This is a genomic window from Variovorax sp. RO1 (assembly GCF_002849325.1).
Taxonomy (GTDB): domain Bacteria; phylum Pseudomonadota; class Gammaproteobacteria; order Burkholderiales; family Burkholderiaceae_C; genus Variovorax.
Map to the genome: position 1 here is coordinate 1145673 of NZ_PKMT01000002.1, position 57203 is coordinate 1202875.

The 57203-nt window shown below is 68.6% G+C and carries 50 protein-coding genes (2 of these 50 cut by a window edge); 10 read left to right on the forward strand and 40 right to left on the reverse strand.

Going from position 1 to position 57203, the window contains the following annotated elements; all coding sequences use genetic code 11:
• From CY658_RS16425 to CY658_RS16450, 6 genes are all read right to left on the reverse strand, one after another.
• Positions 1-1035 carry the 5' portion of a 3-deoxy-7-phosphoheptulonate synthase gene (locus tag CY658_RS16425; protein ID WP_101491181.1) on the reverse strand. 84 nt of this gene lie to the left of the window's left edge, so the window shows 1035 of its 1119 coding nt (coding positions 1-1035); it begins with the start codon at positions 1033-1035; its stop codon lies beyond the left edge, outside the window.
• A gap of 235 nt (positions 1036-1270) precedes the next feature.
• Entirely contained in the window at positions 1271-1804 is a 534-nt protein-coding gene (locus CY658_RS16430) for a hypothetical protein (RefSeq protein ID WP_101491182.1), read from the reverse strand.
• Between the two features lie 82 nt (positions 1805-1886).
• Positions 1887-3347 carry a metalloprotease TldD gene (gene tldD / locus CY658_RS16435; RefSeq protein WP_099795095.1) on the reverse strand — a complete coding sequence of 487 codons (1461 nt, stop codon included), beginning with the start codon at positions 3345-3347 and terminating at the stop codon, positions 1887-1889.
• 48 nt (positions 3348-3395) lie between these two features.
• Positions 3396-4550 (reverse strand): rod shape-determining protein RodA, encoded by a 1155-nt coding sequence (gene rodA, locus CY658_RS16440; RefSeq protein WP_101491183.1) that lies wholly within the window; start codon positions 4548-4550, stop codon positions 3396-3398.
• Between the two features lie 35 nt (positions 4551-4585).
• Positions 4586-6418, reverse strand: coding sequence for a sensor histidine kinase (locus CY658_RS16445; RefSeq protein WP_101491184.1), 1833 nt, complete (start codon positions 6416-6418; stop codon positions 4586-4588).
• Positions 6419-6424: 6 nt separating this feature from the next.
• Positions 6425-7168, reverse strand: a complete 744-nt coding sequence (locus tag CY658_RS16450; protein WP_101491185.1) for a response regulator transcription factor — start codon at positions 7166-7168, stop codon at positions 6425-6427.
• A gap of 289 nt (positions 7169-7457) precedes the next feature.
• Between CY658_RS16450 and CY658_RS16455 the strand changes: the two genes are divergently transcribed.
• The 5 genes from CY658_RS16455 (at position 7458) to mtgA (ending at position 12796) form a co-directional block, all read left to right on the forward strand.
• Positions 7458-8054: a YqiA/YcfP family alpha/beta fold hydrolase gene (locus CY658_RS16455; RefSeq protein ID WP_101491186.1), complete on the forward strand. Its 597-nt coding sequence runs from the start codon at positions 7458-7460 to the stop codon at positions 8052-8054.
• A gap of 138 nt (positions 8055-8192) precedes the next feature.
• On the forward strand, positions 8193-10265 hold the full coding sequence (locus CY658_RS16460; protein WP_101491187.1) for a ribonuclease catalytic domain-containing protein: 2073 nt from the start codon (positions 8193-8195) through the stop codon (positions 10263-10265).
• Positions 10266-10317: 52 nt separating this feature from the next.
• Complete coding sequence (locus CY658_RS16465) at positions 10318-11169, forward strand: energy transducer TonB (RefSeq protein WP_101491188.1); 852 nt, start codon at positions 10318-10320, stop codon at positions 11167-11169.
• 29 nt (positions 11170-11198) lie between these two features.
• Entirely contained in the window at positions 11199-12056 is an 858-nt protein-coding gene (gene aroE / locus CY658_RS16470) for a shikimate dehydrogenase (RefSeq protein WP_101491189.1), read from the forward strand.
• Complete coding sequence (mtgA, locus tag CY658_RS16475) at positions 12053-12796, forward strand: monofunctional biosynthetic peptidoglycan transglycosylase (protein ID WP_101491190.1); 744 nt, start codon at positions 12053-12055, stop codon at positions 12794-12796. Before aroE ends, mtgA begins: the two co-directional genes overlap by 4 nt.
• Here the strand turns inward: mtgA and CY658_RS16480 are convergent.
• Positions 12741-13178 carry a ribosomal maturation YjgA family protein gene (locus tag CY658_RS16480; RefSeq protein ID WP_101491321.1) on the reverse strand — a complete coding sequence of 146 codons (438 nt, stop codon included), beginning with the start codon at positions 13176-13178 and terminating at the stop codon, positions 12741-12743. The two genes, mtgA and CY658_RS16480, sit on opposite strands and share 56 nt — an antisense overlap.
• Before the next feature lie 9 nt (positions 13179-13187).
• Here CY658_RS16480 and CY658_RS16485 point away from each other — a divergent pair, with 9 nt between their 5' ends.
• A complete protein-coding gene (locus tag CY658_RS16485) occupies positions 13188-14051 on the forward strand; it encodes a lysophospholipid acyltransferase family protein (RefSeq protein ID WP_101491191.1) in 864 nt (287 codons plus the stop codon).
• 93 nt (positions 14052-14144) lie between these two features.
• On the forward strand, positions 14145-15134 hold the full coding sequence (locus CY658_RS16490; protein ID WP_101491192.1) for a phosphatidate cytidylyltransferase: 990 nt from the start codon (positions 14145-14147) through the stop codon (positions 15132-15134).
• 19 nt (positions 15135-15153) lie between these two features.
• Here CY658_RS16490 and CY658_RS16495 read toward each other — a convergent pair whose 3' ends face one another.
• Positions 15154-17235 (reverse strand): hypothetical protein, encoded by a 2082-nt coding sequence (locus tag CY658_RS16495; RefSeq protein WP_101491193.1) that lies wholly within the window; start codon positions 17233-17235, stop codon positions 15154-15156.
• A 149-nt stretch (positions 17236-17384) separates the two neighbouring features.
• Here CY658_RS16495 and ruvC point away from each other — a divergent pair, with 149 nt between their 5' ends.
• Positions 17385-17933, forward strand: coding sequence for a crossover junction endodeoxyribonuclease RuvC (gene ruvC, locus CY658_RS16500; protein WP_101491194.1), 549 nt, complete (start codon positions 17385-17387; stop codon positions 17931-17933).
• A gap of 7 nt (positions 17934-17940) precedes the next feature.
• Here the strand turns inward: ruvC and glyA are convergent, their stop codons facing one another.
• Positions 17941-19263, reverse strand: coding sequence for a serine hydroxymethyltransferase (gene glyA / locus CY658_RS16505; RefSeq protein ID WP_101491195.1), 1323 nt, complete (start codon positions 19261-19263; stop codon positions 17941-17943).
• Between the two features lie 107 nt (positions 19264-19370).
• Here glyA and CY658_RS16510 point away from each other — a divergent pair, with 107 nt between their 5' ends.
• Positions 19371-20318: a LysR family transcriptional regulator gene (locus tag CY658_RS16510; protein ID WP_101491196.1), complete on the forward strand. Its 948-nt coding sequence runs from the start codon at positions 19371-19373 to the stop codon at positions 20316-20318.
• 12 nt (positions 20319-20330) lie between these two features.
• On the opposite strand, the gene CY658_RS32795 is transcribed toward CY658_RS16510, so the two are convergent.
• The 21 genes from CY658_RS32795 to dksA form a co-directional block, all read right to left on the reverse strand.
• Positions 20331-20507: a hypothetical protein gene (locus CY658_RS32795; RefSeq protein WP_180838962.1), complete on the reverse strand. Its 177-nt coding sequence runs from the start codon at positions 20505-20507 to the stop codon at positions 20331-20333.
• 24 nt (positions 20508-20531) lie between these two features.
• Positions 20532-21455, reverse strand: a complete 924-nt coding sequence (gene lpxC, locus CY658_RS16515; RefSeq protein ID WP_056575680.1) for a UDP-3-O-acyl-N-acetylglucosamine deacetylase — start codon at positions 21453-21455, stop codon at positions 20532-20534.
• A 231-nt stretch (positions 21456-21686) separates the two neighbouring features.
• A complete protein-coding gene (ftsZ, locus tag CY658_RS16520; protein ID WP_099795080.1) occupies positions 21687-22901 on the reverse strand; it encodes a cell division protein FtsZ in 1215 nt (404 codons plus the stop codon).
• Between the two features lie 169 nt (positions 22902-23070).
• Positions 23071-24300: a cell division protein FtsA gene (gene ftsA, locus CY658_RS16525; RefSeq protein WP_056575685.1), complete on the reverse strand. Its 1230-nt coding sequence runs from the start codon at positions 24298-24300 to the stop codon at positions 23071-23073.
• A 20-nt stretch (positions 24301-24320) separates the two neighbouring features.
• On the reverse strand, positions 24321-25070 hold the full coding sequence (locus CY658_RS16530; RefSeq protein WP_101491197.1) for a cell division protein FtsQ/DivIB: 750 nt from the start codon (positions 25068-25070) through the stop codon (positions 24321-24323).
• A gap of 137 nt (positions 25071-25207) precedes the next feature.
• Positions 25208-26179, reverse strand: coding sequence for a D-alanine--D-alanine ligase (locus CY658_RS16535; protein ID WP_101491198.1), 972 nt, complete (start codon positions 26177-26179; stop codon positions 25208-25210).
• Positions 26176-27651 (reverse strand): UDP-N-acetylmuramate--L-alanine ligase, encoded by a 1476-nt coding sequence (gene murC, locus CY658_RS16540; protein WP_101491199.1) that lies wholly within the window; start codon positions 27649-27651, stop codon positions 26176-26178. The genes CY658_RS16535 and murC overlap by 4 nt, the downstream gene beginning before the upstream one ends.
• Positions 27648-28712 carry an undecaprenyldiphospho-muramoylpentapeptide beta-N-acetylglucosaminyltransferase gene (murG, locus tag CY658_RS16545; protein ID WP_101491200.1) on the reverse strand — a complete coding sequence of 355 codons (1065 nt, stop codon included), beginning with the start codon at positions 28710-28712 and terminating at the stop codon, positions 27648-27650. Before murG ends, murC begins: the two co-directional genes overlap by 4 nt.
• Entirely contained in the window at positions 28709-30004 is a 1296-nt protein-coding gene (gene ftsW, locus CY658_RS16550; RefSeq protein WP_101491201.1) for a putative lipid II flippase FtsW, read from the reverse strand. Before ftsW ends, murG begins: the two co-directional genes overlap by 4 nt.
• A complete protein-coding gene (gene murD, locus CY658_RS16555; protein ID WP_101491202.1) occupies positions 30001-32274 on the reverse strand; it encodes a UDP-N-acetylmuramoyl-L-alanine--D-glutamate ligase in 2274 nt (757 codons plus the stop codon). The genes ftsW and murD overlap by 4 nt, the downstream gene beginning before the upstream one ends.
• 10 nt (positions 32275-32284) lie before the next feature.
• A complete protein-coding gene (gene mraY / locus CY658_RS16560) occupies positions 32285-33463 on the reverse strand; it encodes a phospho-N-acetylmuramoyl-pentapeptide-transferase (RefSeq protein WP_101491203.1) in 1179 nt (392 codons plus the stop codon).
• Between the two features lie 15 nt (positions 33464-33478).
• On the reverse strand, positions 33479-34927 hold the full coding sequence (locus CY658_RS16565; protein WP_101491322.1) for a UDP-N-acetylmuramoyl-tripeptide--D-alanyl-D-alanine ligase: 1449 nt from the start codon (positions 34925-34927) through the stop codon (positions 33479-33481).
• Positions 34928-34932: 5 nt separating this feature from the next.
• On the reverse strand, positions 34933-36489 hold the full coding sequence (locus tag CY658_RS16570; RefSeq protein ID WP_101491204.1) for a UDP-N-acetylmuramoyl-L-alanyl-D-glutamate--2,6-diaminopimelate ligase: 1557 nt from the start codon (positions 36487-36489) through the stop codon (positions 34933-34935).
• A gap of 1 nt (position 36490) precedes the next feature.
• The gene (locus CY658_RS16575; protein WP_101491205.1) at positions 36491-38245 is read right to left on the reverse strand and encodes a peptidoglycan D,D-transpeptidase FtsI family protein; all 1755 of its coding nucleotides are present in this window, start codon (positions 38243-38245) and stop codon (positions 36491-36493) included.
• Positions 38242-38586 carry a cell division protein FtsL gene (gene ftsL / locus CY658_RS16580; protein ID WP_101491206.1) on the reverse strand — a complete coding sequence of 115 codons (345 nt, stop codon included), beginning with the start codon at positions 38584-38586 and terminating at the stop codon, positions 38242-38244. The genes CY658_RS16575 and ftsL overlap by 4 nt, the downstream gene beginning before the upstream one ends.
• Before the next feature lie 2 nt (positions 38587-38588).
• The gene (gene rsmH / locus CY658_RS16585; RefSeq protein WP_101491207.1) at positions 38589-39512 is read right to left on the reverse strand and encodes a 16S rRNA (cytosine(1402)-N(4))-methyltransferase RsmH; all 924 of its coding nucleotides are present in this window, start codon (positions 39510-39512) and stop codon (positions 38589-38591) included.
• 8 nt (positions 39513-39520) lie between these two features.
• On the reverse strand, positions 39521-39949 hold the full coding sequence (gene mraZ / locus CY658_RS16590) for a division/cell wall cluster transcriptional repressor MraZ (protein WP_056576192.1): 429 nt from the start codon (positions 39947-39949) through the stop codon (positions 39521-39523).
• A gap of 273 nt (positions 39950-40222) precedes the next feature.
• Positions 40223-41551: an ATP-dependent protease ATPase subunit HslU gene (gene hslU, locus CY658_RS16595; protein WP_101491208.1), complete on the reverse strand. Its 1329-nt coding sequence runs from the start codon at positions 41549-41551 to the stop codon at positions 40223-40225.
• Between the two features lie 2 nt (positions 41552-41553).
• Positions 41554-42099, reverse strand: a complete 546-nt coding sequence (gene hslV / locus CY658_RS16600; protein WP_042578379.1) for an ATP-dependent protease subunit HslV — start codon at positions 42097-42099, stop codon at positions 41554-41556.
• Between the two features lie 104 nt (positions 42100-42203).
• Positions 42204-43862, reverse strand: coding sequence for an STAS domain-containing protein (locus CY658_RS16605; protein ID WP_101491209.1), 1659 nt, complete (start codon positions 43860-43862; stop codon positions 42204-42206).
• 48 nt (positions 43863-43910) lie between these two features.
• The gene (dksA, locus tag CY658_RS16610) at positions 43911-44576 is read right to left on the reverse strand and encodes an RNA polymerase-binding protein DksA (RefSeq protein WP_101491210.1); all 666 of its coding nucleotides are present in this window, start codon (positions 44574-44576) and stop codon (positions 43911-43913) included.
• Between the two features lie 670 nt (positions 44577-45246).
• Between dksA and CY658_RS16620 the strand changes: the two genes are divergently transcribed.
• Complete coding sequence (locus CY658_RS16620) at positions 45247-46782, forward strand: YdgA family protein (protein WP_257884892.1); 1536 nt, start codon at positions 45247-45249, stop codon at positions 46780-46782.
• A gap of 76 nt (positions 46783-46858) precedes the next feature.
• On the opposite strand, the gene CY658_RS16625 is transcribed toward CY658_RS16620, so the two are convergent.
• From CY658_RS16625 to CY658_RS16670, 10 genes are all read right to left on the reverse strand, one after another.
• Positions 46859-47914 carry a CobW family GTP-binding protein gene (locus tag CY658_RS16625; protein WP_099795064.1) on the reverse strand — a complete coding sequence of 352 codons (1056 nt, stop codon included), beginning with the start codon at positions 47912-47914 and terminating at the stop codon, positions 46859-46861.
• Between the two features lie 101 nt (positions 47915-48015).
• Complete coding sequence (locus CY658_RS16630) at positions 48016-49230, reverse strand: class I SAM-dependent rRNA methyltransferase (protein ID WP_101491212.1); 1215 nt, start codon at positions 49228-49230, stop codon at positions 48016-48018.
• 70 nt (positions 49231-49300) lie between these two features.
• Entirely contained in the window at positions 49301-50221 is a 921-nt protein-coding gene (locus CY658_RS16635) for a tyrosine recombinase XerC (RefSeq protein ID WP_101491213.1), read from the reverse strand.
• Between the two features lie 44 nt (positions 50222-50265).
• Positions 50266-50922 (reverse strand): YdcF family protein, encoded by a 657-nt coding sequence (locus CY658_RS16640; RefSeq protein ID WP_257884893.1) that lies wholly within the window; start codon positions 50920-50922, stop codon positions 50266-50268.
• Positions 50919-51614: a DUF484 family protein gene (locus CY658_RS16645; RefSeq protein ID WP_101491215.1), complete on the reverse strand. Its 696-nt coding sequence runs from the start codon at positions 51612-51614 to the stop codon at positions 50919-50921. Before CY658_RS16645 ends, CY658_RS16640 begins: the two co-directional genes overlap by 4 nt.
• Positions 51611-52495 carry a diaminopimelate epimerase gene (gene dapF, locus CY658_RS16650; protein WP_101491216.1) on the reverse strand — a complete coding sequence of 295 codons (885 nt, stop codon included), beginning with the start codon at positions 52493-52495 and terminating at the stop codon, positions 51611-51613. The genes CY658_RS16645 and dapF overlap by 4 nt, the downstream gene beginning before the upstream one ends.
• 86 nt (positions 52496-52581) lie before the next feature.
• Positions 52582-53403 carry an alpha/beta fold hydrolase gene (locus CY658_RS16655; RefSeq protein ID WP_101491217.1) on the reverse strand — a complete coding sequence of 274 codons (822 nt, stop codon included), beginning with the start codon at positions 53401-53403 and terminating at the stop codon, positions 52582-52584.
• 59 nt (positions 53404-53462) lie between these two features.
• Positions 53463-55043 (reverse strand): MFS transporter, encoded by a 1581-nt coding sequence (locus CY658_RS16660; RefSeq protein ID WP_101491218.1) that lies wholly within the window; start codon positions 55041-55043, stop codon positions 53463-53465.
• The gene (locus CY658_RS16665; protein ID WP_101491323.1) at positions 55036-55434 is read right to left on the reverse strand and encodes a DoxX family protein; all 399 of its coding nucleotides are present in this window, start codon (positions 55432-55434) and stop codon (positions 55036-55038) included. Before CY658_RS16665 ends, CY658_RS16660 begins: the two co-directional genes overlap by 8 nt.
• 8 nt (positions 55435-55442) lie before the next feature.
• Positions 55443-57203, reverse strand: the 3' portion of a protein-coding gene (locus CY658_RS16670) for an amidohydrolase (protein ID WP_219589596.1). It continues 138 nt past the right edge of the window; 1761 of the gene's 1899 nt are visible here — the last part of the coding sequence; the start codon falls outside the window, past its right edge; its stop codon occupies positions 55443-55445.

Genomic DNA, 57203 nt, shown 5'->3' on the forward strand with positions numbered 1-57203 from the left:
GCTCTTGCCGTACTCCAGGCCCGACAGCTGGTCCTTGCCCGGCGTGAACTTCTGGGCGCCCGCCTGCAGGTGGCTTTCGATCATCACGCCGAACACGCGCTTGGAGCCGCCGGCGATCTGGTCGGCGATGTCCTTGGCCACGTCGATCTGCTTCTGGTGCTGCTTGGAACTGTTGGCGTGGCTGCAATCGACCATCAGCGTGGGCGGCAGCTTGGCGGCTTCGAGGTCCTTGCACGCGGCCTCGACGCTGGCGGCGTCATAGTTCGGCGTCTTGCCGCCGCGCAGGATCACGTGGCAGTCGCGGTTGCCGTTGGTCTGCACGATCGCGACCTGGCCGTTCTTGTGCACCGACAGGAAGTGGTGGCCGCGTGCCGCCGCCTGGATGGCGTCGGTGGCGATGCGGATGTTGCCGTCGGTGCCGTTCTTGAAGCCGATGGGCGCCGACAGGCCCGAGGCCAGTTCGCGGTGCACCTGGCTTTCGGTGGTGCGCGCGCCGATGGCGCCCCAGGCGATCAGGTCGCCGATGTACTGCGGCGAGATCACGTCGAGGAACTCGCTGCCCGCCGGCAGACCCAGGCGGTTGATGTCGATCAGCAGCTGGCGCGCGATGCGCAGGCCTTCGTCGATGCGGTAGCTCTCGTCCAGGTACGGGTCGTTGATGAGCCCCTTCCAGCCGACCGTGGTGCGCGGCTTCTCGAAGTACACGCGCATCACGATTTCCAGCGTGCCGGCGTACTTGTCGCGCTCGGCCTTGAGGCGGCGGGCGTACTCGAGGGCCGCAGCCGGGTCGTGGATCGAACACGGGCCCATGATCACCAGCAGCCGGTCGTCCTTGCCGGCCATGATGTTGTGGATGCCGCGGCGGGTGCCGGTGATCAGCGTTTCGATCGGCGTGCCGCGGATCGGGAAGAAGCGGATCAGATGTTCAGGAGGGGGGAGCACGTTGATGTCCTTGATGCGTTCGTCGTCGGTCTTGCTGGTTTTTTCGACGCTCGCATACCAGCTGTCGCCGGCGGGAGGGGTGTTCGTGCTCATGGTTCTCTTCCTTGTGGGTGTGAATGAAAAATCGTCAGGGCATAAAAAAACCGCCGGGGGCTGGAAGCCACCGGCGGTTCTGGGAGGGTGTTCGTTTGCTTTACGCGCTCGCCTCTCGTCCGCCGGAAACCGGGAACCAAAAGTAGGCAAAAAAGTAAGCGCGGAGGGCGGACATGTGGGCGGAATGTAGCACGGAAAATAAAAACCCGGCCGCGTGGCCGGGTCGGTGTTGTTTTTACCGGTAGCCCGATTCGTTGGCGTTGTGAATGATCCAGATCAGGTTGCCGCTGCTGAAATCGCCCATGCCGCCGCCCGCGAAGATCAGGCGGCCCTGGCCCTTGTAGGTCATCTCGAAGCGGTGGCGGTCGCTGCCGAAGTAGAACGGAATCCAGGCCTTGCCCGTGATGTAGGCGCCCTGGTCGGTGGGCTGGCCGGCGAGGTCGGTGACCTGCTTGGTGCTCATGCCGATCTGCAGGCGCGTGAACTTGCTGTTGCGCGCCGGGTTGCCGGTGATCTCGCCCTCGTAGCCGTTCAGGCCCTTGACGGTGCGGCCGCTGCCGGCCTCGACCTTGGACGAGTCGACCACGTTGCCGCGGGCGTCCAAGCCGGCCTTCGAACCGCTGGGCGCCGCGGGCGCTGCAGCAGCGGGTGCCGGTGCCGCCGTAGGCTGGCCACCCGAACTGCCGCGCGATGCGCAACCGGCGGTGGCCAGCGCCACTACGGCGGTCGCGGCCCACAGCACGGCGGGCGAATTGATCCTGTTCCCCATTGAAATGCTCCTTGATTCGTCGTTCGCAAAAAAGGAGCGCAGCTTAGCAACCGAAGGAAACAGCCGGCAAGTGCCGAAAGTCCTAAGCCGTTCCACCTACGGTCAGGCCATCGATGCGAAGGGTCGGCTGGCCGACGCCGACGGGCACGCTCTGGCCCTCTTTGCCGCAGGTGCCGACGCCCGAATCGAGCGCCATGTCGTTGCCGATCATGGTCACGCGGGTGAGCGCGTCGGGGCCGTTGCCCACGATGGTCGCGCCCTTCACCGGGTACTGGATCTTGCCGTTCTCGACCCAGAAGGCCTCGCTGGCCGAGAACACGAACTTGCCGCTCGTGATGTCGACCTGCCCGCCGCCGAAGTTGGTGGCGTACAGGCCCTTCTTGATGCTCGCGACGATTTCCTTCGGGTCCTTGTCGCCGCCCAGCATGTAGGTGTTGGTCATGCGCGGCATCGGGACGTGGGCGTAGCTCTCGCGGCGACCGTTGCCCGTGGGCTTGACCTTCATGAGGCGCGCGTTCATCGAGTCCTGGATGTAGCCCTTGAGGATGCCGTCCTCGATCAGCACGTTGCGCTGGCTGGCGTGGCCTTCGTCGTCCACGTTGAGCGAGCCGCGGCGGTCGGCGATGGTGCCGTCATCGAGCACCGTGACACCCTTGGCCGCCACGCGCTGGCCGATGCGGCCCGAGAACGCGCTCGAGCCCTTGCGGTTGAAGTCGCCCTCCAGGCCGTGGCCGATGGCTTCGTGCAGCAGGATGCCGGGCCAGCCGGAGCCGAGCACCACCGTCATCTCGCCGGCCGGGGCCGGGCGGGCGTCGAGGTTGGTCAGCGCGGCCTTCACGGCGTGGTCGACGTACTCGGCGATCTGCTCGTCGGTGAAGTAAGCCAGGCCAAAACGCCCGCCGCCGCCGCCCGAACCGACTTCGCGGCGCCCGTTCTGCTCGGCGATCACGGTGACCGACAACCGCACCAGCGGGCGCACATCGGCCGCCAGCGTGCCGTCGGCGCGCGCCACCAGGATCACGTCGTACTCGCTGGCCAGGCCGGCCATGACCTGCGCCACGCGCGGATCGCGCGAACGGGCCAGCTTCTCGACCCGTTCGAGCAGCTTGACCTTGGCGGTGCTGTCGAGCGTGGAAATGGGATCGACGCCGTTGTAGAGCGAGCGGCTCGCGGCGATCTTGCGGGCGGGCGTCTTCACGCGGGCCGTGCGACCGGCGGAGGAAATGGAGCGCACCGTGCGCGCCGCGTCGAGCAGCGAAGCCTCGGAGATGTCGTCCGAGTAGGCAAAAGCGGTTTTCTCGCCGCTCACGGCGCGCACGCCGACGCCCTGGTCGATGCTGAAGCTGCCGGTCTTGACGATGCCTTCCTCGAGGCTCCAGCCCTCGCTGCGGGTGTACTGGAAGTACAGGTCGGCATCGTCCACGCGGTGCGCGGTGATCTCGGCCAGTGCCTTGCTCAGGTGCGATTCGTCCAGGCCGAACGGCGTGAGCAGGAGCTGTTGCGCTATAGCCAAGCGCTCGATGGTGGGTTCGCGAGAGATCATGGCTGCCATTCTAGGCAGCCGCCCCCGTCCGTGCCGCCCCGGGGGACTCTAGTTCTGGGACAGTTTTCGCGCCCGGGCGATCGACATCAGCAGCCCCAGCCCCAGCCCCAGCGTGACCATGGCGGTGCCGCCGTAGCTGATGAACGGCAGCGGCACGCCCACCACCGGCAGGATGCCGCTGACCATGCCCATGTTCACGAAGGCGTAGGTGAAGAAGATCATGGTCACCGCCCCGGCCAGCAGGCGCGAGAACAGCGTGGTCGCGTTCAGCGCAATGGTCAGCCCGCGGAAGATGAGCAGGATGAAGGCCGCGATCAGCGCCAGGTTGCCGATCAGGCCGAATTCCTCGGAATACGCCGCGAAGATGAAGTCGGTGGTGCGCTCGGGAATGAACTCGAGGTGCGTCTGCGTGCCCTGCATGAAGCCCTTGCCGCCGACGCCGCCCGAGCCGATGGCGATCATTCCCTGGATGATGTGGAAGCCTTTGCCCAGTGGGTCTTTGCTGGGGTCGAGCAGCGTGCACACGCGTTGCTTCTGGTAGTCGTGCAGCACGCGCCAGTCGACGCCGTCGACGCACAGCCGCGACTCGAAACCGACGATGAGCGTGATGGCCACCGCGCCGATCACCACCGGCGGCACGATGAGCTTCCACGGCAGTCCGGCAAAGAAGATCACGGCCAGCCCGGCCGCCAGCACCAGCAGCGAGGTGCCCAGGTCGGGCTGCTTCATGATGAGCCCGACCGGCACCGCCAGCAGCACCGTCGCCACCACGAAGTCGAGCGGCCGCAGCTGGCCTTCGCGGCGCTGGAACCACCAGGCCAGCATCAGGGGCATCGCGATTTTCAGGATTTCGCTGGGCTGGATCACCACGCCCACATTGATCCAGCGCTGGGCGCCCTTCTTGGTGATGCCGAACAGCGCGACCGCGATCAGCAGCGCCACCCCCGCCGCGTAGAGCGGCACGGCGAACACCATGAGCCGCTGCGGCGGCACCTGCGCCACCACGAACATGATGCCGCCGGCCAGCAGCATGTTGCGGCCATGGTCGAGAAAACGCGTGCCATGGTCGTAGCCGGACGAATACATGGTGAGCAGCCCGGCAAAGACGAGCAGCAGCACGGCAAAGGCCAGGAAGCCGTCGAAGCCCTGGAAGATGGGCGCAATGCGACGCGCCAGGGAGGGCTGATTGAACACGGCAGACATGATGGGGGCGGATTATCCGCGCCCCGCCGCCCCGATCAGTCGAAACCGAGCTGAACGACCGTGCGGCCCGGTCGGCTTTCGAGCGCCAGGCGGGCCCCGATGGCGGCGGCGCGCTTCGACAGCGCCTTCGGCACCTCCGCAGCGTCGAAGCCCACGCCGTTGTCGATCACGCGCAGGTGCACGCCGCCGCCGCGCGCGTCGGCCTCGATGCGCAGCGCGCTCGCGTGGGCGTGCTGCAGCACGTTCGAGATGGCCTCGAACAGCAAGAACTGCAGCTGCCGCGTGGCGTGGGCGTCGAGCTGCGTGACCGGGGGCAGTTCGTCCACGCCCCATTCGAAGGCGATGTCGGCGGCGGCCAGCCGGGGCTCCAGCCGGTAGCGCAGCGCCGCCAGCAGCGCGCCGACATCGCCGGGCGGCAGGTGGATGGAGTCGATCGACAGCTTGAGCTGGTCGAGCGAGTCGCGCAGGGTGCGCAGCAGTTCTTCGGGGCTGGTCTGGCCCGATTGCAGCTGGCGGATCGCCGAACTGATGTGCGAGCCCACGCCGTCGTGCATGTCCCGCAGGATGCGCTCGCGCTCGTGGGTGCGCGCCTGGTCGCGCGCCACCTCCTCCAGCTCGGCGTAGGTGGCCGCCAGTTCGCGCTCACGCTGCGCCACCCGGTCGGCCAGCGTCTTGACCCAGCCGCGCGCCTGCACGCTGGCAAAGTGAAAGCGCCGCAGCACGATGAGCAGCAGCGCCACGCCGAACAGCACCGAGGTGTAGCGCACCCAGGTGGTTTCGCCGTAGGCGTCGCTCAGGCGGATCACCAGCCAGTCGCGCACGCCGAAGGCCACCGTGACCAGCGCGGCGCCGGCCACCAGCAGCCGCTCGACGCTGGGCCGGCGCACCGTGGCGACGGCAAAGGCGATCACGAAGCCGACGACGATGGTGATCTCGACCGCCAGCCAGGCCGTGAGCCAGCGCGGCTCCTCGCGGTTCAGCGCCAGCCAGGTGAACACCACGGTGCCGGCCACCACGGCCGCCATCGGCCAGCGCGCCCAACGCAGGCGCGGGTTCTGCGCCCAGTCGGCGAGGTGGTAGCAGAACATCATGGCCGACGCGGCCCAGCCCGCGTAGCAGCCGGCCATCAGCACGCCCCAGAGCTGCCACGGCAGCGGCGGCTCGGGAATCATGGCGTCGGCCACGCGCACGGCCCAGCAGAACTCGGCGAGCGCGGCCCAGAAATAGAGGGCGTCGCGCTGGCGGCGGCCGGTCGCGCCGGTGTCGACCTGCGTGAACCACAGCGCCAGCGCGATGCTGCCGACGATGAGGCTGAACGCCGTCAGCAACACCGACCCCGTGAAGCGCCACGCATAAGCACGCTCGAACAGCGTGGTGCGCACCGGCGTCGCCGGCCCGACGGTGACGTGCGACAGGCCGGCGCGCCGTTCGCTGTCGGCGCGGATGCGGATCTGCAGCAGGTTCTCGCCCTCTTTCAGCAGCCGCCCGGGCACCGGCACGTAGACGGGGGCCTTGGCGTAGTCGGCGCGGTTGCCCTGGCTGAGGTCACCATAGGCCTGCAGCAGCGCGCCGTTGAGCTGCACTTCGAAGACGCTGCCGGCGCGGGGAATGAAGACGCCCCAGGGCACCTCGGGCACAGCCTCGACCCGGAACGGCAGGTCGAAGCTCGCGAAGCCGGTGCGGCCGCGGTGGCGGCGGTCCCAGTGATACGACAGGTCGACGGCTTCGGTCTGCACGACGCCGTCGATGGTGGTGGTCACCATGGCATGGCGCAGCTCGATCGGGCCTTGCGCCGCAGCGCCCACGCCCCCCGCAGCAAACAGCGCCGCCAGCCCCAGCAGGCACAGGAACGCCAGCCGCCTCAGCATCCGTCCTCAGCCCGGGTGGGACAGCAGGCCGAGGCGCGTGGCCTCGAACACCGCTTCGCTCTTGGAATGCACCGCGAGCTTGCCGTAGAGGTTCTTGATGTGGGTCTGCACCGTGTGCACGCTCAGGCCCTTGAGGCGCGCGATCTCGGCGTACGAGAAGCCGCGCGCAATTAGCGTCAGCACCTCGTGTTCGCGCGCCGAGAGCAGGCCGCGGTCGGTCTCGTCGAGCGCCGTCTCTGCCGGCGCCGCGCCGGCTGTGCCCGGCACGGCCGCCTGCAGGCTGCGGTACTTGGCGAGCACGCGGCGCGCGATCATGGGCGAGATCGGCGAGGCGCCGGCCTTCATCTCGACGATGGTCTGCGCGATGTCTTCCGGTGCGGCGTCCTTGTGGATGTAGCCCACGGCGCCGGCCTCGATGCTGGCGAGCACGTTCTCCTCGTCGCCGAAGACCGACACCACCAGCGGCTCGCAGCCGGGAAAGCGGGCGACGGCGTCGCGGATCACGTCGAGCCCGGTGCCGTCGGGCATGCCGAGGTCGACCAGCAGCACGTCGGGGATGGTCGCGGTGCCGGCCAGCCAGGTGCGTGCTTCCTGCACCGTGCCGGCGCTGCCGAGCCAGAACAGGCGCGGGCTGCGCTGCACGCTGGCCTCGAAGAAGGCGCGTGCGCGGCTGTCGTCCTCGACCACGAGCACGCCCCAGCGGCGTGGCATCCCGTCGTCCTGTGCCTCGGTATTCATGGGATGAAGCATAAGCCTCGACACCTGCTGCCACGCCCGGCGAACCTCACCCGTTCATGGGATGCCCCGTGCCAGATGCGTCACGAAACTTGTCTCATCTCCCCCCCTTGCCCGCATCACCCGCACCAGCATGGCCGCACCGTGAATACTTTCGAATTCCAGACACGTGCTTGTCGCCTCGTCATTGGCTGATTCGAAGGGATTTGTGGGGTCACCACACCAGCAGCGGCGCGGACCTCATGCAAAATTGTCTGAACCCGGCCACGGGGCGCGCCCTGCGCACCGCCAGTCACCTCCTCCCATGGACCCGCAAACCACCCATCTGTTGTACCTGCACGGCTTCCGCTCGTCGCCCCGCTCGACCAAGGCGCGGCTGGTGGCAAAGCACGTGGCGCAAGAGCATCCGAACCTGGAGTGGTGGTGCCCGCAACTGCCACCGTCGCCGCACGACGCCATCGACATGGTGATGAAGGGCATCGCAGACTGGCCGCGCAAGTCGATGGCGGTGATCGGCTCGTCGCTCGGCGGTTTCTACGCCACCTACGTCGCCGGCATGACCCGCTGCCGCGCCGTGCTGCTCAACCCCGCGGTGCACCCGGCGCGCGACCTCACGCGCTACATCGGCAGCCAGACCGCCTGGCACGACCCGGCCGAGCACTTCTATTTCCAGCCGGAATTCATCCAGGAACTGCGCGCCATGGAAATCGGCGCGCTCACGCGGCCGGAGCGCCTGTTCGCGATCATCGCCAAGGGCGACGAAGCGCTCGACTGGCACGAGATGTCGGCACGCTATCCCGACAGCCGCATCAAGCTGCTCGAGGGCGGCGACCATGCGCTGTCCGACTTCGAAAAAGCGCACCTGGCCGACGTGATGGCCTTCATCAACCCTGTCGTCTAAAGCTCACCCCCAGGCTTCGCGCACTGCGTGTCGCTTCGCCAACCCCCTTCCGGGGGCGATGCCAGCGGCCCGGCAAAGCCGGTTCCGCGGCATCCCTGGCCTCGGAGCCCACCCGATCCAGCGTGGGAGAATCGCAAGATGTTTGTATTGTTTGAAGAAGCCGGTAAATACCTCGGCGGCCGCGTCCTGTCGGAAGCCGAAGCCTCGGCACAGGTCGAGCTCGAGACCGGCAAGCGCGTCAAGGTCAAGGGCGCCAACATCGTTCTGCGTTTCGAGAAGCCGGCCCCCGCCGAGCTGATGGCCGAGGCGCGCGCGCTGGCCGCAGCCATGGACCTCGACCTCGCCTGGGAATTCGCAGCCGAAGGCGAGTTCGGCTTTGCCGACCTGGCGGCCGACTATTTCAGCGAGAAGCCCACGCTCGCGCAGCAGGCCGCCGCGCTGTTCGCGCTGTTCGAGGCGCCGCACTACTTCCGCCGCGCGGGCAAGGGGCGCTTCAAGAAGGCGCCCGCCGAGATCGTGCAGCAGGCGCTGGCCGCCATCGAGAAGAAGAAGGCCATCCAGGCGCAGATCGTCGAATGGGCGGGCCAGCTCGCCGAGGGCGTGTGCCCGCCGGCGATCCGCGAGCAGCTCTACAAGATCCTGTTCAAGCCCGACAAGAACGCGCCCGAGTACAAGGCCGTGGTCGACGCCGCGCGCGCCACGCAGCGCCCGCCGCTCGACCTGCTGGAGCGCGCCGGCGCCATCGATTCGCCCTACCAGTTCCACTGGCGGCGCTTCCTGTTCGAGAACTTCCCCAAGGGCACCGGCTTTCCCGCGCTCGCGGCGCCAGCCGTCGCCGACGACCTGCCGCTGGCCGAAGGCGTGCGGGCCTTCTCGATCGATGACTCGCAGACCACCGAAATCGACGACGCGCTGTCGGTGCAGGGCATGGGCAGCGGCACCATCACGGTCGGCATCCACATCGCGGCGCCGGGCCTGGCGCTGACGCCAGGCAGCGCCATCGACGCCGTGGCGCGTGCGCGCATGTCCACCGTGTACATGCCGGGCTACAAGATCACCATGCTGCCCGACGAGGTGGTCGACACCTACACGCTGCTCGAAGGCGGCGACCGCCCGGCCGTGTCGCTCTATGCGCGCTTCGACGAAGCCACGCTGGAGCTGCAGGGCACCGAGACCAAGCTCGAGCGCGTACCGATCGTCGCCAACCTGCGCCACGACCAGCTCGACGCTGTCGTCACGCAGCCCTGGCTCGAAGACGCCACCTTCAATTCGGACAACACCCCCGACGCCGCCGCGAAGCTGCGCGCGCCGCTCTCCTTCCTGTTCCGCCTCGCCAAGCACCTGAAGGCGCAGCGCGAAGTGGTGCGCGGCAAGCCCGAGAACTTCAGCCGGCCCGACTACAACTTCCGCCTCGTCGGCAACGACGGCGCCGAACCCACCGGCAACGAGCAGGTGCAGATCACCACGCGCCAGCGCGGCGCACCGCTCGACCTGATCGTGTCCGAGGCCATGATCCTGGCCAACAGCAGCTGGGGCGGCTGGCTCGGCGAACTCGGCGTGCCCGGCCTGTACCGCAGCCAGGCCAGCCTGGCGCCCGGCATCAAGGTGCGCATGGGCACGCGCGCGCTGCCGCACGCGGGCCTGGGCGTGAAGAGCTACGCCTGGAGCACCTCGCCGCTGCGCCGCTACACCGACCTCGTGAACCAGTGGCAGATCATCGCGGCCGCGCGCCACGGCAAGACCGCCGCGCTGGCCGCGCCCTTCAAGCCGAAGGACGCCGACCTGTTCTCGATCCTTTCGGGCTTCGACGCCGCCTATGCCACGTACAACGCCTATCAGGGCGGCATGGAGCGCTTCTGGACGCTCAAGTACCTGCAGCAGAACGGCATCACCGAGCTCGAAGCGACGGTCATCAAGGACATCCCCAACGGTGCGCTGGTGCGTGCCGATGCGCTGCCGCTGGTGTTCCCGGTGGCCGGCCAGCAGGAGCGCGGCGCGCGCGTGCGCGTGAAGCTCGGCGAGATCGACGAGATCGCGCTCGACGTGAGCGGCACCGTGCTCGAACGCTTCGACATGCCGAAAACCGATGCTGCGGCCGATGAAAGCGGTGGCGAGGACGACGAAGAAGAAGTCGCCGGCCCGATCGCCATCGCGGTCGACCTGAGCGACAGCGAAGCCGCACCCGACCCGACGACGACCGCGCCTGCATGACCTCCGGTCGAACGACCGGAGACACGCGCCGCCCCCTGGAGGAGTTTCGAGAATGAATCTCAAGGACCTCAGCACGCTGCAGATCGCTCTGGGCGTGTCGGTCATCGCGCATGCCGCGTTGCTCGCGGTGCGCTTCGTCGATCCCGAATCGTTCAACCGGGTCTTCAGCGAAACCCCGCTCGAAGTGATCCTGGTCAACAGCAAGACCAACGACAAGCCCGACCCCTCGGCGCGCGTGATGGCGCAGACCACGCTCGCGGGCGGCGGCGACCTCGACAAGGGCCGCGCCACCAGCCCGCTGCCGCCGTCGAGCTTCACCACCATGGGCGACTCGTTCGAGGAATCGCGCCGCCAGGTCGAGGCCATGCAGGCCCAGCAGATGCAGATGCTGACGCAGCTCAAGCGCGAGCTGGCCGCCATGCCCGTGCCCGATCCGCGCCAGGCCGGCGACCCGACCGAAGCCGTCGCGCGCGAAGAAAAGCGCCGCCAGATGGTCGCGCTGCTCGCCGAGATCGAGCGCCGCGTGAACGAGGAAAACGCGCGCCCCAAGAAGCGCTACCTGAGCCCCGCCACGCGCGAGGCGGCCTACGCGCTGTACGTCGACACGCTGCGCCGGCGCATCGAGGTCAAGGGCACCGAGAACTTCCCGACCGCGGCCGGCAAGAAGCTCTACGGCGAACTCAAGATGACCGTCACCATCAACCACGACGGGCGCGTGCTCGATGCCGTGGTCGACGAAAGCTCGGGCAACACCACGCTCGACCGCCGTGCCCAGGCCATCGTGCGCAGCGTCGGCAACTTCGGCACCTTCACCGACGCGATGCGCAAGCAGACCGACCAGATCGTGCTGCAGTCGCGCTTCAAGTTCACGCGCGACGAGACCATCGAGCTGTCGTCTCAATAATCCCCACAGCAGAACACGGAACACCGGCCATGGATCAGTACTGCGTCATGGGCAACCCCGTCGAGCACAGCCGCTCGCCCCGCATCCACGCGCGCTTTGCCGAGCTCTGCGGCCAGCCGATGGCCTACGGCCGGCGGCTGGTGCCGATCGGCGCGTTTGCCGAAGGCATCGCCGCCTTTCGCAGCGAGGCTGCCGCGCAGGGCGACACCGCGCGCGGCTGCAACGTCACCGTGCCCTTCAAGTTCGACGCCGCCGCGCTCGCGCAGCACACCAGCGAACGCGCCACGCTGGCGCAGGCGGTGAACACGCTGCGCTTCGAGGCCGACGGCCGCATCCACGCCGACAACACCGACGGCATCGGCCTGGTCAACGACATCGTGCGCAATGCCGGCGTGCCGCTGGCAGGCCGGTCGCTGTTGCTGATCGGTGCCGGCGGTGCCGCGGCAGGCGTGCTCGGACCGCTGCTCGACGCGGGCGCCGCGCGCATCGTGGTGGCCAACCGCACGCTCGACAAGGCCATCGCGCTGGTGCAGCGCCATGCGGCGCTCGCACTGCGCCACGGCGCCACGCTCGAAGCCTGGGCGCTCGACGAAGTGCCCGGCGCCTTCGACGTGGTGGTCAACGCCACCGCCTCCAGCCTCGCGGGCGACGCGGTGCCCGTGAGCGCGCGGGTGCTGCGCCCCGGCGCGCTGGCCGTCGACATGATGTACGGTCCCGCCGCCGCAGGCTTCATGGCCTGGGCTACGGCGCACGGCGCGGTCGCGCGCGACGGCCTCGGCATGCTGGTGGAACAGGCCGCCGAAGCCTTCGAATTCTGGCGCGGCGTGCGTCCGCCCTCGGCCCAGGTGCTGGCCGAGCTGCGCGCCTCGCTCGCCGCCGGCGCATGAAGGGCCTGCTGCGCCTGATCGCCTGCCTCGTGGTGGCGGGCCTGGCGCTCGAACTGTTCTTCGTGGTGCGCATCGCGGCCATGGCGGTGATCGATCCGCAGAGCACGGCCTTCCAGCGCTCCGAGGCCTGGCGCGTTGCGCTCTCGCAGGGCCGTGAGGGTGGATGGCGCCAGGACTGGGTGCCGTACACGCAGATCAACGACTCCCTCAAGCGCGCCGTGATCGCAAGCGAAGACGCCGGCTTTGTCGACCACAACGGCGTCGAGTGGGAAGCCATCGAGCGTGCGCGCCAGCGCAACGCCCGCGCCGAACAGTTGGCCGCCAAGCGCATGGCGCGCGCCGCGGCGCGTGGCAAGCCGGTGCAGCCGGCCCCGCTGCGCGGCGGCTCCACCATCACGCAGCAGCTCGCGAAGAACCTGCTGCTGTCGGGCGAACGCACCATGCTGCGCAAAGGCCAGGAGCTGGTGCTCGCCACCCTGCTCGAGGTGCTGCTCGACAAGCGGCGCATCCTCGAGATCTACCTGAACAACGTCGAATGGGGCGAAGGCGTGTTCGGCGCCGAGGCCGCGGCGCAGTACTACTTCAAGAAGCCGGCTGCGCGCCTCAGTGCATACGAGTCGGCACGCCTGGCCGTGATGCTGCCGAGCCCGAAGTTCTTTGAGCGCCGGCCCAATTCGCCCTACATCAACGGACGGGCATCGACGATCGTGGCGCGGATGTCGGCGGTCGACCTGCCCTGAGCTTGCGCACCGCCGCTTCCACCGCCAGCACGGCGACGAAGCCGATCGCGTAGGCCACCACATCCCACCAGTCGGCGGTGGCACCGAGCACGATGCGCAGCGCGCGGTTCGGAATGTGCAGGTGCCACGTCGACGCAAGAAACTGCCCCAGCTCGACCAGCAGCCCCACGCCGAAGGCGGCCAGCGCGAGCGGCAGCACGCGCGTGGCGACGAAGGTCTTGAACACCACGTACACCCACGCCACGGCCAGCACGTCGCCGAAGAAACTTCGCACCCAGCCCCAGCGCGCGCCGACGGTGGCCAGCAGCACGAGCAACACAAAGAGGGCCACCGCCCACGCCAGGGAAAGAAGATCGAAACGCCATCGCATGGCCCGTATCATCGCCTCCATATGCTGGCAAAGCTCACCGGTTGGTTGCTGCTGGGAATCGTCCGATTGCTCACCGGTGCGCAGGCGCGCTGGTATGGCTGTCCGCCGAAAGCCGAGCAGCGCATCTACTTCGCGAATCACCAGAGCCACGCGGACCTCGTGATGATCTGGGCCGCGCTGCCCGAAGAACTGCGCAGCATCACGCGGCCGATCGCGGCACGCGACTACTGGGCGAATACGCCGGTCAAGCGCTGGATCACGACCGAGGTGTTCAACGCGGTGTATGTGGAGCGTGCGGCCACGGCGCCTGCAGGGGCTGCAGCACTGGTCGCGCCACCACCGCCTGAAGCACGGCCACCCGCAGCCTCCACCGCACCGGCCGAGCGCATCGAGCCGTCGATGGAACCGTTGCTGCCGATCGAAACGATCACCGTCGCCGAAGCTCCGCAGGAGATCCAGGGACAGCTCGACCTCCCCGCGCCTCCGCCGCCCCCACCACCGGTCGCACCGCCGCCCGTCATCGAACCCGACGCACCAGTCGCCGCACCCGAGCCGCCCGCCGCCGACCCGCTCGCGCCGCTCATCGACGCCCTGCGCAGCGGCGACTCGATCATCATCTTTCCCGAAGGCACGCGCGGCCACACCGGCGAGCCGCAGAAATTCAAGTCGGGCCTGTACGCACTGGCCACGATGTTTCCCGACGTAGTGCTCGTGCCCGCCTGGATCGACAACGTGCAGCGCGTCATGCCCAAGGGCGAGATCGTGCCCGTGCCCATCCTGTGCTCCGTCACCTTCGGCGCGCCGATCCGCGTCGAGGACGGCGAAGAGCGCCGGCCTTTTCTCGACCGTGCGCGTGCCGCCGTGATCGCTTTGCGCGACGTCTAGATATGTCCCCCCACGCTCATCATTTCATGTATTCGCTGCCCCCTGAGGGGGCGCAGACCTCCCTTGGGGCGGCCCGGCGGGAGGTCTGACGGTATGAACCAGTTCCTGCGCAGCCTCAGCCCGACCGAACAGGTCGCGGCGCTTTTCCTGATCGTCTTCGGCCTGCTCGTCATCGTGAGCACCACCGTCTTCTTCCTGAGCTTCAAGGAACGGCGCAACCCGGTGCACGACGAATCGTGGCAGGCCGAGCTGGCGCATGTGCGCGCGCTGCTGGGCACCACCTGGTTCATGGTGATCGTGTTCTGGATCGGCTGGGCGCTGGGCGAAACGGTGGCCACCGTGCTGTTCGCGCTGATCTCGTTCTTTGCGCTGCGCGAGTTCATCACGCTCTCGCCGACGCGGCGCGGCGACCACCGCAGCCTGATCCTCGCGTTCTTCGTGGTGCTGCCGATCCAGTTCTGGCTCGTGGCCACCGCGCGCTTCGACCTGTTCACGGTGTTCATCCCGGTCTACGTGTTCCTCGCCATTCCGGTGGCGAGCGCGCTGGCGAACGACCCCAGCCATTTTCTGGAGCGCAACGCCAAGCTGCAGTGGGGCATCATGGTCTGCGTCTACGGCATGAGCCACGTGCCCGCGCTGCTGCTGCTGACCTTTCCGGGCTACGAAGGCAAGAGCGCGTTCCTCGTGTTCTTCCTGGTGTTCGTGGTGCAGACCTCGGTGCTGGTGCAGCACCTGATCTCGCGGCGCATGCAGCGCACGCCGTTCGCGCCGAACGTGAGCCGCAGCTTCAACTGGACCAGCTGGGGCATCGGCATCGTGGTGGCCAGCCTGGTGGGCGCGCTGTTCTCGTTCATCACGCCGTTCAAGTTCGGGCAGGCGCTCGCGGTGTCGATCATTGCCTGCGTCGCGGGCTCGATGGGCCACCTCGTGATGAAGGCGCTCAAGCGCGACCGCGGCATTCCGAACTGGGGCCAGAAGGGCGTGGGCGTGACCGGCGCCAACGGCCTGCTCGATCGCGTCGATGCGCTGTGCTTCGCGGCGCCGATCTTCTTCCATTCGATCCGCTGGTACTTCAACGTCTGAAGCACCGGGCGGCGGGCGATCAGACCTTGCGCCGCACCACCCGGTCGAAGGCCTGCTTCGCGCGCCGCCCTAGAGCCTTCGTCTTCAGCGCCTGAAGCTCGCGCTTGAGCCGCGTGCGCTGCTCGGCCGACAGCGCGGTGCCGAAACGCCCCAGCGCCTGTTCGAGCGCCTCGCGCTGCGCCGCCACCCGCCCCTGCCGGCCTTCGGCCTCGGCCAGCCATTCGCAGGCATTGGCCACGCGCCCGCGCAAGGCCGCGTCGCCCGACTCGCCGAAGCGCGCGATGAGCAGGCGGTAGGCCTTGGCCTGGCCCGGCAGGTCGTCCATCTTGTCGAAGGCCTTGGCTTTGTTGATCATCGACTTGGCGGCCCACAGCTGCAGGGCGCTGTCCCGCGCCATCGCCGTGCGCGCAATCACCTCGTCGTAGCTGGCCACGGCCTCGGCGAACCGGCCAGCGCGGCGCAGCACGGCGCCCTTGCGGAACAGGGCACCGGCCACGCGCGTGCGCAGGTCGGGCAGCTCGGAATTGCCCCAGCGCGCGACGATCTCGTCATGCACGCGCATCTCGTCCGCGGGCCGCGCCAGACGGTCGAGCGCGGTGCTCTTGTATTGCAGGCACAGCGCCACCTGCGACTGCATCTCGGTGGAGGCATCTGCGCCGTAGCGCGCATCCATCGCGTCGGCGGCCTCGACGACCTCGGCGAACTGTTCGAGCGCCAGCAGGCAGAAGGTCTTGTGCGACAAGGCGCGCGCGCACTGGCGGCGCATCAGCGGGTGCGGGGAGGCCGCATGCGCCGCGAGCACCTCGTCGAACAGCGCGATGGCCTCGCGCGATGCGCCCGCGTCACCAAGCTTGCGGCCTTCGCGGACGGTGTCGCACGCCGCATCGAAAAGCTCGGCCGGCAACTCGCCGGCCTCAAGCCCGCCAGTCTTGCGCAGCCGCTTCAGGCAGGCCTCGCGCCCGGCCGTTGCCTTCACGCGCAGCTCGCGCAGTTCGGGCGTGGCGCCATCGCGCGACAACGCCACGAGCGGCTCGTACACCGCGAGCGCGGCCTCGGGCCGGCCCAGCAGATCGAGCAGCACGAAGCCCTTGTGCAGCAAGGTGGTGGCCACGGTGCGCTGCACCACGGCGTCGCTGTCGCGGGCGAAGGTGCCGAGCAGGCGCTCGCAGGCGGCCAGCGCGGCATCGCCGTCGCCCTGGTCGCGCAGCCCCACGGCCCAGTCGTGGGCACGCACCGCCGCGAGGCGGCGCACCTGCGCCGAGGCGTCGTGGCCGTAACGATCGAGCAGCCAGCCGACCAGCTCGGCGCGGCGCGCGACCTCGTCGAGCCCGAGGCCGTCGAAGAACAGGGCCAGCGCGCGCACGCCTTCCAGCCGCAGCTCGGGCGCGGCGTCGGCCAGGCCAGCCTCGATCTGGTCGGCCACCTGCAGGCACAGCACCTGCGCCTGGGTGTGCTGCGCCAGCTCGCGCAGGTTGAGCACCGCGGCCAGCCGGGCCTGCGCCACGCGCAGGACCACGCCGGGATCGCTGCCACCCTCGAAGCGTTCGATGGCGGCGTCGAGCGTGGCCAAGGCTTCTTGCGGCAGGCCGCGGTGGTGTTCGATCTCGGCCTTCAGCAGGCGCGCGTCGAGCCGCCACGCATCGAGTTCGGCATCGGCCTGCGCATCGAGCTGCTCGCTCATGAAGTCGCAGGCCTCGCAACGCGCCGCAGCATCGTCGATGAGCCAGGTGCGCTGGTAGAGCGCGTGGGCGATGTGCGCGCGGATCTCGGGCTCGCTGCGCGCGCCGTGCGCGGCGACCAGGCGGTCGAGCGTGGCCAGCGCGTCGACCGGGCGGTGCAATTGGCGCAGCACGTGCGCGAGCAGCCGCAGCGCCTGGCAGCAGGGCACGACCACGGCGGCCTCGGGCAGCGCGCCGAACTCGGCGATGAGCTGGCTGCAGGCGGCGATCGCCTCGCGGCGGCGGCCGAGGTCACTCAACAGCTCCGCCTGGCGAAAGCTCGCGGCGGCGCGTTCGGCGGGAGGCTGCAGGCGCGCGAGCTGGGCCTGGGCGTCGTTCAGTTGCTTCAGTTGTTGTTCCGCGGAGGACTCGACTACATTCACCTTCGCTTCCTTGTGTGGCGCGCCCCGCGCGGAGCGGGGCGGAATGCAAGAACCGGCGGATTCTGCCCGCGATCACACACGCATCCCGCACGAATTCGCACCTTCTTCAACCTTCCTCACCCAGGCTTAGGCCTTTACGCTTCCTTTTCATGCGGATTCTCGGCATCGACCCCGGTTTGCAGACCACCGGCTTCGGCGTGGTCGATGCGGACGGCCATGCGCTGCGCTACGTGGCCAGCGGCACCATCAGCACCCGGCACCTGGGCAGCGGCAACCTGCCGGCGCGCCTGAAGGTGCTGTTCGACGGCATCGGCGAGATCACGGCGCGCTACCAGCCCGATGCGTCGGCGGTCGAAATCATCTTTGTCAACGTCAACCCGCAGTCGACGCTGCTGCTGGGCCAGGCGCGCGGCGCCTGCGTGACGGCGCTGGTGAGCCACAACCTCTCGGTGGCCGAGTACACGGCGCTGCAGATGAAGAAGGCCGTGGCCGGCCACGGCCAGGCCGCGAAGGCGCAGGTGCAGGAGATGGTGAAACGCCTGCTCGACCTGCCCGGCCTGCCGGGCGCCGACGCGGCGGACGCACTGGGCATCGCCATCACGCACGCACAGGTCGGCCGCTCGATGGCGCGACTCGCGGAAGCGGCCGAGCTGTCGAAGACGCACGCCGGCACCTACCGGCAAGGGCGTTCGCGCTGAGGGCGCTTCAGCGCACGATGTAGCGCAGGTCGCCCAGGCGCTGGCGGCGCGCGCGCACCTCGAGGGCCACGGCGGGCGCATCGCCTGCCAGCGCCCGCGCGATCCAATTGGCCAGTTGCGGCATGTCCTCGGGCGTGAAGCCCAGCCGCACGATCTCGGGCACGCCCAGCCGCAGGCCGTTGATGTCGCCATCGACCGGCGCGATCGGCAGGCCGATGCCGCAGGCCAGCAACCCGCCTTGGGCCAACTGCTTCGCGGCGCGTTGCCCGCCGCCCCAGCGCGCGGCCTCGAGCGCGAACTGGTGCGACTGCGTGAAGCCGCGCGCCTTGGCGAACACCGGCAGGCCTTCGGCATCGAGCGCGCGGGCGAGCGCCTGCGCGGTGTCGCGCATCGCCGCCGCATAGGCCACGCCGTGCACCTTCCAGTCGAGCAGGCCACGGGCCAGTGCGGCCGTGCGGCCCGCATCCGAGTTGGCCGTAAGGCCGGGGTAGGCGATGGCGTCGATGCGCTCCATCAGCGCCGCATCGTTCGACACGATCAGCCCGCCGGCCGGGCCGCCCAGGCTCTTGTAGGTGCTCATGGTGATCGCATGCGCGCCCTCTTCGAGCGGCTGCGGCCAGGCCTTGCCGGCCACCATGCCCGAGAGGTGCGCGGCATCGAACAGCAGCTTCGCGCCCACGCTGTCGGCCACCTCGCGGATCGCGGACACCGGGTGCGGGAACAGGTTCAGGCTGCCGCCGATGGTGATGAGCTTGGGCTTCACCTCGCGCGCGAGCTTGGCCAGCGCCACCACGTCGACCGAGTAGCCGTCGGCATCGACCGGCGCCGGCACGGTCTTCAGGCCGTAGAGCCCGGCCGCGCCCGCCGCGTGGTGCGTCACGTGGCCGCCGATGGCGGGCGGCGGCGCGATGATCGTGTCGCCGGGCTGGCAGGTCGCCATGAACACGTAGAGATTCGACAGCGCGCCCGAGCTCACGCGCACCTCGGCGAAGCGCGCGCCGAACACCTCGGCCGCCAGCTCGGCGGCGACGACCTCGATGCGCTCGATGGCCTCCAGCCCCATCTCGTACTTGTCGCCCGGATAGCCCAGCGACGGACGCGAGCCCAGCCCGCGCGACAGCAGCGCCTCGGCGGCGGGGTTCATCACGTTGGTGGCGGGGTTGAGGTTCAGCCCGTCGACGTCGTGGATGCGGTGGTTGTCGGCCACGAGGCGTTCGATCTCCGCGACCACGCCTTCTGCGTCGCGCGCGGCGGCGTCGGCGGCAATGGCGAGCACGTGGTCCTCGCTGGCGGCGGGAACCCAGGAACGGCGGTGAAGGGCTGCGGGCATGCGGTGTCTCGCTGAGGAAAGGAATGACCGCATGGTCGCGCCCTGCGCCTGCACCAGCAACATGGATAAACTGGGCCCGAGCCCTAGAAAAACTTGGCCTCCATACCATGTCTCTTGCCCCACCCCGCCCTCGCCTGCCGCCGCACACGGCCGTGCGCGCCTTCGAGGCCGCGGCGCGCCACGGCAGCTTCGCGCGCGCGGCCGAAGAGCTGTTCGTGACACCCGCCGCCGTCGCGCAGCAGATCAAGGCGCTTGAGACCTGGGCCGGCGGTGCGCTGTTCGAGCGGCACAGCCAGGGCATCCGGCTCAGCGCGCACGGCCGGCGCGCGTTGCCTGCGCTCAGCGCGGCGGTCGACCAGCTCGGCCTCGCGGTGCAGGCGCTGCGCCAGGAAACGCAGACCGCCGCGCGCCGCAGCACGCTGCAGGTGGCGGCCCTGCCCGCCATGGCGCAGCTGTGGCTGTCGCCGCGGCTCTCGCGGCTGAAGGCTGCGCTGCCCGGCGTGCAGGTGTCGGTGACGGCGCTGGAGCAGCCGCCGAACTTTCGGCGCGAACCCTTCGACCTCGGGTTGTTCTACGCACGCGACACAGAGGCTGCCGTCGGCGCAACGGGCATCCCGCTCGCGCGCGACCGCCTTGTGCCCGTGTGCAGCCCGCGCGTGCGGCCGTCGCTGGAGAGCGGACGCCCGCGCCCGCTCGACGACCTCATCGATGTGCTCGCGCGCTGCGGCGGCCTGCACGACACGGTGTGGCGCGACGACTGGTCCCGCTGGCTGCAGGCCGTGCGCCCCGGCACCACCTCAACCGAAGCCGACGCGCTGGCCGCCGGCCCGGATTTCTCGCTCTACAGCCTCGCGCTGCAGGCCGCGCTCGATGGCGAAGGGGTGCTGATGGGGCGCGAGCGGCTGGTGGCGCCGCTGCTCGAGAAAGGCCGGCTGCATGCGCCCTGGGGACGGCCGAAGGCACTGGGAGACACGCTGATGTTGCTGGTGCCCGCGCACCGCAAGGGGCCGCTGCTTGCGCAGCAGGTGCAGGCGCTGCAGGCCCTGGTCGATTGAACGGCTGGCTGGCTACGCGACGCGCTCAGCAATCAGCACGGCGAAGAAGCCCAGTGCCGCAAGCACCGTCCACTTGAACACGACCCAGCCGAAACGGCGGTACTTGACCTGCCCCGTGCCCGCATAGAACGCGAAGGAAACGCCCGCCACCAGCAGAAGCAGCAGGATGGCCCAGCGAAAGAGAAGCATCGGGAAAAAAGGCGCGCGCCCTGCTTACCAGGCCCGCGCCACTTCGCCGAAGCCGCGCGGTGCGCGCTTCTCGTCTTCGAAGGTCACGACCTCGTAGGCGTCGCTGTGCGAGAGCAGCTCGCGCAGCAGCTTGTTGTTGAGCGCATGGCCCGAGCGGAACGCGGTGTACGCGGCCAGCAGCGGCTTGCCGATGATGTACAGGTCGCCCATGGCGTCGAGGATCTTGTGCTTCACGAACTCGTCGTCGTAGCGCAGGCCGCCGGCATTGAGCACCTTGGTGTCGTCCATGACGATGGCGTTGTCCAGGCCGCCGCCGAGCGCGAGGCCCTTGCTGCGCATGTACTCGACCTCTTTGGTGAAGCCGAAGGTGCGCGCGCGTGCGATGTCGCGGCTGTACGAGTCGGTGCCCAGGTCGAACTCCACGCGCTGGCCGGTGGAGTTGACGACGCGGTGGTCGAAATCGATCTCGAAGCTCAGCTTGAAGCCGTGGTACGGCTCCAGGCTCGCCCACTTCTCGTTGGCGCCCTCGCCTTCGCGCACCTCGACCTTGCGCAGCACGCGGATGAAGCGGCGCGGCGCCTTCTGCAGTTCGATGCCCGCGCTTTGCAGCAGGAACACGAAGGACGAGGCCGACCCGTCGAGGATCGGCACTTCGTCGGCCGTGATGTCGATGTAGAGGTTGTCGATGCCCAGGCCCGCGCAGGCGGACATGATGTGTTCGACCGTCTGCACCTTGGCGCCGCCCGTGGAGACGGTGGACGCCAGGCGCGTGTCGGTGACCGATTCGGCAGTCATGCGGATCTCGACCGGCTCGGGCAGGTCGACGCGGCGGAACACGATGCCCGTGTCGGCCGGGGCCGGTCGCAGCGTCAGCTCCACGCGTTGGCCGCTGTGAAGCCCCACGCCCACGGCGCGGCTGATCGACTTGAGGGTTCGTTGTTGCAGCACGCCCATGATTTTAGGCGGGCTGCGACCTTGACGCCCTATTCCCCTGGCTATGGCCGCGATAGACATGGACCGGTCAAAAAAGAAAGCGCACAAAAAAAAGCCGGGGAGCCCCCGGCGGTGGACGCAAGGGGCACGAGGTGAACGCAGCGCCTAGAGCCGGGGGTCAGTCCCTTTCAGGTCTTCCCCGTCCCCTTGCGAACCCTCGTGCCCTCTGCGTTCGGTGGCCTGCGGTCAGTCGGCCTGACGGCGCAGGAATGCAGGGATTTCGAAGTCGTCCATGCCACCCGACGACAGCGCGTCGACCTTGGCGGCGGCCATCGTGCGGTTGGTGCGCCACACGCTGGGCACGGCCATGCCGTCGTAGTTGGGCTGGCTGCCCGAACCACCACCCGCGTGGCCCATGCCGCCAAGCGTCGGCACGGTGAACGGGATGTTGTCGGTGCCGGTGCGAATCACTTCGAGCGTCGGAGCCTGGCGGCGTGCGTCGGCACGCGACAGGCCCGTGGCCACCACCGTGACGCGCATCTGGTCGCCCAGGCTTTCGTCGTAGGCGGCGCCGTAGATCACGTGCGCGTCGGGCGAAGCGTAGGCGCGGATGGTGTTCATCGCGAGCTTCGACTCGTTCAGCTTCAGCGAACCCTTCGATGCCGTCACCAGCACCAGCACGCCCTTGGCGCCCGAGAGGTCGATGCCTTCGAGCAGCGGGCAGGCCACGGCCTGCTCGGCGGCGATGCGCGCGCGGTCGGGGCCTGCAGCCGCGGCCGTGCCCATCATGGCCTTGCCGGGTTCGCCCATCACGGTGCGCACGTCTTCGAAGTCGACGTTCACGCCGCCGTACTCGTTGATGATTTCCGAGATACCACCCACGGCGTTCTTCAGCACGTCGTTGGCGTGCGCGAAGGCTTCGTCCTGCGTGATGTCTTCACCCAGCACGTCGAGCAGCTTCTCGTTGAGCACGACGATCAGCGAATCGACGTTGGCTTCGAGCTCGGCCAGGCCGGCATCGGCGTTGGTCATGCGACGGCCGCCTTCCCAGTCGAAGGGCTTGGTCACCACACCCACGGTGAGGATGCCCATTTCCTTGGCCACGCGCGCGATCACGGGCGCCGCGCCGGTGCCGGTGCCGCCGCCCATGCCGGCCGTGATGAACAGCATGTGCGCGCCGTCGATGGCGGCGCGGATGTCGTCCACTGCGGCTTCGGCCGCGTCACGGCCCTTCTCGGGCTTGCTGCCGGCGCCCAGGCCGCTGATGCCCAGCTGGATGTTCTTGTGCGCGTTGCTGCGTTGCAGGGCTTGCGCGTCGGTGTTGGCGCAAACGAACTGCACGCCTTGCACACCACGCTCCATCATGTGGGCGACCGCATTGCCACCGCCGCCGCCGACACCGATCACCTTGATCTGCGTGCCCTGGTTGAATTCTTCGACTTCGATCATTTCGATGGTCATTTCTAACTCCTTGAATATTGCAGTTGCCGTGATGTATCTATGAATATTTCTTCTGCCTGACGTGATCAACGGGATCGCCGTCGCGATGGTGGACCGGTGCGTCGCCATCGCTCGTTGAAATGCAGCGGAGGACCCGCGCGCGCGAGCCAGAGTGGGGAGTGGTTCATGGTCAGAAGTTCCCCACGATGAAGTCCTTGAAACGTCCGAACGCAGTCTTTACGGACCCGTTCTTCTGTGCGACCTTGAAACCACGCATGCGTGCAAAACGTGCTTCCTCGAGCAGGCCCATCACGGTGGCCGCGCGCGGCTGCGCCACCATGTCCGAGAGCGCGCTCGAGTACTTCGGAATACCGCGACGCACGGGCTTCAGGAAGATGTCTTCACCGAGCTCGACCATGCCGGGCATCACGGCACTGCCGCCCGTGAGCACCACGCCGGAAGACAGCACTTCCTCGTAGCCCGACTCGCGCACCACCTGCTGCACCAGCGAGAAGATTTCTTCGATGCGCGGCTCGATCACGCCGGCAAGCGCCTGCTTGCTCAACATGCGCGGGCCGCGATCGCCAAGGCCGGGGACTTCGACCTGCGATTCAGGGTCGGCCAGCAGCTGCTTGGCGTAGCCGTGCTCGACCTTGATGTCCTCCGCGTCCTTGGTGGGCGTGCGCAGGGCCATCGCGATGTCGCTCGTGATGAGGTCGCCCGCGATCGGGATCACGGCCGTGTGGCGGATCGCGCCGTTGGTGAAGATCGCCACATCGGTGGTGCCCGCGCCGATGTCGACCAGCACCACGCCGAGTTCACGCTCGTCTTCGGTGAGCACCGCCTGGCTCGAGGCCAGCGGGTTCAGCATCAGCTGGTCGACCTCCAGGCCGCAGCGGCGCACGCACTTGATGATGTTCTCGGCCGCGCTCTGTGCGCCGGTCACGATGTGCACCTTGGCCTCCAGGCGCATGCCGCTCATGCCGATCGGCTCCTTCACGTCCTGCCCGTCGATCACGAATTCCTGCGGCTCCACCAGCAGGAGGCGCTGGTCGCTCGAGATGTTGATGGCGCGCGCCGTCTCGACCACGCGGGCCACATCGGCGGGCGTGACTTCCTTGTCCTTCACCGCCACCATGCCGCTCGAATTGATGCCGCGGATGTGGCTGCCGGTGATGCCGGTGTAGACGCGGCTGATCTTGCAGTCGGCCATCAGCTCGGCTTCTTTCAGCGCCTGCTGGATGCTCTGCACGGTGGCGTCGATGTTCACCACGACGCCGCGCTTGAGGCCGTTGCTGGGCGCGATGCCCAGGCCGGCCAGCTTGAGCTCGCCGCCTTGCAGCACCTCGGCCACGACCACCATCACCTTGGCGGTTCCGATGTCCAGGCCTACGACCAGGTCTTTGTATTCTTTGGGCATGTAGATGTCCTCGGTATTCGCTACTTGATTTTTCTTGGGGCCTCGGGCGAGACCGTGGTGACGCCGCGCAGCCGCAGGGCATACGCGTCGTTGTGGCGCAGATCGGCGCGTTCGACGTCGGCCACCGTGCGGCGGTACTGGCCCGCGACCTGCGTCACGGTCTTCAGGAACCGCTGCAGGCGCGCCGACACCTCGTCGCTCTGGCCGCGGCCGAGTTCGATCTCGGCGCCGTTGTCCAGCAGCACCTTCCAGCTGCCGCGGCTGGACAGCCGCAGCTCGGCGATGTCGAAGTCGTAGGGCTCGAACATCGGCGCGAGCACGCGGTACATGCCCAGCACCTGCCCGGCCTGCTCGATCGGGCCGTCCAGGCGCGGCAGGTCGCTGTCGACCTCGGCCACGTTGGCCTCGAACACGTCGCCGAACCCGTTGATCAGCTTGGAGCCGGCTTCCTCACCCCACACCGCCACCGGCACCTGCTCGGTCAGCGTCACGCGCAGCTTGTTCGGGAACTCGCGCCGCACCACCGCGCTGCGCACCCACGGCACCGTCTCGAAGGCGGTGCGCGCACGCGCCAGGTCGATGGTGAAGAAGTTGCCCTTGAGCTGCGGTGCCACGTTGGCGCGCAGCGTGACCGCGTTGTTGTGCGTGACCTCGCCGTCCACTTTGATGCCCGAGATCGGGAAGAAAGGCTGGCGCAGCACCCACCACGCGCTCGCCGCCAGCAGCATGAGCGCCACCAGCACGAACGCAACGTTCGCGACGATGTTCATCAGCTTGACGTCGAAGGGAGCGGTAGTACTCACAAATGCTCCCCCAGGCTGCGCCGCTGCGCGGCTCCGCCAACCCCCTCGCAAGCGAGGGGGCGAACGCCTTCGGGCGGCCGGGCGGCGTTCATGTCGGCCATGGCTTAGTTCGCGCCTCCCCTGGCATCGAGCGATGCGGACGCGAGCACGCGCACGCACAGCTCTTCGTAGGGAATGCCCGCCGCGCGCGCCGACATCGGCACCAGCGAATGGCTGGTCATGCCGGGCGAGGTGTTCATCTCGAGCAGGAAGGGCTTGCGGTCGCTGGCGCGGATCATCACGTCGGCGCGGCCCCAGCCGCGGCAGCCGAGCGTGTGGTACGCCGCCAGCGTGATGCGCTGGATCTCGCGCTCCTCGGCTTCGGGCAGGCCGCTCGGGCACTGGTACTTCACGTCGTCGGTGAAGTACTTGTTCTGGTAGTCGTAGGCGCCCTCGGGCGCGGCGATGCGCACCACGGGCAGCGCGCGTGCATCGAGCCCCTGGCCGAGCACGGCGCAGGTGACTTCTTCGCCGTCGATGAACTCTTCGCACAGCACGTCGGCATCGAACTTCGCCGACAACGCGACGGCGTCCTGCATCTGCGAGTAGCCCTCGACCTTGGTCACGCCGATGGACGAGCCCTCGCGCGGCGGCTTCACGATCAGCGGCAGGCCGAGCACGTCGGGCACCACCATGACCTGCTCGCGGCTTTGCTGGTCGAAGGCCAGGCGCACGTACTTGGGCGTCGGCAGGCCGTCGGCCTGCCAGATGCGCTTGGTCATGACCTTGTCCATGGCCACGCTCGAGGCCATCACGCCCGAGCCGGTGTAGGGAATGCCGAGCAGCTCGAGCGCGCCCTGCACGGTGCCGTCTTCGCCATGGCGGCCGTGCAGCGCGACGAAGCAGCGATCGAAGCCTTCGCGCTTCAGGTCGGTGAGTTCGCGCTCGGACGGGTCGAACGCATGCGCGTCGACGCCGCGCGAACGCAGGGCCTCCAGCACGCCGGCGCCGGACATCAGCGACACCTCGCGTTCAGCGGAACTGCCGCCGAACAACACGGCCACCTTGCCGAAAAGTTGTGGATCCTGAAGGCTCACGAGGCCCTCCCCTTGCGCGCAGTGCGCTCTGAAGTTGTTGATGAGGGTGCGGGCGACGGCGCGACAGCCGCGCCGAGTTCGACCACCTTGCCCGGCACGGCGCCGATGGAGCCTGCGCCCATGCACAGCACCACGTCGCCCGCGCGGGCGTTGTCCAGAATGGTCTGCGGCAGCGCGGCGATGTCGTCCACGAACACCGGCTCGACCTTGCCGGCCACGCGCAGCGCGCGCGCCAGCGACCGGCCGTCGGCGGCCACGATGGGCGCCTCGCCCGCGGCATAGACCTCGCCCAGCAGCACCGAGTCGGCCGTGCCGATGACTTTCACGAAGTCTTCGAAGCAGTCGCGCGTGCGGGTGTAGCGGTGCGGCTGGAAGGCCAGCACCAGCCGGCGGCCCGGGAAGGCGCCGCGCGCGGCGGAAATGGTCGCCGCCATCTCGACCGGGTGATGCCCGTAGTCGTCGATGACGGTGAAGCAGCCGCCGGCCGTGTCGTTCGGCACGGCCACGTCGCCATAACTCTGGAAGCGGCGACCCACGCCCTTGAAGCCTTCGAGGCCGCGCTGCACGGCCTCGTCGGGAATGCCGAGCTCGACGGCCACGGCGATCACCGACAGCGCATTGCGCACGTTGTGCTCGCCCGGCAGGTTCAGCACGATGGGCAGGTCGGGCAGCGTCACGCCGTTGCGGCGCTGCGCGGTGAAATGCATCTGGGCGCCGACGGCGCGCACGTCGATGGCGCGCACCTGGGCGTCTTCGCCGAAGCCGTAGCTGGTGACCGGGCAGGTCACGTCGGCCACGATGTCGCGCACCGCCGGATCGTCGGTGCACAGGATGGCCACGCCGTAGAACGGCATGCGGTGCAGGAAGTCGACAAAGGCTTTCTTCAGCTTCGCGAAGTCGTGCCCGTAGGTCTCCATGTGGTCGGCGTCGATGTTCGTGACCACCGCCATCACGGGCAGCAGGTTCAGGAACGAGGCGTCCGACTCGTCGGCCTCGACCACGATGTAGTCGCCACTGCCCAGCTGCGCATTGGCGCCGGCGCTGTTCAGGCGACCGCCGATCACGAAGGTCGGGTCGAGCCCGGCGGCGTCGAGCACGCTCGCCACGAGGCTGGTGGTGGTGGTCTTGCCGTGCGTGCCGGCGATGGCGATGCCCTGCTTCAGGCGCATCAGCTCCGCGAGCATCAGCGCGCGCGGCACGACCGGAATGCGCTTCTCGCGCGCGGCCAGCACCTCGGGGTTGTCCGACTGCACGGCGGTGGACGTGACGACCGCGTCGGCGCCGTCGATGTGCGCGGCGGCGTGGCCCACGAAGGTGCCGATGCCCAGGCCCGCGAGGCGGCGCAGCGTGGCGCTGTCCGACAGGTCGGAGCCCGTGATCTTGTAGCCCAGGTTCAGCAGCACCTCCGCGATGCCGCTCATGCCGGAGCCGCCGACGCCGACGAAGTGGATGTGACGGATCGCGTGCTTCATTTCGCGAGCTCCTCGCAGGCGCGGACGACCGCCTCGACGGCTTCGGTCTTCTGCAGGGTCTTGGCCTTCTGGGCCCGGTCGATCAAGGTCGCGCGTTCGGTTGTCTGTAGCAAATCAGCCAGCAATTCAGGGGTGAGGTCGGTCTGCTGCACCAGCCAACCGCCGCCCGCGTCCACGAGGAAGCGCGCGTTGGTGGTCTGGTGGTCGTCGACCGCCGAGGGGAAAGGCACGAACAGCGCTGCTGCGCCGACGGCCGCGATTTCGGTGACGGTGCTGGCACCCGCGCGCGCGACGATGAGGTCGGCCTCGGCGTACGCCTGCGCGGTGTCGTCGATGAAGGGCGTGAGTTCGCCCTCGACGCCGGCTGCCGCATAGTTGGCACGCAGTTCGTCGATCTGCTTGGCGCCGCTCTGGTGCAGCACCTGTGGACGAAGGTCGGGCGCGATGCGCGCCAGCGCCTGCGGCACGACGGTGTTGAGCGCACGCGCGCCCAGGCTGCCGCCGACCACCAGCAACTTGAGCGGACCCGTGCGGCCCGCGAAGCGCGTGGCCGGATCGGGCTGCGACGTGAACGCCGCGCGCAGCGGATTGCCCACCCACTGCGCCTTCTTCAGCACGTTCGGGAAGGCGGTGAACACGCGGTCGGCCACGCCTGCCAGCACCTTGTTGGCAAGGCCGGCGACCGAGTTCTGTTCGTGCAGCACCAGCGGCTTGCCCATGAGCACGCCCATCATCCCGCCCGGGAAGGTGATGTAGCCACCGAGGCCCACCAGCACGTCGGGCTTCACGCGGCGCACCACGCCCAGGCTCTGCCAGAAGGCGCGCAGCAGCTTCAGCGGCAGCAGGAATAGCGTGAGCGGACCCTTGCCGCGCACGCCGCCGAACTGCACCGGCTCGAAGGCGAAGCCGCGCGGGGGCACGAGTTTCTCTTCCATGCTGCCGGGCGCGCCCAGCCAGTGCACGCGCCAGCCGCGCTCGCGCAGGGCCTCGGCCACGGCCAGACCCGGGAAGATGTGGCCGCCCGTGCCGCCTGCCATGACGAGTGCGGTGCGGCCGGTCATACGCGACCTCCCCGCATGAGCACGCGGTTCTCATAGTCGATGCGCAGCACGACAGCCAGCGCCACGAGGTTCATCAAGATCGCCGAACCGCCGAAGCTCATCAGCGGCAAGGTCAGGCCCTTGGTCGGCAGTGCGCCGAGGTTCACGCCCATGTTGATGAAGGCCTGGAAGCCGACCCACACGCCCACGCCCTGCGCCACGAGGCCCGAGAACACGCGATCGAGCGCGATCGCCTGGCGGCCGATGTGCATGATGCGGCGCGTGAGCCAGAGGAACATGCCGATGATCAGCAGCACGCCGATGAGGCCGAACTCTTCGCCGATCACAGCGAGCAAAAAGTCGGTGTGCGCTTCGGGCAGCCAGTGCAGTTTCTCGACGCTGCCGCCCAGGCCCACGCCGAAGATCTCGCCGCGCCCGATGGCGATCAGCGAGTGCGACAGCTGGTAGCCCTTGCCCAGCGCGTGCTCTTCGCTCCACGGATCGAGGTACGCAAAGATGCGCTCGCGGCGCCACGGGCTGCTCGCCACGATGGAGCCGAAGGCCACCACCACCAGCGTCGCGATCACGAAGAACATGCGCGCGTTCACGCCGCCCAAAAACAGGATGCCCATGGCGATCACGGCGATCACCATGAACGCGCCCATGTCGGGCTCGGCCATCACCAGCATGCCGACCACCACCACCGCGATGCCCATCGGCAGCACGGCGCGGAAGAAGCGTTCCTTGATCTCCATCTTGCGCACCATGTAGCTGGCGGCGTAGAGCACCATCGCGAACTTGGCCAGCTCCGACGGCTGGAAGCGCATGAAGCCCATCGGCAGCCAGCGGCGCGCGCCGTTCACGTTGATGCCGATGTGCGGAATGAGCACCGCCACCAGCAGCAGCAGCGAAGCCACGAAGAGCCAGGGCGCGGTCCGCTCCCAGGTCTTCATCGGGATCTGGAAGGTCAGCAGCGCAGCGATGAAGGCGATGACCAGCGAAGCCGCGTGCCGCGTGAGGAAGAACGACGGACCGTAGCCGGCGCGCGCGAAGCGCGGGTTGTCGGGCAGCGCGATCGAGGCCGAATACACCATGATCAGGCCCCAGGTCATCAGCGCGACCGTGACCCAGACCAGCGCCTGGTCGAAGCCCAGCACGCGCATCGGCGTGGCCTTGGTCTGCGCGATGCCGGCGCCGCCCAGCCGCACGGGCAGGTGCACGGGCAGCGAATCCATGCCGCTGCGGGCGCGCCGGAACCAGCCGCCGAAACGGCTGCCGGTGCGGGTTTCCTGGCCTGCGGCTGCGGAGTTCAAATCGGGTCCTCCATCGATCCGGCGGTGGACAACGACGCGCTGGGCACATACGACACCACGGCATCGTCGCCACCCACGGCATCGCGCGGGCTGTCGGCGTAAGCCTCCACGGCCTCGCGGAACACCTCGGCGCGGTGCGCGTAGTCCTTGAACATGTCGAAGCTCGCACAGGCCGGTGACAGCAGCACGGCATCGCCGGGGTGGGCGCGCGCGGCGGCGAGCTTGACGGCTTCTTCCATCGAGCCCGCGTGCTTCAGCGACACGCCGGTAGTGGCCAGCGCGGCCTCGATGAGCGGGGCGTCACGGCCGATGAGCACGACGGCGCGCGCGTACTGGCGCACGGGGTCGGCCAGCGGCTCGAAGTCCTGGCCCTTGCCTTCGCCGCCGAGGATCACGACCACGCGGCGCTCTTCGCCGAGGCCGCTGAGCGCAGCCACGGTGGCGCCGACGTTGGTGCCCTTGCTGTCGTCAAAGAACTCGACCTCGTCCACGATGGCGATCGGTTCGACGCGGTGCGGCTCGCCGCGGTACTCGCGCAGGCCGTAGAGCATCGGGCCCAGCGGGCAGTCGGCGGCACTGGCGAGCGCGAGCGCGGCCAGGGCGTTCATGGCGTTGTGGCGCCCGCGAATGCGCAATGCGTCGGCGGGCATGAGGCGCTGGAAGAAGATTTCTTCTTCGACCACGGCGCCGCGCTTGCGCTTCTGCGTTTCGTCGGCTTCCAGCGCGCGCACCAGCCAGGCCACGCCGTTGATGCGCTCGATGCCGTAGTCGCCGGGACGCAGCGGCATCGCACCGCCGAAGGTGACGTGCGTGCGGATCTGCGGGCGCTGCAGCTTCACGCGGACGGGCGGCGGCAGCATGGCCATCACGCCGGCGTCGTCGCGGTTCAGGATCATCAGGCCCTTGGCGCCGAAGATGCGCGCCTTCGCGGCCGCGTAGGCCGGCATGTCGCCATGCCAGTCGAGGTGGTCCTGCGTGAGGTTGAGCACGGTCGCGGCCGTGGGCTCGAAGCCCTGCACGCCGTCGAGCTGGAAGCTCGAGAGTTCGAGCACCCACACCTCGGGCAGCGTGTCGGCGTCGATGTGCGCGGCCAGCGTGTCGAGCAGCGTCGGGCCGATGTTGCCGGCCACGGCCACGGTCTTGCCCGCGCGCTCGACCAGTTGGCCGGTGAGCGAGGTGACGGTGGTCTTGCCGTTGGTGCCGCTGATCGCGAGCACGGCCGGCGTGTAGCCCTTGGGCGCTTCGGGTTCAGGCTCGGGCACGAGCACCATCTGGGGCGTGTCTTCCTCGACCGCCGCCGACGCCGGGTTGGTGGCGGACAGCTCGGCGATCGTGGCGACGAACGCGGCGGCCTCCAGCGCGGCGGTGGGCACGTAGGGCTTGCCGGGGGGCGGGAGCCGGGAAAGGCTGGCGGCGGACGCGGGTGCAGCCGACGCGTCAGGTGCGTCGGGCACATCGGTGGTGGCGGCCGGTGCTGCGCCGTCTTCCGTGGCGGCGTCTTCAGCGACGACGTCTTCGGTGGGCGGCGTCACCGGGACGCTCAGCGACGCGTCGCGCGGCATGGCTTCGGCCATGGCGGGCGGCGTGGCGTCGACAGCTTCGGTCGGTTCGACGGGTGCGGCTGCTGCGGCAGCCGCATCGACTGGCAGTGCGGCTTCGGTCGACTCTGCGGCCACGGCCTCCGTGGGTGCAGCCGCCTCGGTCGCCTCCACAACGTCGACGGGTGCAGCCGCTTCGGGCTCGCCTTCGACAACTGCAGCAGCCTCCGACGCGGGCACTTCCGGCGTCTCGACCACCGCAGCATCCGCCACAGGGGCTTCTTCGCTCAAGGCCAGTTCGGCCTGGGCAGGCGTTTCAACGACAGGTTCGGCCACGGCGGTTTCAACCGGCACGTCAGCCTCGACTTCCACCACCGGCACCTCGACCGTCCGCAAATCGAGCAGCGCGCGCGCGAACAGGTCCAGCTCGCCGCCGACCACGAGGCCCACGGCCTTGGCGGCATTGACGACCGGCGCCAGCGTCGCGGGCGACAGGCCTGGCGAACGGTAGACGGCGCGGATCGGCGTGCCTTCGACCAGCGCGGCCGTGAGCGGCCCGCCGATGAAAGTGACATCGGGTAGCTCGGCCTGCAGCGTCGCGAGCGACGCCGGTGCCTCGCGCGTGTCGGCCACGGTCACGACCGCGCCGTGGCGCGCGCACCAGCGCGCCATCGCCAGCCCGGACGCGCCGAGGCCGAGGATGAGAACGGGGAGGTCTTTCAGGTGCCGCATGGTTGTGTTGTTACCGCAGCTTCAGCGTGGAAAGGCCGATGAGGCACAGCAGCATCGTGATGATCCAGAAGCGCACCACGACCTGCGTCTCGCGCCAGCCACTCTTCTCGAAGTGGTGGTGCAGCGGTGCCATCTTGAGCACGCGGCGGCCTTCGCCATAGCGCTTCTTCGTGTACTTGAAGTACATGACCTGCGCCATCACCGAGATCGCCTCGACCACGAAGATGCCGCCCATGATGAAGAACACGATCTCCTGGCGCACGATGACCGCGATGGTGCCCAGCGCGCCGCCCAGCGCCAGCGCGCCCACGTCGCCCATGAAGACCTGCGCCGGATGGGTGTTGAACCAGAGGAACGCGAGCCCCGCGCCGGCCATCGCCGAGCAGAACACCAGCAGCTCGCCAGAGCCCGGGATGTAGGGGAACAGCAGGTACTTGGAAAACACCGCGCTGCCCGTGACGTAGGCGAACACGCCCAGCGCCGAGCCCACCATCACCACCGGCATGATCGCCAGGCCGTCGAGGCCGTCGGTCAGGTTGACGGCGTTGCTCGCGCCCACGATCACGAGGTACGTGAGGATCACGAAGCCGATGCCGCCCAGCGGGTAGCTCACTTCCTTGAAGAAGGGCACCAGCAGGTTGATCTTGGGCGGAAAGTCGAGGTCGAAGCCCGAGCGCACCCAGGCGAAGAACAGCTCGAGCACGCGCCAGTTGGAGCTCTCGGAAATGCTGAACAGCAGGTAGAAGCCCGCGAGCAGGCCGACCACCGATTGCCAGAAATACTTCTCGCGCGAGCGCATGCCTTCGGGGTCCTTGCGCACCACCTTGCGCCAGTCGTCGACCCAGCCGATGGCGCCGAAGCCCATCGTCACCCACAGCACGATCCACACGAAACGGTTCGACAGGTCGAACCACAGCAAGGTGGCGAACGCGATGGCGAACAGCACCAACACGCCGCCCATGGTGGGCGTGCCGCTCTTGGTCAGGTGCGTTTCCATGCCGTAGCCGCGGATCGGCTGGCCGATCTTGAGCGCGGCAAGGCGGCGAATGACGTACGGGCCGGCCACCAGGCCGACCACGAGCGCGGTCAGCGCAGCCATGAGGGCGCGGAACGTGAGGTAGTTGAAAACGCGCAAAAACCCGAACTCGGGCGACAGCGTCTGCAGCCATTGGGCCAGGGACATCAGCATGGTGTGTTGCGCGGCTCATGCGTCATGACCGGCCTCCTTTTGTTGTTGTGCCTCGATCGCCTGCACCACGCGTTCCATCTTCATGAAGCGCGAACCCTTGACCAGCACGCTGCCCAGCTGCGGCAGGCGGGCGAGCACGGCCGCGCGGAGCGTGTCGAAATCGTCGAAATGACGGCCACCGGCATCGCCAGCGTCATCGTTGTTGTTGAAAGCCGTGGCCGCGTGCACGGTCTCGCCGCCGAGCGTGTAGACGGCGTCGAGCCCGCGCTGCCGCGCCCAGGCGCCGACTTCGGCGTGGAACGCGGGTGCGCGGTCGCCGACCTCGCCCATTTCGCCGAGCACCAGCAGGCGTGGCGCGGGCAGGCCGGTGAGCACGTCGATGGCGGCAATCACGGAATCGGGGTTGGCGTTGTAGCTGTCGTCGACCAGCGTGAGCGCGTGCCCATCGGGCAGCACGATCTCGACGGCCCGGGAGCGGCCCTTGACCGGCTCGAAGGCCGACAGGCCCGCGGCGATGGTGTCGAGCGACACGCCGGCGGCCAGCGCGCAGGCGGTGGCGGCGAGCGCGTTGCCCACGTTGTGACGGCCCGCGATGTGCAGGCGCGCGTCGAAGGCGCCCAGCGGCGTGCGCACGCGCACGGTCCAGGCGCCCTGCTGCCATTCGGCGCTGTCGAGCGAGATGTCGGCGTCGGCGTGCTCACCGAAGGTCAGGCAACGGCGCGAGCCGTTCTGGCGCGCCATGTCGGTCCACAGCGAGGTGAAGGTGTCGCCGTAGGGGAACACGGCCGTGCCGTCGTCGGGCAGCGCCGCGAACACGGCGGCGTTCTCGATGGCGACCGCCTCGACGCTGGCCATGAACTCCTGGTGCTCGCGCTGCGCGTTGTTGACCAGGGCGATGGTCGGGCGCGACATGGTGGCCAGCCGCGCGATCTCGCCCGGATGGTTCATGCCCAGTTCGAGCACCGCCAGCTGGTGCTGCGCGCGCAGGCGCATCAGCGTGAGCGGCACGCCGATCTCGTTGTTGAAGTTGCCGGCCGTGGCCAGCGCGCGGTCGGCGCGGAAGGCGGCGAGCACGGACGCGATCATCTGCGTGACCGTGGTCTTGCCGTTGCTGCCGGTGACGGCGATCAACGGCAGGCTGAACTGCGCGCGCCAGCCGGCGCCCAGTGCACCGAGTGCAACGAGCGAATCGGGCACTTCCAGGCCGGCAAGGCCCGCGGCTTCGAGGCCGCCGTGCGCAATGGCGGCCACGGCGCCCTGCTTCTTCGCATCGGCCAGGAAGTCGTTGGCGTCGAAGCGTTCGCCCTTGAGCGCGACGAACAGGTCGCCGGCGGCCAGGGTGCGGGTGTCGGTGTGGACGCGCGCGATCACGGTGGCGGGGTCGCCCACGAGGCGCGCACCCGGCACCCATTGCTGCGCCTGCGCCAGCGTGAGGTTGAGCGGCGTGGAGAGCGGCGTGGCCATGGCGGTCATGCGGCACCCCGCTTCGCGAGCGCGTCGAGCGCGTGGGTCTTGTCGGAGAACGGCAGGCGCTGGCCGGCGATCTCCTGCCACTCTTCGTGGCCCTTGCCGGCGATCAGCACCACGTCTTGCGGGGCCGCCTGCGCGATGGTTTCGGCGATGGCACGCGCACGATCGACCTGCACGCGGGCCGCCTCGACGCGCGTGAAGCCGCGCAATGCCTGGCTGATGATGGCGTCGGGGTTCTCGTTGCGCGGGTTGTCGCTGGTGAGCACGACGTGGTCGGCCTGGCGTTCGGCGACGGCCGCCATCAGCGGGCGCTTGATCGGGTCGCGGTTGCCGCCGCAGCCGAACACGCACCAGAGCGCGCCGCCGCGCTGCTTGGCGAGCGGGCGCAGGCCGGCGAGTGCCTTGTCGAGCGCGTCGGGCGTGTGGGCGTAGTCGACCACGGCCAACGGCGCACCGTCGGTCGGCTGCACGCGGTCCATGCGGCCCGGCACGCTGCTGAGATTGGCGCAGGCGGCCACGGCCTGCGCGAGCGTGAGGCCCAGCGCGCGCAGGGTGCCGAGCACGCCGAGCAGGTTGGCGACGTTGTACTGGCCGATGAGCCCGGTGGCCAGCCGCTCGGCAGGCGCCGTGCTGCCGTGCTCGGCCACGGTGAACTGCAGGCCCTGGGCGTCGTAGCCGATGTCGCGCGCCATGAGCCTTGCGGGCTTGCCAGCGGCCGAGACGGTCCAGACGTCGAGCGCGCCGATGCCGGCATCGAGCAGGTTGGCGCACAGGCTGGCGCCGTGCATGTCGTCGATGTTGATCACCGCGGCGCGCAGGCCGGGCCAGCGGAACAGCTCGGCCTTGGCCTGCCAGTAGGCGTCCATGCTGCCGTGGTAGTCGAGGTGGTCCTGCGTGAAGTTGGTGAACACGGCGACCGCGATGCGGCAGCCGTCGAGGCGGCGCTCGGCGATGCCGATCGACGAGGCCTCGATGGCGCAGGCGCCGAAGCCGTCGGTGACGAAGTCGCGCAACGCGCGCTGCAGCATCACGGGGTCGGGCGTGGTCAGGCCGGTGTAGGTGAGCGCTGGCGGCACGCCGATGCCCAACGTGCCGACCACGGCGCAGGGCGACGGGGCGCCGCGCTCGGTGGTGCCGTCGGGGCGCATGGCGCGCACGCCGCCGGCCGCGCGCAGCGTGGACAGCGATTCGGCCAGCCACCACGCGGTGGAGGTCTTGCCGTTGGTGCCGGTCACGGCCAGCAGGTCGAGCTGCGCCGAGGGGTTGTCGTAGAAGGCGGCGGCGATCGGGCCGGTGGCGGCCTTGAGGCCGGGGTAGCTCACGATGCGCTCGTCGCCGTCGAAGCCGAAGGCGTCCACGCCCTCGTGCTCGACGAGGCAGGCCACGGCGCCTTGCGCCAGCGCGGCCGCCACGTGCTGGCGGCCGTCGGTCGCGGCGCCGGGCCAGGCGATGAAGGCATCGCCCGGGCCGACCGCGCGGCTGTCGGCGAGCAACGCGCCCTGCACGCGCTCTTTCAGCCAGAACGCGGCGGTGGTGGGGGAAGTGAGTGTCAGCATGTCAGAAGCTCTCGGGGACGTCTTGCGTCTGCACGAGGGGTTTGACCGCCAGATCGGGCGGGACGTTCATCATGCGCAGCGTCTGCTGCACGACTTCGCTGAACACGGGCGCCGCGGCGAGGCCGCCGTAGTACTGGCCGTCGCTGGGCTCGTCGATCATCACCGCGACGATGATGCGCGGCTTCTCGATGGGCGCCATGCCGGTGAACCAGGCGCGGTACTTGTTGCTGGCGTAGCCCTTGCCGACCTGCTTGTGGGCCGTGCCCGACTTGCCGCCGACCGAGTAGCCGACCGTCTGCGCGCGCGTGCCGGTGCCGCCCGGGCCGGCGGCCATCTGCAGCATCTTGCGCACCGCGAGCGCGTTGGACGGCGAGAACACGCGCACGCCGACCGGCGGCTCGGTGTTCTTCAAAATGGTGACCGGAATGATCGAGCCGTCGTGCGCGAACGAGGTGTACGAATGCGCCATCTGGAACAGCGACGCCGACAGGCCGTAGCCGTAGGCCATGGTGGCCTGCTCGACCGGCTTCCAGGTCTTCCACGGGCGCAGCCGGCCCGTCACGGCGCCGGGAAACTGGATCTGCGGCTTCTGGCCGTAGCCGAGCGCGGTGTAGGTGTCCCACATCTCGTGGGGCGTCATCTTCTGGGCGATCTTGAGCGCACCCACGTTGCTCGATTTCTGGATCACGCCCTCGACCGTCAGCGCCCCGTAGTTGTGGGTGTCGCTGATGGTGAAGCCGCCCAGCTGGTAGCGGCCCGGCGCGGTATCGATGATGGTCGAGGGCTTCACGCGGCCGGCCTCCAGCGCCATCGCCACGGTGATGGGCTTCATGGTCGAGCCGGGCTCGAAGGTGTCGGTGAGCGCGCGGTTGCGCAGCTGCTCGCCGGTGAGGTTCTGGCGCTTGTCGGGCACGTAGCTCGGGTAGTTGGCCAGCGCCAGCACCTCGCCGGTGGTGCTGTCGAGCACCACCACGCTGCCGGCCTTGGCCTTGCGCGCCGTGACGGCGTCGCGCAGCTTCTGGTAGGCGAAGAACTGCACCTTGCTGTCGACGCTGAGCTGGATGTCGCGGCCCTCGACCGGCGGCACCTGCTCGCCCACGCCCTCGACCACGCGGCCCAGCCGGTCCTTGATGACGCGGCGCGAACCGGCCTTGCCGGCCAGTTCCTTGTTGAACGCCAGCTCGATGCCTTCCTGGCCGTTGTCTTCCACGTTGGTGAAACCCACCACGTGCGCCGCCGCCTCGCCCTCGGGGTACTGGCGCTTGTATTCCTTGCGCTGGTAGATGCCCTTGAGGTTGAGCGCGGCGATCTGCTTGGCGATGGGCTCGTCGACCTGGCGCTTGATCCAGACGAAGGTCTTGTCTTCGTCTTCGAGCTTCTTGTCGAAGTCTTTCTGCGGCATGCCGAGCAGCTTGGCCACCTGTTTGAGCTTGGCGCGCACCTCGGGGTCGTCGCGCTCCACGTCTTCGGGAATGGCCCAGATGCTGGGCGCCACCACGCTGGAGGCCAGGATGAGCCCGTTGCGATCGAGGATGCGGCCGCGGTTGGCCGGCAGCTCGAGCGTGCGCGCAAAGCGCACTTCGCCCTGGCGCTGGAAGAAGCTGTTGTTGAAGACCTGCACGTACGCGGCACGGCCCGCCAGCATGACGAAGCCGAAGGCGATGCCGGCGACGATGAACTTGCTGCGCCACACCGGCGTCTTGCTCGCGAGCAAGGGGCTGGTGGTGTAGCGCACGCTGCGGTTGCCGCGGCTCATCGGGCGGGCCTCGCGGTGGCGGCGCCGGGCTTGGGCGGCGTGGTGGGCGGCAGCGGTGCGATGGCCGGAATCACCGAGCCGTCGGGCCGCACATACTGCGTGATGGCCGGCGAGGCCGTGCGCATCTGCAGCTGTTCCTTGGCCAGCTTCTCCACGCGCAGCGGCGTGGCCTGTGCGCGCTTTTCCACCTGCAGGCGGTCGTGCTCGGTTTCGAGCTTGCGCGCCTCCTGCTGGGCGCGGTCGAACTCGGTGTAGAGCTGGCGCGACTGGTACTGGGTGTGCACAAGGTACAAAGCCGTCGCAATGACGGCCAGCAGAAGGAGCAGGTTGATCCGCGCCATGGCTACCCGGCTTCCGTGCGTTCAGCCACCCGAAGGATGGCGCTGCGCGAGCGCGGGTTGCCGCGCACTTCTTCTTCGGACGGCTTGATGCGCTCGAGCGCATGCAGCTTCATCACCTTGGGCGCAGCGAAGGGCGCACGGCGGTCGTAGACCTCCTTCGAGTGCTTGGCGATGAACTGCTTGACGATGCGGTCTTCGAGCGAATGGAAGCTGATCACCGCGAGCCGGCCGCCGGGCGCGAGCACCGACAGGCTGGCTTCTAGCGCTTGTTGCAGCTCCTCAAGCTCGGCGTTGATGAAAATCCGAAAAGCCTGAAATGTGCGCGTTGCAGGGTTCTGGCCCTGCTCGCGGGTTTTGACCGTGCCAGCCACGAGCTCGGCCAGTTCGGTGGTGGTTGAAATTGCGCCCCGTTCTTGTCTGCGAGCAACAATCGCCTTTGCAATCTGAACAGCAAACCGTTCTTCGCCATAGTCACGGATCACCTCTGCAATTTGTTGAAGTTCGGCCGTTGCCAGCCACTCGGCCACGCTCTCGCCGCGCGTGGTGTCCATGCGCATGTCGAGCGGACCGTCGAAACGAAAACTGAAGCCGCGCACCGGGTTGTCGATTTGCGGCGAACTCACGCCCAGGTCCATCAGCAGGCCGTTGACGCTGGCGTCGGGCAACTCGCCCAGCGAACGGAATCCCTGGTGGCGGATAGAAAAACGCGCATCCGAGATGCGCGCTGCTTCGGCCACTGCTTCTGCATCCTTGTCGAATGCGATGAGCCTGCCTTCCGGCGCCAGCCGCGCGAGGATGGCGCGCGCGTGCCCTCCGCGGCCGAAGGTGGCGTCCACGTACATGCCCGTGGCTGCCGCGCTGCCGGAAAGAAGTGCTTCCACCGCCTCGTTCAACAAGACGGTCGTATGGGTCAGGGGGGTGTTCACGGGGCTCCTCAGAACGCGAAGTCCTGAAACACATCCGGCATCTCGCCCTGGGTGGCCTCGGCCTCCTTGGCCTCGTAGGTGGCCTTGTCCCAGAGTTCGAAGTGGTTGCCCATGCCCAGCAACAGCGTCTCGCGGTTGATGCCGGTGGCGGCGCGCAGCTCGGGCGACACCAGCACGCGGCCGGTGCCGTCCATCTCGACGTCCATCGCGTTACCGAGGAAGACGCGCTTCCACCACTGCGCCGACATCGGCAGCGCAGCAATGCGTTCGCGGAATTTTTCCCATTCGGGACGGGGGAACACCATCAGGCATCCGTGCGGATGCTTGGTGATCGTGAGCTGGCCGCCCGCCGTGGCGCTCAGGACGTCGCGATGCCGGGTCGGCACGGAGAGCCGCCCCTTGGCATCCAGACTGAGCGATGAAGCGCCTTGAAACACGACCACGAAACCCCTGTGGTGGGAGGTGCCGCGACACCCGAAAGGGGCGTTGCCCGCACTTTTTCCCACTTAACTGCACTTTTTTCCACTGTAGCAGGAAACACTTGCGACGCAACTGGGGCTCTGGGGTATTTTTTGTAATGGAATCAACGACTTAGCGCCGATTTCCAAACCTGGAAATCGGCGAATTGTGTTGAAAATGAAGTACTTAGCTCACGCAGTGAAAGTGATGCGTGAAGGACGACCCCGTTACAGGGGCCGAGGGAGGCGGCTTCAGAGGATGAAGCGCGAAAGGTCTTCGTCGTGACTTAGTGCCGCAAGGCGCTCGTCGACGTAAGCGGCATCGATGCGGACCGTCTGGCCCTCGATGCGGGTGGCGTCGAAGCTTACCTCATCGAGCAGGCGCTCCATGACGGTCGAGAGGCGGCGTGCGCCGATGTTCTCGGTGCGCTCGTTCACCTCGAAAGCGATGGCCGCCAGCCGCGTGATGCCGTCGGGCGTGAAGTCGAGCGTCACGCCTTCGGTGGCCAGCAGCGCCTGGTACTGCTTCACGAGCGACGCGCGGGTCTGCGTGAGGATGCTCTCGAAGTCCGACACCGAGAGCGATTGCAGCTCGACACGGATCGGAAAGCGCCCCTGCAGCTCGGGGATCAGGTCGCTCGGCTTGCTCAGGTGGAAGGCGCCGCTTGCGATGAACAGCATGTGGTCGGTGCGCACCACGCCGTACTTGGTCGACACTGCCGTGCCTTCCACGAGCGGCAGCAGGTCGCGCTGCACACCCTGGCGCGAGACGTCGGAGCCCTGCGCTTCGCTGCGCGTGGCGACCTTGTCGATCTCGTCGATGAAGACGATGCCGTTCTGCTCGGCGTTGGCGATCGCCTGCGTGCGGATCTCGTCCTCGTTGACCAGTTTGGCGGCTTCTTCGTCGATCAGCAGGCGCATCGCCTCGGCGATCTTGAGCTTGCGCGTCTTGCGCTTGCCGCCGCCGATCTGGCCGAACATGCCGCGCAGTTGCTCGGTCATTTCCTCCATGCCGGCGGGGCCCATGATCTCGAGCGGTGCGCGGGTCTCAGCGAGGTCGAGCTCGATCTCCTTGTCGTCGAGCTGGTGCTCGCGCAGCTTCTTGCGGAAGGCCTGGCGCGTCGGGTTGGGGCTGTCGAGTGCGGGCGCAGCGCCATCGGCACCGCGTGCCGGCGGCAGCAACGCGTCGAGGATGCGCTCTTCGGCCGCGTCTTCGGCGCGCGCGCGCACCTTCACGCTTTCGGATTCGCGCGTCTGCTTGACGGCGATTTCGGCGAGGTCGCGAATGATCGAATCGACGTCCTTGCCCACGTAGCCCACCTCGGTGAACTTGGTGGCCTCGACCTTGATGAACGGCGCATCGGCCAGGCGGGCCAGGCGGCGCGCGATTTCGGTCTTGCCGACGCCCGTCGGGCCGATCATGAGGATGTTCTTGGGCGTGATCTCGTGGCGCAGCGTGTCGTCGACCTTCTGGCGGCGCCACCGGTTGCGCAGCGCAATGGCCACGGCGCGCTTGGCGGCGGGCTGGCCGACGATGTGGTTGTCGAGCTCGGAGACGATTTCCTGGGGGGTCATGGACATGGTCAGAGCGCTTCCACCGTGTGGTTCATGTTCGTGTAAATGCAGATTTCTCCGGCGATCGCCAGCGATTTGCGCACGATCTGCTCGGCCGAGAGGTCGGTGTTGTCGATCAGCGCCTTGGCCGCCGACTGGGCGTACGCGCCGCCCGAACCGATGGCGATCACGCCGTCTTCAGGCTCCAACACGTCGCCATTGCCGGTGATGATGAGCGAGGTCGTGGCGTCGGCCACAGCCAGCATGGCTTCGAGCTTGCGCAGCACGCGGTCGGTGCGCCAATCTTTGGTGAGCTCGACCGCCGCGCGGGTCAGGTGGCCCTGGTGCTTTTCGAGCTTGGCCTCGAAACGCTCGAAGAGCGTGAAGGCATCGGCGGTGGCGCCGGCGAAACCCGCCAGGACCTTGCCGTGATAGAGCCGCCGCACCTTGCGCGCCGTGCCCTTGATGACGATGTTGCCGAGAGTGACCTGCCCGTCCCCGCCAATGGCGACCTGATCGCCTTGGGGGGTCTTGCGGCGCACGCTCACGATGGTGGTGCCGTGAAACTGTTCCATCGCAGCCATCTGGGGATGGGCCCAGGCAATGCAACCCCTGCGGTCGGACAAGCTGATGGCGGAAAAAACGCGGCGCAGAGGCCGCGAACACCCCTGTGCCGGGGTCAGTTCTTGCGGACGGCGACCGTGGCGTGGTCGGTGATGCCGATGAGCCCGAAGAGCGCGGCAATCAGCCGGTGCGCATCGACGAACTGCACCCGTTCGCCGTTCGCATCGCGCTCGCGGACCCAGCTCAACAGCGTGCCGGCCGCCGCCAGGTCCATGCGCAGCAGGGCCGCGCACGAGATGACCGGCGCCGTCGTGTGGCGCAGGTCGTGGTCCAGGCGCTGCCAGCACGACAGTGAATCGCCGCGCAGGTCGCCCGCCAGCGCGGCAAAGCCGCTGTCGGTGGACGGGAAGCTCTCGGAATCGCCCCCGACCGACAGCAGCGACCAGACCGAACTCGGCCGGCTCGGCGGCGGCGCGGCCAGCGAGGTGCACTCGCCCTTCGGGTCTTGCCAGGACGGCGGCGACACCTCGTAGGTGATGCAGTAATTGAGCGCCACCAGCTCGAAGTCGTCGGGCATGTGCAGCATGCGCAGCGTCGCGAGGCGCAACTGCCACCAGGCGTCGTCGGGATGGCGTTCGTTGTTGGGCGTGGCCGCGGCCAGCACGGCCAGAAGCTGCGAGACGCCGAAGAAGCGCAGTTGCACCGGCGAATCGGACCAGTGCGTGAACAGGATGCGCAGCGGCGCGACGGCCGGCGGATCGATCTCGGTGAGCGCGCGCCAGTCGAGCGTCCAGACCATGCCGGCCTGCGAGAGCGCGCGCGTGAGCGCCATGAGCCCTTCGCGCGTCAGGTGTGCGGGGCTGGCCCAGTCGGCGGCACCGGTCGTGTCGGAGGCCGCCTCGGCGTCCTCGCTGGCGGTGACGGCCTTCACGCTGCGCGCGAGCTCGTCGAGCGAGACCCAGTCGGGTCCCATGCGCTTCATGCGCTGCGCATAGCGCATGCGGGCAGCTGCGAACTTGGCGGCGTCGCCGATGGCGCGGTACAGGTCGAACAGCGCGCGCCAGCGGGCGTCGTCGCGCTCCACCGTGGCGGCTGCGGCGCCGTCGTCGGCGGAGGGCAGCGGCTCGGCGGCCAGCGCCTGCAGCAGGATCGCCTCGGCGCCGGTGTCGTCGCCGTGCGCGAAGCGGATCACCGCTTCTTCGAGTGCGCCGTCATGCGCGAGCCGGGACGGCTGGGGCGCGGGGACGGCGGCTGCGGCAGCAACCTCTGGCGCAGCGGCCACGGGTGCGGAAACGGCCGGGGCGCCTGGCTCGGCCGGCAACTGGTCGCCGCCGCTGTCGACCGGCGGCAGCGTTTCAGCGCCCGCATCGGGCGGCGGATTGACCAGCGTCTCGCCGTTCGGCCCGCGGCCCTTCCACCACTGCTGCGACATCTGCTCTTCGATCTCGTCGATCTTCTTGAGCGTGAGCGCGCGGCCTTCGGGCTTTTCGGAGGTGCTGTTGAGGTTGAACGACGACGGCGTGACCGTCGCTTCAAAAGCGTGGGCTGCCGCCTCGCGTTGGCGCAGCTTGCGCAGCATGTCGAACTCGCGGCGGCGCACGAAGTCGTTGCGCTGGCGCCGTTCGATCATTTCCTTCAGCATCTCGCGGCTGTAGGTCTGCTCGGGCAGCGACGAGTCGGAGGACGGGGCGTCCAGCTCCGACCAGTCTTTCAGGGGATTTCGAACGAACTTGGCCACCTTCGAAAAAAGGCGGCCTGACTCTTCCTTTGCCATTCAGAGAAGGTTATCGAAAGCGCGAATTTCTCTCTACCTTGCTGCGGCTCAATCCCCGAACATTTTCTGCTTCAGCTCGCGGCGCTGCTGCGCTTCGAGCGAGAGCGTGGCGGTCGGGCGGGCCAGCAGGCGGCCGACACCGATGGGCTCGCCGGTCTCGTCGCAGTAGCCGTAGTCGCCGGCGTCGATGCGCTGGATCGACTGCTCGATCTTCTTGAGCAGCTTGCGTTCGCGGTCGCGCGTGCGCAGCTCGAGCGCGTGCTCTTCCTCGATGGTGGCGCGGTCGGCCGGGTCGGGCACGACCACGGTGTCTTCGCGCAGGTGCTCGGTGGTTTCACCGGCGTTCTCGAGGATGCCGCGCTTGAGTTCGACGAGCTTCAGGCGGAAGAACGCCATCTGCTTGTCGTTCATGTACTCGTCGTCGGGCATCGCGATGACCTCGGCGTCGCTCAGCTCGGCGGGCGTCTTGGTCTTCCAGTTGTTGAGCAGCTTCGGGTCTTTCTTGACGGCCAGCGGCGGCGGCGGCACCAGCGCGGTGGAAGGCGCCTGCGAGAAGCTGGACTTGGCGGCGGTCGAGGCCACGGATTGCGGCATCGAGGGCACGGTGAGTTGCGACAGCCGGGACACGCGGCCACCACGCGCGGCGGGAGCGGGCGTAGCGGGGATCGAGGGTGTCGCCGGGGCGGAAGAAGAGGCGGCAGCCGTTTTTTTCATGGGGGTCGGGGGAGCAGAAAGGGTGGCCGCAGAACGGCCGACCGGTTGGGATGACGTAGGCGCCGTGCCCGCGGACTTGGTTGCGGGCTTGGCGGACTTCTTGGCAGCCGCGGTCCCGGTCTTGGCCGGGGTTGCCGCAGGCTTTTTGAGAGCGCTTTTCTCTTTCGCGGCAGGGGCGGCAGCAGCGGTGGCGGAAACCTTCTTCGCCGCGGGTACAGCCTTTACAGCCGGCGCCTTCTTTGCGGCGGGCTTGGTGGCTGGCGTGGCCTTGACGGCGGGTTTCTTCACGGTGACTGGCTCCTTGTACGAACTGGAACGCGCTTTCACTGGGTGTCTCCTCCCAAGGGAGTCGTTGCGGGTGTCAGGCCGCGCGGGCTCCACGTGTCGGGGGGCGTCCGCAGGTGGGCGAACCCCGGGGTTATACCCCCGAAAGCCCGCCAAAAACCCTTGGCGCCCCGTGCCGTAAGTCATATCTCGCCCCTGTGGACGAAGCATGGCTCCCGGAACAGGCGCGCGATTGTATAGAGAACTCGAAACGCAGCGCCATCGGGTACCGCACTGCCCTGCTCCGGTAGCATCGCGCGGCGCCGCCACAGGGGGTGGCGCAGGCACGCCGCGCGCCGCGGGAGGCAGCGCGACGGCCGTTCAAACAACCGATCGGAAAGCAATCTTGAACAAGAAAACAGCATTGGGAGTCCTGGCCGCGGCCATCGTCGTTGCCTATGGCGGCAGCACCTGGTGGGCCGGCACGCAAATCAAATCGAGCTACGACGTCGCCCTCGGCGAACTGCCGAAGCAGACCGCGCTGGTGCGCGTGATCGAGCGCAGCTACGAGCGCAACTTCTTCGGCGCCGTGAGCACCGTGACGCTCGAACTGGGCTGCCCGGCCGAGGCCGAAGCCGCCACCGCCCCTGCCGCATCGGCACCCGCCGCCGCGCCGGCCGCGGACACGACCGACGTCGCGCAGGCCACGACCGAAGGCGACGAAGAAGAACCCACCGAAGACGACAGCGACGCCAAGGCCACGCCGCCCAAGCCCGTGCGCATCACCTTCCGCGACACCATCCACCACGGCCCGTTCGCCGGCGGCACGCTGGCCGCGGCCGTCATCGACAGCGAACTCGTGCTCGACGCCAAGGCGCAGGCCGAGGCCGAAAAGCTGTTCGGCAAGGCCAAGCCGGTGACCGCGCACACCAAGGTCGGCTTCGGCGGCGGCTTCACCAGCGACCTCACGGTCGCGCCCGCGAAGCTGGTCGAAGAAGGCAAGGGCGAGTTCGCCTGGCAAGGCGCGCAGGCCCGCCTGGACATGGACGCGGCCCGCACCCGCCTGCGCTACGACATGACCATGCCGGGCATGGACATCAGCACCGCCTCCAAGGGCGTGCAGGTGAAGGTGGGCAAGTTCACCGCCAAGGCCGACATGGACGGCAGCGCCGGCTGGCTCCTGGCCACCGGCAAGTCCGAAGGCCGCCTCGACAGCTTCGAGCTGAACGCGCCCAAGGGCCTGATCCCCGGCGGCGAGGGCGCCGCCCCCGCCAAGTCGATCAAGGTGCTGCTGCAGAACGTCGACCTGATTGCCGAAGCCACCATCAAGGACGGCCTGTACGCCTCCGAAGGCGCCTTCAAGGGCAAGGGCAAGGTCAACGAGACCGCCATCGACAAGTTCGAGATCGCCAGCAGCGCACGCCGCATCCAGGCGGCCGGCTACAAGAAGCTGGCCGACGCCTGGCTGCAGTCGACCGACGGTGCCGGTTGCGGCCAGCGCAGCAAGGGCCAGAAGGACGCGATGCAGGCGCTGATCAAGCAGCTCGCACCCGACCTCAAGGCCATGGCCAAGCACAGCCCCGAAGCCGGCCTCGACCGCATGCTGATCGAGATCGGCGGCCAGAGCGCCGAGATCAGCTACTCGGTGGCCCTCGCCGGCGTGACCGACGAAGACCTGAAGCTGCCCGGCAACACGCTGCTGCTCCAGCGCGGCGTGCTCAAGGCCAACGCGCGCGTGCCCGTGAAGTGGATCGAGAAGCTGGCCGAAACCGGCGCCGAGAGCGGCCAGACGCCGCCGCCTGAAATGGTCGCGGGCCTGATCGAACAGGCCGAGCAGAGCGGCTACGTGAAGCGCGCGGGCGACGACGTGGTGAGCCAGGTCGAATTCAGCGAGGGCCAACTCAAGCTCATCGGCAAGCCGGTGGGGAATTTCGGCAAGTAACCAATTCCTGCCCCATGAAAAACGGCGCTGACCTCGCGGTCAGCGCCGTTTTTTTATTCCTCTCAGGCGAGCGTGCTCAGACCAGGCACTGCTCCAGCCCCTGCTCCAGGATTTCGCGTGGCAGTTCGATGCCGATGAACACCATGCGGCTCTGGCGCGCTTCGTCCTTGCCCCACTCCGGGCCCAGGTCGCTGCCCATGAGCTGGTGCACGCCCTGGAAGATCACCTTGCGCTCGGTGCCCTTCATGTTCAGCACGCCCTTGTAGCGCAGCATGCGCGGGCCGTAGATGTTCACGATGGCGCCCAAAAAGTCTTCGAGCTTGGCCGGGTCGAAAGGCCGGTCGGCCTTGTAGACGAAGCTCTTCACGTCGTCATCGGTGTGGTGATGGTGGCCGTGGCCCTCGTGCTTGTGCGAGGGGTGGTCGCACGCCTCGCCATGCGCGTGGTCATGGTCGTGGTGGTCGTGCGCCTCTTCTTCCTTCAGGAAGTCCGGGTCGATGTCCAGCTTGGCGTTCAGGTTGAAGCCGCGCAGATCGAAAATGTCCTTCAGCGGCACGTCGCCGAAGTGCGCCTTCTGCTGCGGCGCGCGCGGGTTCATGTGCTTCAGGCGGTGGATGAGCGCATCGGTCTCTTCGGCCGACACCAGCTCGCTCTTGCTGATGAAGATCTGGTCGGCAAAGCCCACCTGGCGGCGTGCTTCCTGGCGGTCGTTCAGTTGCTGCGGCGCGTGCTTGGCATCGACCAGCGTCAGGATCGAGTCGAGCAGGTAGCTCTCGGCGATCTCGTCGTCCATGAAGAAGGTCTGCGCCACCGGGCCGGGGTCGGCCAGGCCGGTGGTCTCGATCACCACGCGGTCGAAGTCGAGCAGGCCCTGGCGCTTCTTGGCGGCCAGCAGCTGCAGCGCCTCGCGCAGGTCTTCGCGGATGGTGCAGCAGACGCAGCCGTTGCTCATCTGGATGATCTGCTCCTTCGACTCGGTCACGAGGATGTCGCTGTCGATGTTCTCTTCACCGAACTCGTTCTCGATGACCGCGATCTTCTGGCCGTGGGCCTCGGTCAGGATGCGCTTGAGCAGCGTGGTTTTGCCCGAGCCGAGAAAGCCGGTCAGGATGGTCGCGGGGATGAGGGCCATGGAAAAGTGCTCCGAAAGCGGAAAACAGAAAAAGGCGGGGGATTGGCGGGCAGTTTAGCCAATGCCACTGAGTTGCGTTGCCGATGGGGTCAAGCCCCCGTTCACAACGGCTTTCTGACCACCACCAGCCCCTTCAGGTACTCCCCTTCCGGGAATTCGATGGTCATCGGGTGGTCGGGCGAGGCGCCCAGGCGTTCGGCGATGTAACCGTCCACGCCGGCGTCGAGCCCGGCCGAGGCCACGATCTTGTGGAACAGGTCGGCGCTGATGCCGCCCGAGCACGAAAACGTGAGCAGCACGCCGCCCGGCTCCAGCAGCTTGAGCGCGAGGCGGTTGATGTCCTTGTAGGCGCGCGCGGCGCGCTCGGCATGCAGCACCGTCGGCGCGAACTTCGGCGGGTCGAGCACGATGGCGTCGAAGGTGCGGCCCTGGTCGATGAACTCGCGCAGCACCGTGTTCACGTTGGCATCGAGAAACTCCGTGGCAATGCCCTGCCCTTCGAAGCCGTTCAGCGCCAGGTGCGCGCGGGCCCGGTCGAGCGCGGGCTTGGACGAATCGACCGACACCAGCGAGGCGCCCTCGAGCGCCCCGGCTGCCTTCAGGCCCGCAAGCGCCGCCACGGTGAAGCCACCCGTGTAGCAAAAACAGTTGAGCACGCGCCGAAAGCGCCGGTGCTGCGCCAGTTCGGCAAAGCGCTGGCGGCTGTCGCGCTGGTCGAGGTAGAAGCCGGTCTTGTGGCCCGTGGCGATGTCGAGCGACAGCTGCCAGCCGTGCTCGCGGATGGTGATCTGGGTCTCGCCCTCGCCGCGCAGCCAGCCCGTGACGGGCTTCAGGCCTTCGCGCTCACGGCCGCTGGCGTCGGAGCGTTCATACAGCTTGGTCAGGCCCGTGGCCTCGAGCAGCGCATCGGCCAGCACGTCTTTCCAGCGCTCCACGCCGGCCGACAAAAACTGCGCCACCAGCGTGTCGCCGTAGCGATCGACGATCAGCCCCGGCAGGCCGTCGGCCTCGCCGTGCACCAGCCGCATGCCGTCGCTCTGCAGGTCGAACAGGCCGCGCGCATGCACCGCGCGCGCGCAGACCGTGGAAAAAAAAGCAGCGTCGATGCGCTGCTTCTCATCAAAGCTCCAGGCCCGTGCCCGGATCTTGGACGTGGGGCCGAAGGCCGCCCACGCGAGGAAGTTGCCGTCGTGCGACTCCACCCGCACTGTTTCCCCCGAGTCCGCGCCGCCGCGCGCAATGGCGGATTCGAAGACCCAGGGATGGCGGCGTTGGAGCGAGCGCTCCTTGCCCGGCTTGAGGCGAAGGGTTTTCATGGCAGAACGGAGGAATGAATGAAAGAAGAAATAAAAAATGAAAACAAACGATGCAGGCGACGGGCGGTGGCTACTTGCCGTCCTTGTCCGGCCGGGCCTTGGCGCGCGGATGCGCCGCGTCGTAGACCTTGGCCAGGTGCTGGAAATCCAGCCGCGTGTAGACCTGCGTGGTCGCGATGTTGGCATGGCCCAGCAGCTCCTGCACCGCGCGCAGGTCGCTGCTCGACTGCAGCACGTGGCTCGCGAACGAGTGGCGCAGCATGTGCGGATGCACCGGCGCGGCCAGGCCCGCCTTCAGGCTGCGCTCGCGCAGCAGCTTCCACACGGCCTGCGACGACATGCGCGCCCCGCGCGCACTCACGAACAGCGCCGGCTCCTGGCGCTCACCGCGCACCGCGAGCCAGTCGCGCAGCGCCTCGGCCGCCTTGCTGCCCACGGGCACGCTGCGCCGCTTGCTGCCCTTGCCGAGCACGTGGGCTTCCATCGCATCGAGATCGACCCAGCCGCGCGCCGTGCCGCTGGCCTGTGCGTCGAGCCCCGTGAGCTCGCTCACGCGCAGGCCGCAGCCATAGAGCACTTCGACGATGGCGCCGTCGCGCGCTTCGGTCCAGGGGTCGGCCTCGGGGTCGTACAGCTCGGCCAGTCGCACCGCGTCGTCCACGCCCAGCGCCTTCGGCAGCGGCCGGCCCGCCTTGGGCGCGTGCACGTCCTGCACCGGGTTGAAGCCGATCAGCCCTTCATGGCCGAGCCAGCGGTAGAAGCTGCGCCAGCACGACAGCACCAGCGCAATGCCGCGCGGCTCGCGCCCGGCGCTGTGCAGCTGCGCCATCCAGCGGCGGATGTGGGCCGTCTGCACGCGGTCCAGCGGCAGGTTGGCCTCGGCCGCGTGGTCGGTCAGCGCGCGCAGGTGGAACGCATACAGCTCGACCGTGCGCGGCGCGAGCCGACGCTCCACGCGCACGTGTTCGAGGTATTTGTCGATCCATTCCATGGTGTGGTCGTGCTCTGTGCGGCGCCCGAGCCGGTTAGCTGGAACTAGAACAGATAACCGAGCGATGCATTGTTCACGATGGCCGCGGGCTCACGCAATGCGCCCTTGAACAGCATGCCCCAGCGGCGCCAGCACGAGGTGGGCGCGGCGGCGTACTGCACGTCGAAGGCCTGGTCGAAACCGCTGGCACGCACCAGGCGCTCGATGCGCCACAGGTGGTAGGGCTCCGACACGATGATCACGCTGCGCACGCCGTTGGCTTCGAGCACCGTGCGCGACAGCGACAGGTTGGCGCGCGTGGACGACGACACCGACTCCAGCACCATCGGCCCCGTGTAGCCCTCGGCCGTGGCGTGGTCGCGCATGACCTCGGCTTCGATGCGGCCGTCTTCGACATCGACGCCGCCCGAGAACACCAGCGTCTGCACGTGACCGGCGCGCGCCAGCACGATGCCCTGGTCGACCCGGCCCGTGAGGCAGGGGTTCGGCTTGCCGTCGAGGTACGCGCGGTTGCCCAGCACCAGCGCCACGTCGGCCGCGCGCGGCAGGGGCCCAGCCAATGCGGCCTCGGCGCGCTCCCAGATCACGCCCGCGATGGCGACATAGGTCAGCACGCCGGCCAGCAAGACCATGCACAGGCCGGCCAGCCAGGGCCGGCGGCGCCACCCGCGTCGCGCGAGGCGGCCGCTGGAACGGCTCAAGGGCGCAGTCGCGACAGCGCGCCCGACGACAGCTCGGCGATGCGCTCGAGAAAGTCCGTGCCCATTTCGGCGTTGAAGCGCTGCGCGTCCGGCGAGGCCAGCACCAGCAGGCCGAAGGCCGGCGATTCGGCGTCGGCGCGCAGCGGAATCAGCGCGATCGACGCGGCGCCTTGCGGCTCGGGCAGCCAGTTGGCCGCCTCGAAGCCCGAGTTGAGCCCGCAGTACGGCGAAGTGAGCGAGGTGGCCAGCGCCTTCACGTCGTCGCTCACCCACTGGGCATAGGCTTCGTTCAGGTACTCGGTGCCGCAGTCCCACACCTTGATGGCCGTTTGCGGCACCAGGAACAGCGACTGCAGGTCGACCGCGATGCGGTACGGCAGGCTGCGCGGGTCGCGCGTGGTCAGCAGGCCCTTGGTCCAGCGCTGCAGGCGGTCGGCGATGACCACGTTTTCAGTGCCGTGGCGCACCATGTCCATCAGGCGGTGCTCCAGTGCCTTGATCTTTTCGCGCAGCATCTCGGCCTGGCGCTCCTGCAGGCTCACGGCGCGGTTGCCGTGCGGGCTGGTGAGCTGCACCTGCGCCAGCAGCTGGGCGTGGCGCTCGAAGAAGTCGGGCGTGTTCGACAGGTAGTTCGCGATGTCGTCTTCGGTGATCGGGTTCATGGCGTTGTTGTCGTGGGTGAATTGGGTCATGGCTGTTCCGAAATGTCGGGCACGTCGATCTCGCCCTCGAACACCGTCGTGGCCGGTCCTGTCATGAGCACCGGCCGGCCGTCGCCCTGCCACTCGATCGTGAGAATGCCGCCGTGCGTCTGCACGTCGACGCGGGAATCCAGCAGCCCCAGGCGAATGCCCGCCACCACCGCCGCGCAGGCGCCCGTGCCGCAGGCCAGCGTTTCGCCGGCACCGCGCTCGAACACCCGCAGCTTGATATTCGACCGGTCGACCACCTGCATGAAGCCCGCGTTCACGCGCTGCGGAAAGCGCGGGTGGTGCTCGATCTGCGGGCCCTGCTCGGCCACCGGCGCGGTGTCGACGTTGTCGACCACCTGCACCGCGTGCGGGTTGCCCATCGACAGCACCGCTACCGAAACGATAGCGGTGCCGGCTCGGGTGCCCAAGGCGAGGTGCCACTTCTGCCACGCGCCTTCGTGCTGCGGGTCGAGCCCGGCCGTGTCGAAGGGCACGCGCGCCGGCTCGAAGACCGGGGCGCCCATGTCGACCGTCACGCGGCCGTCGTCGCCCATGCGCGGTTCGATCACGCCGGCCAGCGTCTGCACGCGCACGTCTTTCTTGTCGGTCAGGCCGTGCTCGCTCACGAAGCGCATGAAACAGCGCGCCCCGTTGCCGCACTGCTCCACCTCGCCGCCGTCGGCGTTGTGGATCACGTACTGGAAGTCGATGCCTGCAGCGGGCGACGGGCGCACCGTGAGGATCTGGTCGGCGCCGACGCCGAAATGGCGGTCGGCCAGGAAGCGGTACTGCGCGGCGCTGAGGCCCAGCGTGCCGCGCGTTTCGTCGAGCACGACGAAATCGTTGCCGGCTCCCTGCATCTTGGTAAAGCGGATTCGCATCGCCGGATTATCGCCACCGGCGCCGCCCTTCGCGCCGAAAGGGCCGCAGGGCGCGGCCCTTTCAGCGCGTGTTTGCCTCCTCGGCCTCAGCCCTGGATGAACGCCAGCAGGTCGGCGTTCACCTGCGCCGCGTGCGTGGTGCAGGTGGCGTGCGGCGCGCCGGCGTACAGCTTGAGCTGGCTGCCCCGGATCATTTCGGCCGCCAGCTTGCCCGTGGCCTCGAAGGGCACGACCTGGTCGTCGTCGCCGTGGATCACCAGCGTGGGCACGTCGATCTTCGCCATGTCGGGGCGGAAGTCGGTCTCGGAGAACGCCGTCACGCAGTCGATGGTGGCCTTGATCGAGGCCTGCAGCGCGATCTGCAGCGTCTGCTTGAACACGCCCTGCGACACCTTCGCGCCCGGGCGGTTGGTGCCGTAGAACAGCGTGCTGAAGTCGTCGATGAACTGCGGCCGGTCGGCGGCCAGCCCGGCGCGGATGCCCGCGAACAGCGAGGCCTCGGGGCCCACGGGATGGTCGGGCGTTTTCATGAACAGCGGCGTCACCGCGCTGATGAGCGCGAGCTTGGCCACGCGGGCGCTGCCCTTGCGCGCGATGTAGCGCGTGACGTCGCCGCCGCCCATCGAGAAGCCCGCCAGGATCACGTCCTTCAGGTCGAGCGTCTCGATGAGTTCGGCGATGTCGTCGGCGAAGGTGTCGTAGTCGTAGCCGGTCCAGGGCTGGCTCGACCGGCCGAAACCGCGGCGGTCGAACGCAATGACGCGGTAGCCGCGCTCGGCAAAGAACAGCATCTGGGCGTCCCACATGTCGGCGCTCAGCGGCCAGCCGTGGCTGAAAAGAATGGGCTGGCCGCTGCCCCAGTCCTTGTAGTAGAGCTCGGTGCCGTCGCGAAGGGTCAGTGTGGTCATGGTTTTTCCTTGAGGTTGACGAGAGGGTGAAGGGAAAGAGAAAGCAGAATCCGCGCCGCTCAGAGCGCCAGGAAGTGATGCACTTCGGGCTTGCCCGGGCCGATGTGAAAGCGCAGCGCCTCGGCCTGCAGGTCGGCATCGGCGTGCGACACGCGGTGGTGCTGGCGCAGATGCTCGGCCCACGATTCCACGAGGAACCACTCCATCACGCGCTCGGCGTCGGTCGTGTGTTCGTGCACGCCCCAGGCGTAGGCGCCGTCGCGGCGGCGCTCGAGCGACAGCCGCTTCATCGCATCGAGGAACGCCGGACGGTCTTCCTTGCGGATGCGGTACTCGACCTGGATCATCACGGGCCCGCGGTCGTGCGCCACGGGCTCGGCCAGCAGCGGTTCGGGCCAGTGGTTCGAGGCCTGCAGGTCGGCCTCGCCGGCGGGCAACCGCACGCGATGGAACACCAGCCCCATCACCACCAGCCCCACCGCGCCCGCCACCAGCGTGGCCGGCACGCCGATCTGCTGTGCGACCAGGCCCCAGCCCAGGCTGCCGGCGGCCATGGCGCCGTTGAACACCGTGAGGTACACGGCCAGCCCGCGCCCGCGCACCCAGTTCGGCAGGATCGACTGCGCCACCCCGTTGAGCGTGGTCAGCGCAATGATCCAGCCCAGGCCGAGCACGCCCAGCATCGGCACCGCCAGCCATTGCGGCGGCGCAAACACCAAGCCGCCCATCACCGCGGCCGTGAGCAGCGAGGCCAGCAGCAGCATGCCGTCGGCATCGAGCCGCGCACGCAGCCGCGGCATCACCAGCGCACCGCCGATGGCGCCCGCGCCCACCGCGCCGAGCAGGATGCCGTAGAAGCTCGCGGTGCCGCCCAGCATCTGGCGCGCCACCAGCGGCAGCAGCGCCCACACCGAGCTCGCGAACAAGAAGAACACCGCCGCGCGCAGCAGCACCACGTGCAGCTCCTTGCTGGCCCGCGTGTAGCGGATGCCCGCGCGGAAGGCGCCGAAGAAGTTCTCGGACAGCCCGCTGTCCACCGCCGCCGGGCGCTTCCACCACAGGAGCGCCGCGATCACGAACACGTAGCTCAGCACATCGAGCCCGTAGGTGGCCGCCGCGCCGAAGCTCGCGAGGATCAGCCCGCCCGCCGCCGGCCCGATGGAGCGCGCGATGTTGATGCCCAGCGAGTTGAGCGCCACCGCGCCCTTCAGCTCGCTGCGCGGCACCAGCTCCGGCACGATCGACTGCCAGGTCGGCCCCATGAGCGCCGCGCCGATGCCGCCCACGAAGGTCAGCGCCACCAGGTATTCGACCGTGAGCGCGCCCGTGTGCGACAGCACCAGCAGCGTGCCGCTCACCGCGGCCAGCAGCACCTGCACGAAGATCAGGAAGCGCCGGCGGTCGAGGATGTCCGAGAGCACGCCCGCCGGAATCGCCAGCAGGAAGATCGGCAGCGTCGCCGCCGTCTGGATCAGCGCCACCGCCGTCGGGCTGGCCGACAGGTCGGTCACCAGCCACGAGCTGGCCACGTCGCGCATGAAGCTGCCGATGTTGCCCAGCACCGTGGCGGCCCACAGCACCGCGAAGACCGGCTGGCGCAGCGGCGCAAAAGCGCCGGCAGACTTTTGAGGCTCAGTCATCGTGGCGCTCCTTGAGATCGAGCCAGGCGACGAGCACGAAGCCGCCGACCAGGCCCAGGTGTTCGAAGAAGGAGTTGGCGGCCATGAAGCGCTCGGGCCCCATCGGCATTTCCCAGAACCGCAGCGCGACAAAGGTCGCCATCAGCGTGAAGCCGCCGAGCGCGAGCGCCCCGAGCCAGCGCCAGAAGCCGATGAGGACGAGCGCCGCGGCGCCCAGCTCCAGCACGATCACCGCCACGGCCAGCGGGCCGGCCGGCGACAGGCCGAAGTGGTTCATCTCCGCGAGGGCGGCGTTGAAGTCCATCGCCTTGTTCAGGCCGCCCTGCAGGTAGGCCGCGCACAGCAGCAGCAAGGCGATCCAGCGCACAGCAGGCGACAGGGTCCAGTGCATCGCTTTCATCACACCGCCCAGCAGGCGCAACCCAGCGCGCCCCAGAAGCTCTTCAGGTCGGCGATGGGCAGCTTGCTGCTCCACGCCGTCGCGTGCTGGTGGCCGTGCACGTTGCAGTCGTTGGCGCAGGCGCAGGCCGCTGCGGCGTTGCGCATCACCTTCTGCAGCGGTGCGCCTTCGGCCTTGTCGGCCCAGCCGGCATAGCCGCCGAAAGTGCGCGCAGGCGACCAGTCGGGCATGGCGGGCGGCACGCTGCCTTCGTCGTGCGGGGCGAACGGGCCGGCGCCGTAGACCACCTTACCGCCCACCATCGTGAGCAGCGCGGTCGTGTCGGCAATCTCCGATTCGGCGCAGGCGAAGAAATCGCGGTCGGGCACCACGAGGTCGGCCAGTTGGCCAGCCTCGATGCGGCCCTTCTTGCCCTCTTCGTTCGAGAACCAGGTGACGTTCTCGGTCCACATGCGCAGCGCGGCCTCGCGGTCCAGGCAGTTGCGCTGCGGGTACAGCTGCATGCCGCCCACCGTCTTGCCCGTGACCAGCCACGACAGCGACACCCACGGGTTGTACGAGGCGACGCGCGTCGCGTCGGTGCCGGCCGACACCTTCAGGCCGCGCTCCAGCATCTTCTTGACCGGCGGCGTGGCCTCGGCCGCGCCGGGGCCGTAGCGCTCGACGAAGTACTCGCCCTGGTAGGCCATGCGGTGCTGCACCGCCACGCCGCCGCCCAGCGCGGCGATGCGGTCCATCGACTTTTCGGAAATCGTCTCGGCATGGTCGAAGAACCAGTTCAGGCCGGCGAGCGGCGTGTCCTTGTTGACCTTCTCGAACACGTCGAGCGAACGGCTGATGGTTTCGTCGTAGGTCGCATGCATGCGCCAGGGCCAGCGGTTCTGCGCCAGGACGCGCACCACGCCTTCGAGATCGCCTTCCATCTCGGGCGCCATCTCGGGGCGCGGCTGGCGGAAGTCCTCGAAGTCGGCCGCCGAGAACACCAGCATCTCGCCCGCGCCGTTGTGGCGAAAGTAGTCGTCGCCCTGCTTGTATTTAGAGTTCGCGGTCCAGTTCAGGAAGTCGTCCTTCTCGGCCTTGGGCTTCTGCGTGAAGAGGTTGTAGGCCAGGCGGATCGTGAGCTGCCCGTCGTCGTGCAGCTTGCGGATCACTTCGTAGTCGTCGGGGAAGTTCTGGTTGCCGCCGCCCGCGTCGATGGCGCCGGTCACGCCCAGGCGGTTGAGCTCGCGCATGAAGTGGCGCGTCGAATTGAGCTGGTAGTCGAACGGCAGCTTCGGCCCCTTGGCCAGCGTGGCGTAGAGGATGGCCGCGTTCGGCTTGGCCAGCAGCAGGCCCGTGGGGTTGCCGGCGCTGTCGCGCACGATCTCGCCGCCGGGCGGCGCGGGCGTGTCCTTGGTGTAGCCCACGGCGCGCAGCGCGGCGCCGTTGAGCAGCGCGCGGTCGTACAGGTGCAGGATGAACACCGGCGTGTCGGGCGCCACCGCGTTCAGCTCGGCCAGCGTCGGCAGGCGCTTCTCGACAAACTGGTGCTCGGTGAAACCGCCCACCACGCGCACCCACTGCGGCGCGGGCGTGATCGCCACCTGGCGCCTGAGCATGCCCATGGCGTCGGCCAGGCTCTTCACGCCGTCCCAGCGCAGCTCCATGTTGTAGTTGAGCCCGCCGCGAATGATGTGCAGGTGGTTGTCGATGAGCCCCGGCAGCACGCGCTTGCCCTGCAGGTCGATCACCCGGGTGTGGCTGCCGGCCAGTGGCAGCAC

Coding starts and splice junctions, on each gene's coding strand:
- CY658_RS16430 (WP_101491182.1), bottom strand. CDS start 1,804: ATGGGGAACAGGATCAATTCGCCCGCCGTGCTGTGGGCCGCGACCGCC.
- tldD (WP_099795095.1), bottom strand. CDS start 3,347: ATGATCTCTCGCGAACCCACCATCGAGCGCTTGGCTATAGCGCAACAG.
- rodA (WP_101491183.1), bottom strand. CDS start 4,550: ATGTCTGCCGTGTTCAATCAGCCCTCCCTGGCGCGTCGCATTGCGCCC.
- CY658_RS16445 (WP_101491184.1), bottom strand. CDS start 6,418: ATGCTGAGGCGGCTGGCGTTCCTGTGCCTGCTGGGGCTGGCGGCGCTG.
- CY658_RS16450 (WP_101491185.1), bottom strand. CDS start 7,168: ATGCTTCATCCCATGAATACCGAGGCACAGGACGACGGGATGCCACGC.
- CY658_RS16455 (WP_101491186.1), top strand. CDS start 7,458: ATGGACCCGCAAACCACCCATCTGTTGTACCTGCACGGCTTCCGCTCG.
- CY658_RS16460 (WP_101491187.1), top strand. CDS start 8,193: ATGTTTGTATTGTTTGAAGAAGCCGGTAAATACCTCGGCGGCCGCGTC.
- CY658_RS16465 (WP_101491188.1), top strand. CDS start 10,318: ATGAATCTCAAGGACCTCAGCACGCTGCAGATCGCTCTGGGCGTGTCG.
- aroE (WP_101491189.1), top strand. CDS start 11,199: ATGGATCAGTACTGCGTCATGGGCAACCCCGTCGAGCACAGCCGCTCG.
- mtgA (WP_101491190.1), top strand. CDS start 12,053: ATGAAGGGCCTGCTGCGCCTGATCGCCTGCCTCGTGGTGGCGGGCCTG.
- CY658_RS16480 (WP_101491321.1), bottom strand. CDS start 13,178: ATGATACGGGCCATGCGATGGCGTTTCGATCTTCTTTCCCTGGCGTGG.
- CY658_RS16485 (WP_101491191.1), top strand. CDS start 13,188: ATGCTGGCAAAGCTCACCGGTTGGTTGCTGCTGGGAATCGTCCGATTG.
- CY658_RS16490 (WP_101491192.1), top strand. CDS start 14,145: ATGAACCAGTTCCTGCGCAGCCTCAGCCCGACCGAACAGGTCGCGGCG.
- ruvC (WP_101491194.1), top strand. CDS start 17,385: ATGCGGATTCTCGGCATCGACCCCGGTTTGCAGACCACCGGCTTCGGC.
- glyA (WP_101491195.1), bottom strand. CDS start 19,263: ATGCCCGCAGCCCTTCACCGCCGTTCCTGGGTTCCCGCCGCCAGCGAG.
- CY658_RS16510 (WP_101491196.1), top strand. CDS start 19,371: ATGTCTCTTGCCCCACCCCGCCCTCGCCTGCCGCCGCACACGGCCGTG.
- CY658_RS32795 (WP_180838962.1), bottom strand. CDS start 20,507: ATGCTTCTCTTTCGCTGGGCCATCCTGCTGCTTCTGCTGGTGGCGGGC.
- ftsZ (WP_099795080.1), bottom strand. CDS start 22,901: ATGACCATCGAAATGATCGAAGTCGAAGAATTCAACCAGGGCACGCAG.
- ftsA (WP_056575685.1), bottom strand. CDS start 24,300: ATGCCCAAAGAATACAAAGACCTGGTCGTAGGCCTGGACATCGGAACC.
- CY658_RS16530 (WP_101491197.1), bottom strand. CDS start 25,070: ATGAACATCGTCGCGAACGTTGCGTTCGTGCTGGTGGCGCTCATGCTG.
- murC (WP_101491199.1), bottom strand. CDS start 27,651: ATGAAGCACGCGATCCGTCACATCCACTTCGTCGGCGTCGGCGGCTCC.
- murG (WP_101491200.1), bottom strand. CDS start 28,712: ATGACCGGCCGCACCGCACTCGTCATGGCAGGCGGCACGGGCGGCCAC.
- murD (WP_101491202.1), bottom strand. CDS start 32,274: ATGCGGCACCTGAAAGACCTCCCCGTTCTCATCCTCGGCCTCGGCGCG.
- mraY (WP_101491203.1), bottom strand. CDS start 33,463: ATGCTGATGTCCCTGGCCCAATGGCTGCAGACGCTGTCGCCCGAGTTC.
- CY658_RS16565 (WP_101491322.1), bottom strand. CDS start 34,927: ATGGCCACGCCGCTCTCCACGCCGCTCAACCTCACGCTGGCGCAGGCG.
- CY658_RS16570 (WP_101491204.1), bottom strand. CDS start 36,489: ATGCTGACACTCACTTCCCCCACCACCGCCGCGTTCTGGCTGAAAGAG.
- CY658_RS16575 (WP_101491205.1), bottom strand. CDS start 38,245: ATGAGCCGCGGCAACCGCAGCGTGCGCTACACCACCAGCCCCTTGCTC.
- ftsL (WP_101491206.1), bottom strand. CDS start 38,586: ATGGCGCGGATCAACCTGCTCCTTCTGCTGGCCGTCATTGCGACGGCT.
- hslU (WP_101491208.1), bottom strand. CDS start 41,551: ATGTCCATGACCCCCCAGGAAATCGTCTCCGAGCTCGACAACCACATC.
- hslV (WP_042578379.1), bottom strand. CDS start 42,099: ATGGAACAGTTTCACGGCACCACCATCGTGAGCGTGCGCCGCAAGACC.
- CY658_RS16605 (WP_101491209.1), bottom strand. CDS start 43,862: ATGGCAAAGGAAGAGTCAGGCCGCCTTTTTTCGAAGGTGGCCAAGTTC.
- dksA (WP_101491210.1), bottom strand. CDS start 44,576: ATGAAAAAAACGGCTGCCGCCTCTTCTTCCGCCCCGGCGACACCCTCG.
- CY658_RS16625 (WP_099795064.1), bottom strand. CDS start 47,914: ATGGCCCTCATCCCCGCGACCATCCTGACCGGCTTTCTCGGCTCGGGC.
- CY658_RS16630 (WP_101491212.1), bottom strand. CDS start 49,230: ATGAAAACCCTTCGCCTCAAGCCGGGCAAGGAGCGCTCGCTCCAACGC.
- CY658_RS16635 (WP_101491213.1), bottom strand. CDS start 50,221: ATGGAATGGATCGACAAATACCTCGAACACGTGCGCGTGGAGCGTCGG.
- CY658_RS16645 (WP_101491215.1), bottom strand. CDS start 51,614: ATGACCCAATTCACCCACGACAACAACGCCATGAACCCGATCACCGAA.
- dapF (WP_101491216.1), bottom strand. CDS start 52,495: ATGCGAATCCGCTTTACCAAGATGCAGGGAGCCGGCAACGATTTCGTC.
- CY658_RS16655 (WP_101491217.1), bottom strand. CDS start 53,403: ATGACCACACTGACCCTTCGCGACGGCACCGAGCTCTACTACAAGGAC.
- CY658_RS16660 (WP_101491218.1), bottom strand. CDS start 55,043: ATGACTGAGCCTCAAAAGTCTGCCGGCGCTTTTGCGCCGCTGCGCCAG.
- CY658_RS16665 (WP_101491323.1), bottom strand. CDS start 55,434: ATGCACTGGACCCTGTCGCCTGCTGTGCGCTGGATCGCCTTGCTGCTG.